This window comes from Brevundimonas sp. NPDC092305, assembly GCF_044755415.1.
GTDB lineage: Bacteria > Pseudomonadota > Alphaproteobacteria > Caulobacterales > Caulobacteraceae > Brevundimonas.
In genome coordinates this window covers 1,109,781-1,165,621 of the sequence record NZ_JBIVQY010000001.1, presented here as the reverse complement: position 1 = coordinate 1,165,621, position 55,841 = coordinate 1,109,781, and the positions used below count along the sequence as shown (strand labels likewise).

Annotated in this window: 54 protein-coding genes and 1 tRNA gene (2 of these 55 cut by a window edge); 32 read left to right on the top strand and 23 right to left on the bottom strand. The window is 67.0% G+C overall.

The genetic code is table 11. The features are described 5' to 3' along the window. The 5 genes from rpiA to ACIQC9_RS05785 all read left to right on the top strand — a co-directional run. Positions 1-585, top strand: partial view of a ribose-5-phosphate isomerase RpiA gene (gene rpiA / locus ACIQC9_RS05805; RefSeq protein ID WP_400613356.1) — the 3' portion only. Its footprint begins 99 nt before the window's first position; only the last 585 of its 684 coding nucleotides appear in the window; its start codon lies off the left edge, out of view; its stop codon occupies positions 583-585. A gap of 18 nt (positions 586-603) precedes the next feature. After that, entirely contained in the window at positions 604-1,986 is a 1,383-nt protein-coding gene (gor, locus tag ACIQC9_RS05800) for a glutathione-disulfide reductase (RefSeq protein WP_400613354.1), read from the top strand. 59 nt (positions 1,987-2,045) lie between these two features. Next, complete coding sequence (locus ACIQC9_RS05795; protein WP_400613352.1) at positions 2,046-3,419, top strand: class II 3-deoxy-7-phosphoheptulonate synthase; 1,374 nt, start codon at positions 2,046-2,048, stop codon at positions 3,417-3,419. Then, positions 3,419-3,994 (top strand): prephenate dehydratase domain-containing protein, encoded by a 576-nt coding sequence (locus tag ACIQC9_RS05790; RefSeq protein WP_400613350.1) that lies wholly within the window; start codon positions 3,419-3,421, stop codon positions 3,992-3,994. Before ACIQC9_RS05795 ends, ACIQC9_RS05790 begins: the two co-directional genes overlap by 1 nt. A 235-nt stretch (positions 3,995-4,229) precedes the next feature. Next, the gene (locus ACIQC9_RS05785) at positions 4,230-4,988 is read left to right on the top strand and encodes a chorismate mutase (protein ID WP_400613348.1); all 759 of its coding nucleotides are present in this window, start codon (positions 4,230-4,232) and stop codon (positions 4,986-4,988) included. Here ACIQC9_RS05785 and ACIQC9_RS05780 read toward each other — a convergent pair. Beyond that, positions 4,985-5,806, bottom strand: coding sequence for an aminoglycoside phosphotransferase family protein (locus ACIQC9_RS05780; protein ID WP_400613346.1), 822 nt, complete (start codon positions 5,804-5,806; stop codon positions 4,985-4,987). The genes ACIQC9_RS05785 and ACIQC9_RS05780 overlap by 4 nt on opposite strands. Next, a complete protein-coding gene (gene panC, locus ACIQC9_RS05775) occupies positions 5,807-6,664 on the bottom strand; it encodes a pantoate--beta-alanine ligase (protein ID WP_400613344.1) in 858 nt (285 codons plus the stop codon). A 62-nt stretch (positions 6,665-6,726) separates the two neighbouring features. Between panC and ACIQC9_RS05770 the strand changes: the two genes are divergently transcribed. The 3 genes from ACIQC9_RS05770 (at position 6,727) to ACIQC9_RS05760 (ending at position 8,724) form a co-directional block, all read left to right on the top strand. Further along, on the top strand, positions 6,727-7,347 hold the full coding sequence (locus tag ACIQC9_RS05770; RefSeq protein WP_400613342.1) for an SPOR domain-containing protein: 621 nt from the start codon (positions 6,727-6,729) through the stop codon (positions 7,345-7,347). Positions 7,348-7,461: 114 nt separating this feature from the next. Then, positions 7,462-8,298, top strand: a complete 837-nt coding sequence (locus ACIQC9_RS05765; RefSeq protein WP_400613340.1) for a division plane positioning ATPase MipZ — start codon at positions 7,462-7,464, stop codon at positions 8,296-8,298. Positions 8,299-8,304: 6 nt separating this feature from the next. Further along, positions 8,305-8,724: a molecular chaperone DnaJ gene (locus ACIQC9_RS05760; RefSeq protein WP_400613337.1), complete on the top strand. Its 420-nt coding sequence runs from the start codon at positions 8,305-8,307 to the stop codon at positions 8,722-8,724. Between the two features lie 130 nt (positions 8,725-8,854). Here ACIQC9_RS05760 and topA read toward each other — a convergent pair whose 3' ends face one another. Beyond that, complete coding sequence (gene topA / locus ACIQC9_RS05755; RefSeq protein ID WP_400613335.1) at positions 8,855-11,470, bottom strand: type I DNA topoisomerase; 2,616 nt, start codon at positions 11,468-11,470, stop codon at positions 8,855-8,857. Between the two features lie 155 nt (positions 11,471-11,625). Between topA and ACIQC9_RS05750 the strand changes: the two genes are divergently transcribed. Then, on the top strand, positions 11,626-11,820 hold the full coding sequence (locus tag ACIQC9_RS05750; protein WP_400613333.1) for a hypothetical protein: 195 nt from the start codon (positions 11,626-11,628) through the stop codon (positions 11,818-11,820). Here ACIQC9_RS05750 and dprA read toward each other — a convergent pair. From dprA to ruvX, 6 genes are all read right to left on the bottom strand, one after another. Then, positions 11,817-12,908, bottom strand: a complete 1,092-nt coding sequence (gene dprA / locus ACIQC9_RS05745; protein ID WP_400613331.1) for a DNA-processing protein DprA — start codon at positions 12,906-12,908, stop codon at positions 11,817-11,819. The genes ACIQC9_RS05750 and dprA overlap by 4 nt on opposite strands. Further along, complete coding sequence (gene plsY, locus ACIQC9_RS05740) at positions 12,905-13,543, bottom strand: glycerol-3-phosphate 1-O-acyltransferase PlsY (protein WP_400613328.1); 639 nt, start codon at positions 13,541-13,543, stop codon at positions 12,905-12,907. Before plsY ends, dprA begins: the two co-directional genes overlap by 4 nt. Before the next feature lie 64 nt (positions 13,544-13,607). Next, complete coding sequence (gene pyrC / locus ACIQC9_RS05735) at positions 13,608-14,894, bottom strand: dihydroorotase (RefSeq protein ID WP_400613326.1); 1,287 nt, start codon at positions 14,892-14,894, stop codon at positions 13,608-13,610. Beyond that, on the bottom strand, positions 14,891-15,874 hold the full coding sequence (locus tag ACIQC9_RS05730; protein ID WP_400613323.1) for an aspartate carbamoyltransferase catalytic subunit: 984 nt from the start codon (positions 15,872-15,874) through the stop codon (positions 14,891-14,893). The genes pyrC and ACIQC9_RS05730 overlap by 4 nt, the downstream gene beginning before the upstream one ends. Positions 15,875-15,897: 23 nt before the next feature. Further along, the gene (locus ACIQC9_RS05725; protein WP_400613322.1) at positions 15,898-16,821 is read right to left on the bottom strand and encodes an AEC family transporter; all 924 of its coding nucleotides are present in this window, start codon (positions 16,819-16,821) and stop codon (positions 15,898-15,900) included. Then, positions 16,822-17,286, bottom strand: coding sequence for a Holliday junction resolvase RuvX (ruvX, locus tag ACIQC9_RS05720; protein WP_400613320.1), 465 nt, complete (start codon positions 17,284-17,286; stop codon positions 16,822-16,824). Between the two features lie 69 nt (positions 17,287-17,355). On the opposite strand from ruvX, the gene ACIQC9_RS05715 reads away from it, so the two are divergent. The 6 genes from ACIQC9_RS05715 to gatB are packed head-to-tail and all read left to right on the top strand — an operon-like array spanning position 17,356 to position 22,800. Beyond that, entirely contained in the window at positions 17,356-17,901 is a 546-nt protein-coding gene (locus ACIQC9_RS05715; protein WP_400613318.1) for a hypothetical protein, read from the top strand. Further along, positions 17,898-18,512: a class I SAM-dependent methyltransferase gene (locus ACIQC9_RS05710; protein ID WP_400613316.1), complete on the top strand. Its 615-nt coding sequence runs from the start codon at positions 17,898-17,900 to the stop codon at positions 18,510-18,512. Before ACIQC9_RS05715 ends, ACIQC9_RS05710 begins: the two co-directional genes overlap by 4 nt. Positions 18,513-18,569: 57 nt before the next feature. Next, entirely contained in the window at positions 18,570-18,857 is a 288-nt protein-coding gene (gene gatC, locus ACIQC9_RS05705) for an Asp-tRNA(Asn)/Glu-tRNA(Gln) amidotransferase subunit GatC (protein ID WP_400613314.1), read from the top strand. A gap of 3 nt (positions 18,858-18,860) precedes the next feature. Next, positions 18,861-20,339: an Asp-tRNA(Asn)/Glu-tRNA(Gln) amidotransferase subunit GatA gene (gatA, locus tag ACIQC9_RS05700; RefSeq protein ID WP_400613312.1), complete on the top strand. Its 1,479-nt coding sequence runs from the start codon at positions 18,861-18,863 to the stop codon at positions 20,337-20,339. Continuing rightward, on the top strand, positions 20,336-21,307 hold the full coding sequence (locus tag ACIQC9_RS05695; protein ID WP_400613309.1) for a DUF2806 domain-containing protein: 972 nt from the start codon (positions 20,336-20,338) through the stop codon (positions 21,305-21,307). Before gatA ends, ACIQC9_RS05695 begins: the two co-directional genes overlap by 4 nt. Continuing rightward, a complete protein-coding gene (gatB, locus tag ACIQC9_RS05690; RefSeq protein ID WP_400613307.1) occupies positions 21,304-22,800 on the top strand; it encodes an Asp-tRNA(Asn)/Glu-tRNA(Gln) amidotransferase subunit GatB in 1,497 nt (498 codons plus the stop codon). The genes ACIQC9_RS05695 and gatB overlap by 4 nt, the downstream gene beginning before the upstream one ends. Positions 22,801-22,891: 91 nt before the next feature. Here gatB and ACIQC9_RS05685 read toward each other — a convergent pair whose 3' ends face one another. Together ACIQC9_RS05685 and ACIQC9_RS05680 are read right to left on the bottom strand one after the other, a co-directional pair. Then, positions 22,892-23,350 (bottom strand): RcnB family protein, encoded by a 459-nt coding sequence (locus ACIQC9_RS05685; RefSeq protein WP_400613305.1) that lies wholly within the window; start codon positions 23,348-23,350, stop codon positions 22,892-22,894. A 133-nt stretch (positions 23,351-23,483) separates the two neighbouring features. After that, a complete protein-coding gene (locus tag ACIQC9_RS05680; protein ID WP_400613303.1) occupies positions 23,484-24,158 on the bottom strand; it encodes a chromosomal replication initiator DnaA in 675 nt (224 codons plus the stop codon). 314 nt (positions 24,159-24,472) lie between these two features. Between ACIQC9_RS05680 and aspS the strand changes: the two genes are divergently transcribed. After that, complete coding sequence (gene aspS, locus ACIQC9_RS05675) at positions 24,473-26,302, top strand: aspartate--tRNA ligase (RefSeq protein WP_400613301.1); 1,830 nt, start codon at positions 24,473-24,475, stop codon at positions 26,300-26,302. A gap of 50 nt (positions 26,303-26,352) precedes the next feature. Here the strand turns inward: aspS and ACIQC9_RS05670 are convergent, their stop codons facing one another. The 3 genes from ACIQC9_RS05670 to ACIQC9_RS05660 form a co-directional block, all read right to left on the bottom strand. Next, complete coding sequence (locus ACIQC9_RS05670) at positions 26,353-27,258, bottom strand: pentapeptide repeat-containing protein (RefSeq protein ID WP_400613298.1); 906 nt, start codon at positions 27,256-27,258, stop codon at positions 26,353-26,355. Positions 27,259-27,332: 74 nt separating this feature from the next. Further along, positions 27,333-27,824, bottom strand: coding sequence for a pentapeptide repeat-containing protein (locus tag ACIQC9_RS05665; protein WP_400613296.1), 492 nt, complete (start codon positions 27,822-27,824; stop codon positions 27,333-27,335). A 71-nt stretch (positions 27,825-27,895) separates the two neighbouring features. Next, a complete protein-coding gene (locus ACIQC9_RS05660; RefSeq protein ID WP_400613294.1) occupies positions 27,896-30,301 on the bottom strand; it encodes a TSCPD domain-containing protein in 2,406 nt (801 codons plus the stop codon). Between the two features lie 179 nt (positions 30,302-30,480). Between ACIQC9_RS05660 and ACIQC9_RS05655 the strand changes: the two genes are divergently transcribed. Then, positions 30,481-30,873, top strand: a complete 393-nt coding sequence (locus tag ACIQC9_RS05655; protein WP_400613292.1) for an NADH:ubiquinone oxidoreductase subunit NDUFA12 — start codon at positions 30,481-30,483, stop codon at positions 30,871-30,873. Further along, a complete protein-coding gene (locus ACIQC9_RS05650; RefSeq protein ID WP_400613290.1) occupies positions 30,870-31,529 on the top strand; it encodes a DUF2155 domain-containing protein in 660 nt (219 codons plus the stop codon). Before ACIQC9_RS05655 ends, ACIQC9_RS05650 begins: the two co-directional genes overlap by 4 nt. Here ACIQC9_RS05650 and aat read toward each other — a convergent pair. From aat to ACIQC9_RS05630, 4 genes are read right to left on the bottom strand one after another with little or no spacing between them, the layout of a single operon-like run. Further along, entirely contained in the window at positions 31,496-32,191 is a 696-nt protein-coding gene (aat, locus tag ACIQC9_RS05645) for a leucyl/phenylalanyl-tRNA--protein transferase (protein WP_400615399.1), read from the bottom strand. The two genes, ACIQC9_RS05650 and aat, sit on opposite strands and share 34 nt — an antisense overlap. Further along, entirely contained in the window at positions 32,188-33,540 is a 1,353-nt protein-coding gene (gene accC / locus ACIQC9_RS05640; RefSeq protein WP_400613288.1) for an acetyl-CoA carboxylase biotin carboxylase subunit, read from the bottom strand. Before accC ends, aat begins: the two co-directional genes overlap by 4 nt. Positions 33,541-33,543: 3 nt before the next feature. Further along, positions 33,544-34,059 carry an acetyl-CoA carboxylase biotin carboxyl carrier protein gene (gene accB, locus ACIQC9_RS05635; protein WP_400613286.1) on the bottom strand — a complete coding sequence of 172 codons (516 nt, stop codon included), beginning with the start codon at positions 34,057-34,059 and terminating at the stop codon, positions 33,544-33,546. Positions 34,060-34,096: 37 nt separating this feature from the next. Further along, a complete protein-coding gene (locus tag ACIQC9_RS05630; RefSeq protein WP_400613284.1) occupies positions 34,097-34,549 on the bottom strand; it encodes a type II 3-dehydroquinate dehydratase in 453 nt (150 codons plus the stop codon). A gap of 98 nt (positions 34,550-34,647) precedes the next feature. Here ACIQC9_RS05630 and thiS point away from each other — a divergent pair, with 98 nt between their 5' ends. The 3 genes from thiS (at position 34,648) to ACIQC9_RS05615 (ending at position 38,207) form a co-directional block, all read left to right on the top strand. Further along, positions 34,648-34,845 (top strand): sulfur carrier protein ThiS, encoded by a 198-nt coding sequence (gene thiS / locus ACIQC9_RS05625; RefSeq protein ID WP_400613282.1) that lies wholly within the window; start codon positions 34,648-34,650, stop codon positions 34,843-34,845. A 107-nt stretch (positions 34,846-34,952) separates the two neighbouring features. Beyond that, positions 34,953-37,373, top strand: a complete 2,421-nt coding sequence (locus ACIQC9_RS05620; RefSeq protein ID WP_400613280.1) for a membrane-bound PQQ-dependent dehydrogenase, glucose/quinate/shikimate family — start codon at positions 34,953-34,955, stop codon at positions 37,371-37,373. A gap of 39 nt (positions 37,374-37,412) precedes the next feature. Continuing rightward, the gene (locus ACIQC9_RS05615; protein ID WP_400613278.1) at positions 37,413-38,207 is read left to right on the top strand and encodes a thiazole synthase; all 795 of its coding nucleotides are present in this window, start codon (positions 37,413-37,415) and stop codon (positions 38,205-38,207) included. Between the two features lie 3 nt (positions 38,208-38,210). On the opposite strand, the gene ACIQC9_RS05610 is transcribed toward ACIQC9_RS05615, so the two are convergent. Both ACIQC9_RS05610 and ACIQC9_RS05605 read right to left on the bottom strand, forming a co-directional pair. After that, positions 38,211-38,984: a DUF1365 domain-containing protein gene (locus ACIQC9_RS05610; protein ID WP_400613276.1), complete on the bottom strand. Its 774-nt coding sequence runs from the start codon at positions 38,982-38,984 to the stop codon at positions 38,211-38,213. Further along, positions 38,981-40,342, bottom strand: coding sequence for an NAD(P)/FAD-dependent oxidoreductase (locus ACIQC9_RS05605; RefSeq protein WP_400613274.1), 1,362 nt, complete (start codon positions 40,340-40,342; stop codon positions 38,981-38,983). Before ACIQC9_RS05605 ends, ACIQC9_RS05610 begins: the two co-directional genes overlap by 4 nt. A gap of 177 nt (positions 40,343-40,519) precedes the next feature. Between ACIQC9_RS05605 and ACIQC9_RS05600 the strand changes: the two genes are divergently transcribed. Continuing rightward, positions 40,520-41,545, top strand: a complete 1,026-nt coding sequence (locus tag ACIQC9_RS05600) for an SAM-dependent methyltransferase (protein ID WP_400613272.1) — start codon at positions 40,520-40,522, stop codon at positions 41,543-41,545. 11 nt (positions 41,546-41,556) lie between these two features. Next, positions 41,557-41,970, top strand: coding sequence for a DUF2177 family protein (locus ACIQC9_RS05595; RefSeq protein WP_400613269.1), 414 nt, complete (start codon positions 41,557-41,559; stop codon positions 41,968-41,970). A gap of 56 nt (positions 41,971-42,026) precedes the next feature. Here the strand turns inward: ACIQC9_RS05595 and ACIQC9_RS05590 are convergent, their stop codons facing one another. After that, positions 42,027-42,713, bottom strand: coding sequence for a hypothetical protein (locus tag ACIQC9_RS05590; RefSeq protein ID WP_400613267.1), 687 nt, complete (start codon positions 42,711-42,713; stop codon positions 42,027-42,029). A gap of 163 nt (positions 42,714-42,876) precedes the next feature. Here ACIQC9_RS05590 and ACIQC9_RS05585 point away from each other — a divergent pair, with 163 nt between their 5' ends. The 6 genes from ACIQC9_RS05585 (at position 42,877) to ACIQC9_RS05560 (ending at position 48,739) form a co-directional block, all read left to right on the top strand. After that, positions 42,877-43,230 (top strand): hypothetical protein, encoded by a 354-nt coding sequence (locus ACIQC9_RS05585; RefSeq protein WP_400613266.1) that lies wholly within the window; start codon positions 42,877-42,879, stop codon positions 43,228-43,230. 81 nt (positions 43,231-43,311) lie between these two features. Beyond that, complete coding sequence (locus ACIQC9_RS05580) at positions 43,312-44,724, top strand: circularly permuted type 2 ATP-grasp protein (protein ID WP_400613265.1); 1,413 nt, start codon at positions 43,312-43,314, stop codon at positions 44,722-44,724. Then, complete coding sequence (locus tag ACIQC9_RS05575) at positions 44,724-45,656, top strand: alpha-E domain-containing protein (RefSeq protein WP_400613264.1); 933 nt, start codon at positions 44,724-44,726, stop codon at positions 45,654-45,656. The genes ACIQC9_RS05580 and ACIQC9_RS05575 overlap by 1 nt, the downstream gene beginning before the upstream one ends. Before the next feature lie 3 nt (positions 45,657-45,659). Then, positions 45,660-46,484, top strand: coding sequence for a transglutaminase domain-containing protein (locus ACIQC9_RS05570; protein ID WP_400613261.1), 825 nt, complete (start codon positions 45,660-45,662; stop codon positions 46,482-46,484). A gap of 64 nt (positions 46,485-46,548) precedes the next feature. Continuing rightward, positions 46,549-47,313: a peptidase gene (locus ACIQC9_RS05565; protein WP_400613259.1), complete on the top strand. Its 765-nt coding sequence runs from the start codon at positions 46,549-46,551 to the stop codon at positions 47,311-47,313. 37 nt (positions 47,314-47,350) lie between these two features. Next, positions 47,351-48,739, top strand: a complete 1,389-nt coding sequence (locus ACIQC9_RS05560) for a glycoside hydrolase family 47 protein (RefSeq protein WP_400613256.1) — start codon at positions 47,351-47,353, stop codon at positions 48,737-48,739. Here the strand turns inward: ACIQC9_RS05560 and ACIQC9_RS05555 are convergent, their stop codons facing one another. Further along, positions 48,740-51,067 (bottom strand): GH92 family glycosyl hydrolase, encoded by a 2,328-nt coding sequence (locus tag ACIQC9_RS05555; protein WP_400613254.1) that lies wholly within the window; start codon positions 51,065-51,067, stop codon positions 48,740-48,742. 153 nt (positions 51,068-51,220) lie between these two features. On the opposite strand from ACIQC9_RS05555, the gene ACIQC9_RS05550 reads away from it, so the two are divergent. Both ACIQC9_RS05550 and ACIQC9_RS05545 read left to right on the top strand, forming a co-directional pair. Continuing rightward, positions 51,221-52,717 carry an ATPase domain-containing protein gene (locus ACIQC9_RS05550; protein ID WP_400613252.1) on the top strand — a complete coding sequence of 499 codons (1,497 nt, stop codon included), beginning with the start codon at positions 51,221-51,223 and terminating at the stop codon, positions 52,715-52,717. Then, complete coding sequence (locus tag ACIQC9_RS05545) at positions 52,714-54,399, top strand: response regulator (RefSeq protein ID WP_400613249.1); 1,686 nt, start codon at positions 52,714-52,716, stop codon at positions 54,397-54,399. Before ACIQC9_RS05550 ends, ACIQC9_RS05545 begins: the two co-directional genes overlap by 4 nt. A gap of 42 nt (positions 54,400-54,441) precedes the next feature. Here ACIQC9_RS05545 and ACIQC9_RS05540 read toward each other — a convergent pair. Further along, positions 54,442-54,517: transfer RNA gene (locus tag ACIQC9_RS05540), tRNA-Lys, on the bottom strand. Positions 54,518-54,716: 199 nt separating this feature from the next. Here ACIQC9_RS05540 and ACIQC9_RS05535 point away from each other — a divergent pair. Continuing rightward, positions 54,717-55,841: the 5' portion of an amino acid permease gene (locus tag ACIQC9_RS05535; protein ID WP_400613247.1), read on the top strand. The gene runs 291 nt beyond the window's last position; 1,125 of the gene's 1,416 nt are visible here — the first part of the coding sequence; it begins with the start codon at positions 54,717-54,719; the stop codon falls past the right edge of the window.

The window sequence follows — 55,841 nt, the reverse complement described above, 5'->3', positions numbered from 1 at the left end:
TTCGTCAAGGCGCTGGCCGCCCGCAATCTGCCCGACCTGCGCTGCGTCCCGACGTCCGAGAAGACCGCCGACCTCGCCCGCGAGCTGGGCCTGACCCTGTCCACGTTAGAAGACACGCCCCGCATCGACCTGACCGTCGACGGCGCCGACGAGATCGGCCCCGGCCTCGCCCTGATCAAGGGCGGCGGCGCGGCCCTGCTGCGCGAGAAGCTGGTGTGGGAGGCTTCAGCCCGCTGCATCTGCATCGCCGACGCCGCCAAGGTCGTGAAAGTGCTGGGCGCCTTCCCCCTGCCGATCGAGGTCGTCGCCTTCGGTCACAAGACCACGGCCAACCGCATCGCCGACGTCCTCACCGACCACGACATCGCCATGCCCGCCCGTCTGCGTCAGGCGGATCGCGGCGTGGTCCGCACCGACGGCGGCAACGTCATCTACGATGCGAAATGCCAGGCCATCCACGACCCGGCCCGCCTCGCCGACGATCTGAAGCTGATCACCGGCGTCGTCGAGCACGGCCTGTTCCTCGATCTGACGGACGAGGCGATAATTGGTGGCGACAACGGGGTCGACGTCCTACTTCCGTGACCCAATCCGGAAACGAGCATGTCTGACACCTACGACTACGACCTCTTCGTCATCGGCGCCGGCTCCGGCGGAGTTCGCGCGGCGCGGCTGACCGCTCTGGGCGGCAAGCGGGTCGCCATCGCCGAGGAGTTTCGCGTCGGCGGCACGTGCGTGGTCCGTGGCTGCGTGCCCAAGAAGTTCATGGTCATGGCCTCGGACTTCGCCCACCAGTTCCACACCGCCGAAGGCTACGGATGGACCGTCGACGCCACGTTCGACTGGCCGAAATTCCTGGAAGCCAAGGACGTCGAGATCGCTCGGCTGTCCGGCATCTACGCCGCCAACCTCGGCAAAGCCGGCGTCGATCTGATTCACGGCCGCGCGGTCCTGAAGGACGCCCATACGGTCGAGATCGTCGGCAAGGAACAGACCATCACCGCCGAACGCATCCTGATCGCCACCGGCGGCCGACCATGGATGCCTGAGAGCCTCCCCGGCATCGAACACGCCATCACCTCGGAAGAGGCCTTTCACCTGCCGGAACTGCCCAAACGCATCCTGATCGCGGGCGGCGGCTATATCGCGGTGGAGTTCGCGGGAATTTTCGCCGGACTGGGCGTCGAGACGACCCTGATCTATCGGGGGCCAAACATCCTGCGCGGTTTCGACGACGACGTCCGCGCCCATCTGGCCGGCGAGATCGAGAAGCGCGGCATCAAGGTCATTCTCGGCTGCCAGCACAAGTCGCTGGAGAAGACCGAAACCGGCATCGTCAATCACCTCGAAAACGGCATGAGCCTCGAGACCGACGTGGTGATGTTCGCGACCGGCCGCGTGCCCCACGTCAAGGATCTGGGGCTGGAGACCGCGGGGGTTAAGGTCAACGACAACGGCGCGATCTGCGTCGACGCCTTCTCGAAGACATCGGCCGACAACATCTGGGCCATTGGCGACGTCACCGATCGCATGAACCTGACGCCCGTCGCCATCCGCGAAGCCGTGGCCTTCCACGAGACCGTCTATCGCGACAACCCCCAACACTTCGACTACGAGGCCGTCGCCACCGCCGTCTTCAGCCAGCCGCCCGTGGGCGTCGTGGGCCTGTCCGAGAGCGAAGCCCGCCATTCCTGCCCCGGCGCGGTCGACATCTACCTCACCCGCTTTCGGCCTATGAAATACGCCTTCACCGGGTCGGACGAGCGCATGCTGATGAAGCTGGTGGTCGACGCGGAGAGCCAGAAGGTCGTTGGCGTCCACATCGTCGGCCCCGACTCTCCCGAGATCATCCAGATGGCCGCCATCGCTGTGAAGGCCGGCCTGACCAAGGCCCAGTGGGACGCCACCTGCGCGGTTCACCCCACGGTGGCGGAAGAGCTGGTGACGCTGAAAGAGAAGCAATCCCACAACACTTCGGCGGGCTAGAGCAGGCTGCGACGCGCGATTCGTTGTCGCGCCGCCCGCGAACGCCTATTCTGGAAAACATGAGTACCCGCTGGACCCCCGAGAGCTGGAGACAGAAGCCCGTCGTGCAGATGCCGACGGACTATCCGGACCTGGACGCCCTGACTCGCGTCGAGGACGAACTGCGCGCCATGCCGCCGCTCGTTTTCGCCGGAGAGGCCCGTCGTCTGACGTCCAAACTGGCCGAGGTCGAGGCGGGGAACGCCTTCCTGCTTCAGGGGGGCGACTGCGCCGAAAGCTTCCGCGAGTTCTCGACCGACAACATCCGCGACACCTTCCGCCTGATCCTGCAGATGGCGGTGGTCCTGACCTTCGCGGGCCGCAAGCCGGTGGTGAAGGTCGGCCGAATCGCCGGCCAATTCGCCAAGCCCCGTTCGTCCTCGATCGAGGAAATCGACGGCGTCTCGCTGCCCAGCTACCGTGGCGACATCATCAACGGCATGGCCTTCACGCCGGAAGAGCGCTTGCCGGACCCCCAGCGTCTGATCCGGGCCTACAACCAGTCAGCCTCGACCCTGAACCTGCTGCGCGCCTTCGCCGGCGGCGGCTATGCCGACCTGTACAACATCCACCGCTGGACCATGGGCTTCGCGGCCGACACCGCCTACGGCGCCAAATACCGCGAGCTGGCCGACAAGATCACCGAGGCGCTGGCCTTTATGGAGGCCGTGGGCGTCACCCCCGAGAGCCATCCGGACCTGTCGCGGGTCGAGGTCTTCACCTCGCATGAATCCCTGCTGCTGAACCTCGAAAGCGCCCTGACCCGTCTGGACGGCGCGACCGGCGAATGGTTCGACACCTCGGCCCACATGGTCTGGATCGGCGAGCGCACCCGCCAGCTGGACGGCGCCCATGTGGAGTTCGCGCGCGGCATCCGCAATCCGATCGGCCTGAAGTGCGGCCCGACGATGGAGCCTGACGACCTGCTGCCGCTGATCGATGTGCTGAACCCGGATAATACGCCCGGCCGCCTGACCCTGATCGGCCGTTTCGGATCGGATAAGGTGCATGATCGTCTGCCGCGCCTGATGCGGGCGGTGAAAGCCGCGGGCAAGCGCGTGGTCTGGTCGATCGATCCGATGCACGGCAACACGCTGAAGGCCGGCAACGGCTACAAGACCCGCCCGTTCGAGCGCATCCTGTCCGAGGTGCGTGGCTTCATCGACGTGGCCGAGGCCGAGGGCGTGCATCCCGGCGGCGTCCACCTCGAAATGACCGGCCAGAACGTTACGGAATGCCTTGGCGGCGCGCAGGCGCTGACTGAGGACGACCTGTCCAGCCGCTATCACACCCATTGCGATCCCCGCCTCAACGCCGATCAGGCGCTGGAACTGGCCTTCCTGGTCGCCGAGCGGCTGAAGTCAGGCCGCACCTCGCGCTCCGAGGCGGCGTAATGGTCGCCGCCGTCGGCCGTCCCGAGGGCGACGACGCGGCGGGCCGCTGCGCCTACCAGGGCGCGCCGGGCGCCTTCAGCCACGAGGCCTGCACCGACCTGCGTCCGTGGGACGAGGCGGTCGCCTTTGACAGCTTCGAGGCCGCCATCGACGCGCTGAAGACGGGGCAGGTGGGTTGCGCCCTGATCCCGGTCGAGAACACGACCATCGGTCGCGTCGAGCCCGCGGCCTCGCTGGTCGAACGGTCGGGCCTGACCATCGTGTCCGAAGTCTGGCGGCCCATCCGGCTGGCCCTTATGGCGCCGCAGGGTGCACGTCTGGCTGACATCCGCACCGCCGAGAGCCATCCCGCTGCGCTGGGCCAATGCGTCGGTACACTCGCCACGCTCGGCATCGCTCCCGTCGAGGCCTTCGATACCGCCGGCGCCGCCCGTGCTGTGGCCGAAGCCGGAGACATCAGCCGCGCCGCCATCGGGCCTGCCCGCGCCGCCGAGGTCTACGACCTGTCGATTCTGCGCAACGACCTTCAGGATTCCACCGACAACCGCACGCGTTTCGTCCTGCTTAGCGCCTGAGGCGGGTTGACGGCGCACGATCCTTGCGCCCATTGAGAGGCATGGTTCTCTCGCAAGCCCTCGCTGCGACCTGCACGGCCCGCGTTTTCGCGGCCGCGAACCTGTATTTCTACGGCTTTCGATACGCCGGCTGAGGCGTCGGGCATCGACCTGACGGCCTCGCCGGCGACCGTCCCGCTGGGGGCGGCGGCTCGCAAAATCCTCAAGTCGTATCGAAATCCGAAAGCTCTCTCCCGTGCCCCATTCCAACCTTCAACAGATCTGGCCTGAACCCGTGGACCTGTCGCCTGAACAAATGGCGCTGGCCGCCCTCCGCCACGAAATCGACGATCTGGACGACCAGCTGCTCGCCCTGTTCCAGAGGCGCCTCTCCATCGCCGCCCGCGTCGGCCTCGCCAAGGACGCGCCTCACGGACCGCACGTGAAGCTGCGCCCCGACCGCGAACAGACCGTCCTCGACCGCGTGCTGTCCCAGACGCGGCCCGAGAACCGCGAGGCGGTCGAAAGCCTGTGGCGGCAGATCGTCGGCTGGGGCCTCGCTCGACAGGGCCGCATGAAGGTTCAGGTCTGGTCGCCGATCGAACCGACCCGCGCCTTCGACGGCGCCCGCCAGCGTTTCGGCGCCGCCGCCGACATGCGCTCGGTCCGTGATCCGCAGGCCGCGCTGAAATGGGCCGCCGAGGGCCACGGCGTCGCCGTCCTCGCCGTTAACGCCGGCAGCGACTGGTGGCTGGGACTGCGTCGGGAATGGTCGTCGCTCAGCGTTTTCGACGGCTTCGGCGGCGAGACGCCGACCGCGCTGGCCGTCGGCAAGATCGATCCCGCCGCCCTGCCGAACGGTCGCCGCGTCATCGTCGACGTCGGCGGCGACGCGGGCGACGGCGCCGGCATCCGCCGCCGGGGCCTCGACACCAGCCACGGCTGGACCCTGTCCCTGACCGACGCCGTCCTGCCGGTCGGCGGCGCGGAAGGCTGTGTGGGCGCGATCGGCTAACCTCGCGCCTTGAGAGCCTTGTCGAGGATCGCAAGGTCGATTCCGGCGACAGGATCATCGTCGCCCAGATACCAGGCCGCCGACAGGGCGGTCCACGCGACGATCCAGTCCAGCAGGCGCTCTCGCTTCAGACCCGAGAGCGCCTGCACGATCTCCAGCCGACGCTCGAAGACGCCCGGCCGCGTAGCCACGGGTCTTGTCGGGTCTGAAAGGTCGGGATTGGTGAAGATGTTGGCGTAGTCGAACGCGCGGTCGCCGATCAGTCGCTTCGGATCGATGGCCAGCCATCCTTGCGAGCCAAAATCCAGAACGTTGTCGTGGTGCAGGTCGCCGTGCAGGGGGCGAACCTCTTGCTGATCGTTCAACAGTCTCCGCGCGGTCGTGGCCGCAGCCGCCAGTGAACCGCCAAAGGTTCTCGCCGCCGGCCAGAGCTGCGCAAAATTCTCCTCCAGTGGTACAAGGCCCGCGGGCGGTGGAGCGCCACGTGGCCGGTGTAGCGCGGTCAGCGCGGCGCACAGTATGGCAGTCACCTCGTTATCCCGGTCCGCTCGCGCCATATCGGCCAGCGCACGCGAGCCGGTCGCCCGCTGCATCAGGATCGCATCGCCTTCATGTGCGAGCAGTCTGACGGCGCCATCGCCGTCCCACCATTCCAGCAGCCGCCAGGCTTCACGTTCGTCGGCCTCGGCCGAGACCTTGAGCATCAGGGCCTCGTCGCCTCGTCGAACCGGAAGCAGATGTCCCGCGTGACTGCGAATTTCGGGGCCCTCGCGGGTCAGGCTCCATCTGTCCAGCCACGGCGCGAAGACATCAGCCATTCACACCGCCATATTGTCGATCAGCCGCGTCTTGCCCAGCCAGGCCGCGGCCAACACCCTCGCAGGACCGTCGACCACGCCCTCGAACGCGGTCAGATCGTCAGCCCGCCGCACGACGACATAGTCCACGGACTGGAAGCCGGCCGTCAGCAGCGCGCTGTTGGCGGCCGCTTCAACCCCTGCAACCGGCCGGCCCCGCGCCGCGTCCGCCGCCGCCTCGGCCAGCACCCCGTTCAGCCGTCGGGCGATCGTCAGTTCGGCCTCTGACAGGTAGGCGTTGCGGCTGGACAGGGCGAGACCGTAGCCGTCGCGCGCCGTCGGCAGGCCGACGATCTCCACCGGGATGTCGAGGTCGCGAACCATCCGCCGCACGACCATCAACTGCTGCCAGTCCTTCTCGCCGAAGACGGCAAGATCAGGCTGTACCTGATTAAAAAGTTTGCAAACCACCAGCGCAACACCGCCGAACATCTGCGGCCGTGCGGCGCCTTCCAGCCCCTCCGACGGCCCGGCCACGGTGATCGTCGTGCTGGCGTCAGCAGGATACATCCCCTCGACCGACGGAGCGAAAAGCAGGTGGCAGCCGGCGCCCTCCAGCAGTTCGGCGTCCTTCGCCTCCTGTCGCGGATAGCGGCCCAGATCCTCGTGCGGCGCGAACTGGGTCGGATTGACGAACACGCTGGCCACGACCCGGTCCGCCCGCTGCCCGGCTTCGCGTACGAGGCCGAGGTGGCCGTCATGCAACGCCCCCATCGTCGGAACGAAGCCGACGGTGAACCCTTGTCGCCGCCAGTCGCTTACGGTCTCGCGCAGGTCCGCGACGGTGCGGACCACGGGCAGGGGAGAGGCGTCTGACATGGTCAACAGATTAACCTTGCTCGTGAACCCTGCGGCAAACGGCATGGGTTAGGGTTGCGCTTATGACGCCGCGTCTGCTGCTCCGTCCAGTGCTTGCCAGCCTCGCCGCCGCGAGCCTGTCGGCCTGTAACTTCGTTCAGGACGACCCGCACAAGTTCGAATCGATGGCCGAGAGCATCGCGGCCATTCCCGTGGACGGCGCGCGGGCCAGCCGCGAGGCCGGCCTGCGCCCGGCCGTCGAGGTCGAGGTCATGACCCCGCATGCCCTCTGGGATGCCCGCGACGGCGATCTCGCCGGTTCGGTCAGGGCCGCCGCGCCCCGTCTGGTCGAGGCCGCCGCGCCCGCTGTCGCCGAGGCGGTGATCCAGCGCGCTAAGGCGGAGATGAGCACCGAGCCGGTCCTGCGTCCTGCGATCCACGAGCCCTCTCTCCCGCTGCGGCAGGACGTCGGTCTGGTCCAGCTCGGCGCCTACGCCAGCGAGGGCTCAGCCCGCGCCGCTTGGAACCGCCTCAAGTCCGGCCCCGCGGCATGGGCGCTGGAAGGACTGTCGCCGGTATATGAGCCTGCCGAGGTCAACGGCCGCCGTCTGGTCCGCCTCAAGACCCGTGCGCCGGGCGCCGGAGCCGCCGCCCTGTGCGCCGCGGCCGGGATCGACGATCCCTGGTGCCATCAGGCCAGATAGACCGTCCACAACCTTCACCGCAGGTCGTCGTTGACGGCGCTTGCCGGGAACGCGACTCTGGCGCTCCCGGGCCGCGCGTTTCGAGTCGGCGGCCGTTCGAAGGTTTTGGAACACATGGCTGACCCCACGGTCATCGTCATCGGCAATGAGAAGGGCGGGGCGGGCAAGTCCACGCTGGCCATCCACATCGCCACCGCCCTGCTGCACGCGGGCAAGCGCGTCGCCATCATCGATCTGGACCTGCGCCAGCGCTCGATGGCCCGCTTCTTCGCCAACCGCATCGTCTGGTGCGAGGCCAACGGCCAGACCCTGCCGAATCCGGTCGAGCCCGACATGGGCGACGGAAAGGCGCTGGCCAAGGCCACCGAGGCCGAGCAACTGGCCCGCTTCGAGGCGGCCTTCGCCGAGGCGAAGGATACGGCCGACGTCATCCTGATCGACACCCCCGGCGGCGACACCCTGCTGTCGCGCACCGCCCACGGCCTCGCCGACCAGATCGTCACCCCGATGAACGACAGCTTCGTCGACTTCGACCTGCTGGGCACCGTCGATCCTGTGACGCTGGAGCTGCAGAAGCCGTCGATCTACTCGGAGAGCGTCTGGGAGGCCCGCAAGCAGCGCGCGATCACGCAAGGCCGCCATGCCCAGATCGACTGGATCGTCGTCACCAACCGCCTCGCGGTCGCCGCGGCCCGCAACCGCCAGCGTCTGGACGAACGGCTTGAGAAGCTGGCCAAACGGGTCGGCTTCCGCATGGGGCCAGGCCTGCGCGACCGTGTCATCTATCGCGAACTCTTCCCCTTCGGCCTGACGGTCGCCGACCTGTCCAACGACATTCGCCCCGTGGCCGTCTCGCTGGCCCACGTCGCGGCCCGTCAGGAGCTGCGCAGCCTGATGCAGTCGCTCGGTCTGGACGCCGCCGTCGACGCCCCGCTCGACGCGGCGGCGTAGGCGGTCTTGTCCCCGCTCTGGCTCGTCCTCGGAGCCATAGCCGTCTGGGCGCTGGTCCGCTTGGGTCGGCAGGGCGACGGCGCCCGCCGGGGCCAGTGGCGCATCACCGCCACCCTTTTCAGCGCCGTGTTGATGGCGGGCGGCGCGCTGGCGGCGTTTCGAGGCTCGTGGATCCTCGGCGGCGCACTGGTCTCCGCCGGACTGTATCTGACCGTCGCCTCTCGCCAGCGCACGGTCGCGCCCCGGGCGGAAGGCATGACCGACAGCGAGGCGCGCTCGGTCCTGGGCGTTCCCGCCAACGCCACGACGCGAGAGATCAACGCCGCCTGGAAACGCCTGATGGCCCGCGCCCACCCCGATCAGGGCGGCACGCAGGGCCTCGCCTCCCGCCTCAACGCCGCGCGGGATCATTTGCTGAAGCGATAGTCTCTACGCCGCCGTCATCCTCGGGCTTGACCCGAGGATCGGGTTGTCCGCGCCTGAGCGCCTGGCCATGAATCGCTCAGCCCGACACAGCGTCTGATCCTCGGGTCAAGCCCGAGGATGCCGCGGTCTGTTATTCCGCCGCCTTCTTTTTGGCAGGCGCTTTCTTCGCCGGAGCCTTCTTCGCCGCCGGCTTTTTGGCCGCCGCCTTCTTCGCGGGAGCCTTCCTGGCCTTCGCTGCCGGAGCCTTCGCCGCGCGCTCCGCCAGCAGCGGCAGCGCCGCCTCCAGCGTCATGTCCTCGGGCGCCGTGCCCTTCGGGATGGTCGCATTGACCTTGCCCCACTTCACATAGGGCCCGAAGCGACCGGCCATGACATGAACCGGAGCCTTGTCGTCGGGATGCTCGCCCAGCTCCTTCAACGGTGCGACCGCCGACCCGCGTCCCGGACGACCGGCGCGCTTCTCGGCCAGCAGAGCGACGGCGCGGTTCAGCCCGACTTCAAAAACTTCATCAATGTCAGAGACATTGGCGTAGGTCCCCGCGTGCTGCACGAAGGGGCCGTAGCGGCCGAGACCCGCCGTGATCATCTTCCCATCTTCCGGGTGAACCCCGACCTCGCGCGGCAAGGCCAACAGGCGCAGGGCCTGCTCCAGCGACAGCGACGCCGGCGACCAGCCCTTGGGCAGGGACGACCGCTTGGGCTTCTCCTCGCCGGGCGGAGTGGTCTCTACATAGGGCCCGAACCGCCCGATCTTCAGCTGCACCGGCTGGCCGGTCGCCGGATCGACGCCCAGCTCCCGATCGCCGCCGTCCGCACCGCCCTCGGCCGCGTCCGGCGAGGCCACCGGCCGCGTGTACTTGCACTCCGGATAGCGCGAGCAGCCGATGAAGGCGCCGAACCGGCTGGTCTTCAGGCTCAACTGACCCTGATGGCACAGCGGGCATTCGCGCGGATCCGAGCCGTCTTCCTTCTGCGGGAAGATGTGCGGCCCCAGTGACTCGTTCAGCGCGTCGAGGATCGCCGTGGTGCGCAGCTCGCCCGCCGCCTGCGTCGCGACATGGAAGTCGGACCAGAATTCGCGCAGCAGCACCTTCCAGTTCAGATTGCCGGCCGACACCTCGTCCAGTCGGGTCTCCAGCGCCGCGGTGAAGTCATACTCCACCCATTTGGCGAAGAACTGCTCGAGGAAGGCCGTGACCAGCCGTCCCTTGTCCTCGGGATAGAAGCGGTTCTTGTCCGTCCGCACATATTCGCGGTCGCGCAGGGTCGTCAGGATCGAGGCGTAGGTCGACGGGCGGCCGATCCCCAGCTCTTCCAGCTTCTTGACCAGCGTCGCTTCCGAATAGCGCGGGGGCGGCTCGGTGAAGTGCTGATCGGTGCGGATCGCATCCACCTTGGCCACGGCGCCTTCCTTCAGCGCGGGCAGCCGGGTGGTGTCGTCGTCCTCGTCGCCTTCGCCGCGGGGCTTCTCGTCGCGGCCCTCTTCATAGACGGCGATGAAGCCGTCGAAGGCCACGACCTGACCGGTCGCGCGCAGGGCGGTCTGGCCGGTCGGCTCCTCGATCTCGACCGTGGTGCGGTCCAGACGCGCGGACTCCATCTGGCTGGCGATCGTCCGCTTCCAGATGAGTTCGTATAGCCGCTGCAGGTCCCCTTCGAGACGCAGGGTCTCGGGCGCCCGGGCCATGTTCGTCGGTCGGATCGCTTCGTGCGCTTCCTGAGCGTTCTTGGCTTTCGTCTTGTAATATCTGGGTTCCGACGGAACGTAGGCTGGCCCGAACCGCTCGCCGATGACCTCGCGGGCCTGCGCGATCCCTTCCGGACTGACGAACAGGCCGTCGGTCCGCATATAGGTGATCAGACCGCCCTGATCGTCGACACCCTCGTACAGTTTCTGCGCCGCTTGCATCGTCCGCTGGGCGGTGAAGCCCAGCTTGCGCGAGGCTTCCTGCTGCAGGGTCGAGGTCATGAAGGGCGGGCTGGGCGCGCGCTTGACCGGCTTCTTCTCGACCGAACTGATGGTGAAGGTCGCCGCATTGATCGCCTCGCGCGCCGCCGTCGCCATGGCTTCCGAGGTGATGTCGAGACGCTGCACCCGCTTGCCGGCGTGCTTGACCAGTCGGGCGGTGAAGGGCGGGCTGTCGGCGGCCATGTCGGCCTCAACGGACCAGTATTCCTGCGCCTTGAACTTCTCGATCTCCATCTCGCGATCGACGACGATGCGCAGGGCGACCGACTGCACCCGGCCGGCCGAACGCGCGCCCGGCAGCTTGCGCCACAGCACGGGCGACAAGGTGAAGCCCACCAGATAGTCCAGCGCGCGGCGGGCGAGGTAAGCCTCGACCAGTTCCATATCGATGTCGCGCGGCGCGGCCATGGCCTCCAGCACGGCCGATTTGGTGATGGCGTTGAAGGTGACCCGCTGGACGGTCGCGTCCTTGACCGCCTTCTTCTTGGTCAACACCTCCAGCACGTGCCAGCTGATCGCCTCACCCTCGCGATCCGGGTCGGTGGCCAGGATGATGCGGTCGGATTTCTTTGCGATCTCGGCGATCTCGCTCAGCCGCTTGGACGCCTTGGCGTCGACCTCCCACGACATGGCGAAGTCGTCGTCGGGCAGAACCGAGCCGTCCTTCGACGGCAGGTCGCGGACGTGACCATAGGACGCCAGGACGGTGAAGTCCGGGCCCAGATATTTGTTGATGGTCTTGGCCTTTGCGGGGCTCTCGACGACGACGAGGTTCATGCGGGGAGGGGGCCTTGGAAGGGCGCGAGAAGGGCCGGGAACGTGGTTGGCGCAAGCGCCGCTGTCAATCGCTGGTGATTTTGCGCAGCGTAAAGGTAGTGTTGGCTGTCTATATCCCTTATAAGTTGTTGTCCGTTACGCGTGAGGAGCGAGCCATGGCCCGTCGGAGTTCTGCGACCGCATCTTCCGTCGAGCCAGTGCCCGCTACCCCCGATCTGTCGACCTATCCTGTGCGGGAGTACGTCGCGGCCATGTCTGCCGAACTGGCCGGCATGGCGCGCGAGGAGGGCGATCCCCTGCTGGCCCAGGCCCTCGATCTCGCCTCCCAGATGGCCCGCCGCCCGGCCTAGCTCGACGCCAGCCCGCCGGGCAGCAGCGTCGCGCGACCGGCCAGATCAAGTTCCAGCAGCGCCGCCGCCACCATGCCGATCGGCACGCCCAGCGCGCGGGCCAGTTCGTCGCGCGGCGTCGGGGTCGGCGACAGCAGGGCCGCGACCTGTTCGATCAGGGGCTCGTCGATATCGTCCGGCGCGCCTGCGAACGGATTGTCCATCTCCGGCTCTCGCAGGGTTCTGAGGGTCGTGAAGGCGCGCTCCACATCCTCCAGCCCCTCGCAGAGAATCGCGCCCTGTCGGAGCAGTTCGTTCGGTCCCCTTGAGCGCGGGTCCAGCGGCGAGCCCGGTACGGCGAAGACATCGCGGCCCTGTTCGGCGGCCAGCCGGGCGGTGATCAACGAGCCTGACCGCAGCTCTGCTTCCACCACGATCACGCCGCGCGACAGGCCCGAGATGATGCGGTTGCGGCGCGGGAAGTCCTTCGCCTGCGCGCGATGGCCCACGGGGCTTTCCGACACCACGCAGCCCTGCTCGACGATCTGGCGGTACAGGTCGGCGTTGTCCGGCGGATAGACGTCGTCGACCCCGCCGCCCAGCACGGCGACGGTTCCCGTTGGCAGGGCTCCGGCATGGGCCGCCCCGTCGATGCCGCGCGCAAGTCCTGACACGACGACATGGCCGGCCTCGCCCAGTTGCTGCGCCAGACCGCGGGCGATTCGCTGTCCGCCCGCCGACGCGATGCGCGCGCCGACCACGCCGATGCAGGGCCGTGCCATCAGGGCAGCGTCGCCGAGAGTCCACAACAGGGGCGGTGGCGGATCCACGGCGGCGAGGTTGGCGGGATAGTCCGCATCGCCCAGAAGGATCAGACGCGCGCCCAGACGGCCGCCGGCCTCCAGCTCCGCCTCGATCCGCTCGACCGGCGGAAGGGAATGGCCCTGACCGCCGCGCCGGATCAGATCGGGCAGGGCGTCGATGGCCCGCGTGGCCGAACCGAACCGATCCAGCAGCTGTTTAAACGTGACAGGGCCGATCTTGTCGGTACGCGCCAGCCTGAGACGGGCGAACCGCTCCGCATCCGGCAGCGGCCCGGCGGGGCTCAAGCCTTCTTCGCCCCGATGCGCGGCTCGGCGCCCTTCAGCAGGCGGGCGATATTCTCATGGTGCCTGACCCAGATCAGCGCCGCCGTGAAGATGGCCAGCACCAGAACCGGCTGCGCGACCGGCAGGCCCAGCGCCGGGACGGGCAGCAGGGCGTAGACGATCGCCGCCGCCGAGGCGACCAGCGCCCCCAGTGACGAGATACGGAACAACGCCGCCGTCAGGATCCACGTCGCACCGGCCATCAGTCCCAGCGGCCACGCCGCCGCGATCAGCAGGCCAAAGAAGGTCGCCACGCCCTTGCCGCCCTTGAACCCCAGCCAGACGGGGAACAGGTGGCCCAGAAAGGCCGCTCCGCCCGCGATGGCGCCCGCGACCTCGCTGTTGAACAGATGCCGCGCGATCAGCAGGGCGACCGCACCCTTGCCGGCGTCGAGGATCAGCGTCGCAAAGGCCAGATCCTTGCGGCCGGTCCGCAGCACATTGGTCGCGCCGATATTGCCGGAACCGATGCTGCGCACGTCTCCGGCCCCGCCCAGGCGGGTCAGGATCACGCCGAAAGGAATCGAGCCCAGCAGGTATCCGCCGACCGCGACCAGCGCGAGCGTGCCTAAAGCGGGCGCGACCAGATCCTGCACTCAAATTCCCCGAAACAGCCGATGCGTGTCTAGCATGGCGCCGGTCGTCTCAACCAGCCGTCCGTTACCCGATTTCATGGACTGTTCGCCCGCCGACGAAGGTCCGGATGACCTTGCCCTGCAACCGTCGTCCGTCGAACGGCGAGTTCTTGGATTTCGAGTGTAGCCGCTCGGCATCGACCACCACCGGGGCGCCCGGATCGAACAGGATCAGGTCCGCCGGGGCGCCTGCGGCCAGCCGACCTGCGTCGAGGCCGAGCAGGGTCGCCGGTCCCTCCGTCAGGGGCCGCAGGATATCCAGAAGCTCAAGCCCGTCCTGATGATGCAGGGTCAGCGCTGCCGGCAGCAGGGTCTCCAGCCCGATCGCGCCCGGCGTCGCCTCGGCGAACGGCCGGCGCTTGTCCTCGGCCGGGGCGGGGGCATGGGCGCTGGTGATGGCGTCGATCAGGCCGTCGCGCACCGCCTCTATCAGCGCCTGCCGGTCGCTCTCGGCGCGCAGCGGCGGGTCCAGCCGGTAGAAGGTCCGGTAGTCGCCGATGTCGATTTCGTTGAAGCACAGGTGATTGATCGACACCGAGGCGGCGACCTCCAGCCCCTTCGCGCGGGCCCGGGCCAAGGTCTCGAGAGCGCCCTCCGTCGAAATCTGGTCGACGAGGAAGCGCGCGCCCGTCTGTTCGACCAGGGCGAGGTCCCGCTCCAGCTGGATACGCTCGGCGATGGCCGGCGCGGCCGACAGGCCCAGCCGTGCCGCCAGTTCGCCCGACGTCGCCACGGCGCCTTCGCTCAGCCACGGATCGGCGGGGCGGCAGGCGATCAGGGCGTTGAACGCGGCCGCATAGCTCATGACCCGCTGCAGGGTGCGGCTGTTGGCGATGACCTTGTCGCCGTCGGTGAAATAGAGCGCGCCCGCCTCGTCCATCAGGCCGATCTCGGCCATCCGCTGGCCATCTCGCCCCTTGGTCGCCGCGCCGGCCGCCCGGACGTTGACCAGCCCCAGCGCCGCGCCGCGCCGCTGGATGAACTCGATCATCGCCGGGTCGTCGATGGCGGGATCGGTGTCCGGCTGGATGACTATCGTCGTCACCCCGCCCGCCGCCGCCGACAGACTGGCCGACTTCAGCGTTTCCTTGGGCTCCGCGCCCGGTTCGCCGGTCTTGACCCGGATGTCGATCAGGCCGGGAGCGAGGCATAGTCCTTGCGCGTCGATGACCTCGACCCCGTCCGGCGCGGACCAGCCGGTTCCCCGATTCAGCTCGACGATCAGGCCGTTCTCGATCAGGCAGGCGCCGGTGAAATCCGCGTTCGTCGCCGGGTCCAGAATGCGCGCGTTGATGATGGCGAGAGCGCTCATGCCGCCTCTCCCTCGCGTCGCATCGACAGGGACGCCAGCACCGCCATCCGCGCCGCCACGCCCATCTCGACCTGGTCCTGGATCAGCGACACGGTCAGGTCGTCGGCCACATCGGAATCGATTTCCACGCCGCGGTTCATCGGCCCCGGGTGCATCACCTTCGCCCCCGGTTTGGCCCACGACAGCTTCTCGCGGTCCAGTCCCCAGAAGCGGAAATACTCCCGCGTGGACGGCACCAGCGCGCCCTCCATCCGCTCGAGCTGCAGCCGGAGCATCATCACCACGTCGCATCCCGCCAGCCCTTCCTTCATGTCATGGAAGACCTCGCAGCCCCAGCGATCGGCATCGCCCGGCACCAGCGTCGGCGGCCCGATCAGCCGCACCCGCGCGCCCATCATCGACAGCAGCGCCACGTTCGACCGCGCCACCCGGCTGTGGCCGATGTCGCCGCAGATCGCGACGGTCAGGCTGGTCACATTGCCGAACGCCCGCCTGAGGCTGAGCAGGTCCAGCAGCGCCTGCGTCGGGTGCTCGTGCCGCCCGTCGCCCGCATTGACGACCGCACAGCCGACCTTCTGTGACAGCAGCGCCGCCGCCCCCGACGCCGAGTGGCGCACGACCAGAACGTCCGGCTTCATGGCGTTCAGCGTCGCCGCCGTGTCGATCAGGGTCTCGCCCTTGGCCACCGACGAGGTGCGCGGGCTCAGCGCCGTCACATCGGCGCCCAGCCGCCGGGCCGCGATCTCGAATGAGGCGCTGGTCCGCGTTGAGTTCTCGAAGAACAGGTTCATCACCGTTCGCCCGCGCATCAGGTCGAGCGACTTGGCGGACTGGCGATTGAAGTCGACGAAGGCGTCGGCCAGATCCAGCAACGGCGGGACCGTGGCGGCGTTCAGATCGCCTGCGGAAAGGAAATGATCGCGCGGGAACGGCGCCAGCCGCTCTTCGATGATTTCGGTGAGTCTGTCGGGCTGGCTCATCGAAGCCCGGCTATAGTCGCTGCTCACGCCAAATGAAACACCGCCAGCAGAATGGGAATACTGATCGCGCTTCCGACCGTGGTCAGCGCCACGATCCCGGCCATCAAGGGCGCGTCCCCGCCCATCTGCCGCGCCAGCATATAGCTGGCCGCCGCGCCGGGCGCGGCCCCGCAAAGCAGGGCGATTCCCTGCGCGACCTCGCCGCCGCCGTACAGGATGCACAGACCCCACATCAGCGGCGGGGTGATCACCAGCTTCACGAAGCTGACCAGCGAGATTGTCGCCTTGCGCCGCGCCACCTCGGCGAAGCTCAGCCCTGCGCCGGCCACGATCAGGCCCAGCGGCAGCGCCGCCCCGCCCAGCAGCTCCAGCGTCTCCCAGATGCCGGGCAGGCGAGGGACCTTCAGCAGGTTCAGGGCCAGACCGATAAGGCAGGCCAACAGGATCGGGTTGGAAAGAATGGCCTTCGTCAGCGACCACGGAGACATCGCCCGCTGATCCGCGCCCCAGCGCACCAGCACGATCACGCAAAGGATGTTGGTCACCGGGATCATCGCCGCGATCACCACCGCCGCCAGCGCCAGTCCGTCCGGGCCGTAGACCGACTGGATCACCGGCAGGAAGACGAAGCTGTTCCACCGGATCGCGCCCTGGAACACGGATGTATAGGCGGGGCCGTCCAGCTTCATCAGCGGCTTCAGCGCCAGGGTCAGCGTCGCGATAATAACCACGCTGGTCACCGACGCCGCCCCTGCCGCGCCCGCCCCGCCGCCGGAAATGTCCGCCTGCCAGATCGCCGGGATCAGAAAGCCCGGATAGAGGATGTGGATCGACAGCTTCTCGATAGGCCGCCACGTCGCATCCGGCAGGAAGTCGGACTTCCGCAGTCCGTAGCCGATGGCGATCAGCACGAAGACCGGCAGGACGCCGGCAAGCAGGGCGACCACCTACGGCCTCAGCCGATCAAGCGCGCCCTGCAGGATCCAGGCGGCGGCCGTCCGGTCGACCACGTTCGCGCGGCGTTTGCGGGTCAGGTCCAGTTCGTCGATCAGGAACCGTTCCACCGCCGTCGTCGACAGCCTCTCGTCCTGAAACGCACAGGGCACGGCGCGCAGCCGCTGCAGGTTTCGTGCGAAGGCCCGGCACGACTGCGCCCGCGGCCCCTCGGTCCCGTCCATGTTCAGCGGCAGGCCGATCACCAGCCCCGACGCCTTGCGCCCGTCCATCAGCTTCAGCACCGCCTCGGCGTCCTGCGTGAACTTCGTCTTGCGGATCAGCTGCAGCGGACTGGCGATCATGCGCGTTGCGTCGGATGCCGCGACCCCGATGGTCTTTTCGCCCAGATCCAGCCCCAGCCACGGCGTGCCGGGCGGGGTCTGGGCGGACAGCTCTTCGAGGGTCAGTATGGTCACAGCCCGGCGGTAGGGCTGACCGTTCGCCCTGTCAAAGCCAGACTGGGCATCGATCCATAAGGAGCACCGATGAAACCGACGCCCCTGATCCTCTCGCTCCTCGCTCTCGCCGCGTGCGATCAGCCTGCGGGCAAGCCGGCCAAGCCTGTCGCTCCGGCCGCCCGCCCCACCGCAGCGACCGCGCCCCTCAAGGCTCAGGCCCAGTCCACGGCGTTGGTGGCGACCGGCCCGGCCGAGACGATCGCCGCCCAGCAGGACGATACCGTCCAGACCGCCGCGTGGGTGGTCCGAGTTGATCCCCTGACCCGGCAGGGTCAGCGCACGGTCAAGCTGTTCGGCCTTGCGGGTGGCAACCCCGCCATGAACGGCCTCAACAGCCACATCGCCTTCTTTCGAAGCTCTGCCGACGGCTGGACCGTCTTCCGGATCGGGGATTTTCTCGACTATCGAGTCTTGTCCGAAAGCCCGGGTCGCGTCGATCTCGAAGTCACTGAGAGCGTGCTCCAAAGCGAGACCGGCGAAATCGGCAGCCGCACGCGTCGCATGATCGTCCGCTGGGCGTCGTTCGGCGATGAAGACGGCCCCGCCTCGATCACGGTCACGCCGGCCAGATGACCGCTTCCGATCCGCTTGCGCTAAACCGCGCCACCATCGCGGGCTATGACGCCTCCGCCGCCAGCTACGCGGCGGAAACCGATCACGCGCCGACGGCGGACCACCGCGAAGCCCTCAATGCCCTGATCGCTTCGGTTGGACCCGCCGGCCGGGTGCTGGAGGTGGGGTCCGGGCCCGGCTGGGACGCCGATCGGCTCGAGGCGGCGGGCCTGAATGTCCGCAGAACCGACCTGTCCGAAGGCTTCATCGCCGTCCAGCAGGAGCGCGGTCACACCGTGCATCGGCTCGACCTCATCGCCGACGATCCCGGAGGCCCATGGGACGGCCTCGTGGCCCTCTACGTCATCCAGCACATCGGGCGGGCACTGGTCGATGGCGTGATCGGCCGGATCGCACAGGCCCTCCGCCCCGGCGGAACCCTGCTGATGTCCTATCAGGAAGGAGAGGGCGAACACGTCTCTGTCGATGCGGAGGGCAGCTATCAGGTCGTGCGCTGGCGTGAGGCGGAGATGGCCGACTGTCTGGCGCGGAACGGTCTCGTCATCGAGAAGAGTTGGCTCTTTCATGGTCGCGAGGCCGACTGGATCACCGTCATCGCGCGCCGTTCTTGAGATTCAGGGCCCGGCCCGCTATTCCCGCCCCTTCCGATTTCGTTGCTGGAGGGCCGCATGGCCATCGACGCCGCGACCGTGCGCCGGGTGGCGCACCTCGCCCGTATCAAGACCCCCGAGGACCGGCTGGAGCCGCTCGCTCAGGAACTGAACGGCATCCTCGCCTGGGTCGAGCAGCTGGACGAGGTCGACATCCAGGGCGTCGAGCCCATGACCTCCAACGTGTCGCAGCCCCTGCGCCTGCGCGACGACGTCGTCGCCGACGGCGCCAAGGTCGAGGCCGTACTGTCCAATGCGCCGAAATCCGCCGACGGCTTCTATGTCGTGCCCAAGGTGGTCGAGTAGATCATGTCCGACCTGACCAAACTGACCCTCAAGGACGCGCTGGACGGCCTCAAGGCCCGCGACTTCTCGTCAGAGGAAATCACAAGGGCCTTCGTCGCCAACATCGACGCCGCCAACCCGACCCTGAACGCCTATGTCGTCCAGACCACGGACAAGGCGCTGGACATGGCCCGCGCGTCCGACGCCCGCATCGCGAAAGGCGAGGGCGGGGCGCTGGAAGGCGCGCCGCTGGGCATCAAGGACCTGTTCTGCACCGACGGTGTCCAGACGACCGCCGGCTCCAACATGCTGCGCGGCTTCGTACCGCCCTATGAGTCCACCGTCACCGCCAACCTGTGGCGCGACGGCGCGGTCATGCTCGGCAAGCTGAATATGGACGAGTTCGCGATGGGCTCGTCGAACGAGACCAGCGCCTATGGTCCGGTGAAGAACCCATGGAAGTCAAAGACTTCCAACGCTGACCTGACGCCCGGCGGCAGCTCTGGCGGCTCCGCCTCGGCCGTCGCCGGCGACCTCTGCCTCGCCGCAACGGCCTCCGACACCGGCGGTTCGATCCGTCAGCCGGCCGCCTTCACCGGCACCGTCGGCATCAAGCCCACCTACGGCCGCGCCAGCCGCTTCGGCATGGTCGCCTTCGCCAGCTCGCTGGATCAGGCCGGCCCGATCACGAAGACGGTCGAGGACGCCGCCATCCTGCTGCGCTCGATGTGCTCGTTCGACCCGAAGGACTCCACCAGCCTCGACATCGACACGCCCGACTGGACCCGATCCCTGAACAAGGGTGTGAAGGGCCTGCGCATCGGCGTGCCGAAGGAATACGTCGTCGACGGCATGCCCGCCGAGATTCAGGCGCTGTGGGACCAGGGCGTCCAGTGGCTCAAGGCCGGCGGCGCGGAGATCGTCGAGATCAGCCTGCCGCACACAAAATACGCCCTGCCGACCTACTATATCGTCGCTCCGGCCGAGGCGTCCTCGAACCTCGCGCGTTACGACGGCATGCGCTTCGGTCACCGGGCGTCGGACACGAAGTCCCTCACCGACCTCTATGAGACCTCGCGCGCCGAGGGCTTCGGCAAGGAGGTCCAGCGCCGCCTGACCATCGGGGCCTACGTCCTCTCGGCCGGTTTCTATGACGCCTATTATGTGAAGGCCCTGAAGGTCCGCCGCCGTATCGCACAGGACTTTGACGCCGTCTGGGACAAGGTCGACGCCATCCTGACGCCGTCGACGCCATCGGCCGCTTTCGCGCTGGGCGACAAGCAGATCGATCCGCTGCAGATGTACCTGAACGACATCTTCACCGTGACCGCCAACCTCGCCGGCCTTCCGGGCATCTCGGTGCCGGCAGGCGTGGACTCCGGCGGCCTGCCGCTGGGCCTTCAGGTCATCGGCAAGGCGCTGGACGAAGCGACCGTGTTTCAGGTCGCCAGCGCGCTGGAAGACGCTGCCGGATTTGTCGCTAAGCCGGAGAAGTGGTGGTGACCGAGGAAAAGCGCGATCTGGTTCCGGACGCGTCCTCAAGTTGGGTCGAAAAAGTTCTAGCTGAAGCAAATCTACCCCAGCTACTTCTTGGTCCAGCAGGCAAGGCGATCTCGCAATTAGTGGCAGGTGCCGCCGATATTCCAGTTGCTTACTTTGAGCGGTTTACTCACCGAATTCGTTCTAGAACAGCGGCTGAAGATCACGTCTCGCAAAGTCTCGCGACCAGTGTCGGGCAGCGGATCGGTGACGAAGCCGAGCTTGCAGAGCGAGCGATGTCCGCTTGGCTCCCAAGAGCTGCGAGACTCCAACAGAACCGTGAGGCTGTCGCTCAGAACGCCGTCGCGTCCATTCCGGAGTATGTTCGCCAAGAGCAAGACTCGTCGCCTCATGGAGAGCTTGATCCAGATTGGCTGAATGTGTTCACACGTTATGCCGAAGATGCATCGTCCGAACGGATGCGTGAGCTTTGGGGTCAAGTATTAGCCAAAGAGATTGTTAGATTTGGCTCATTCTCGCTGCGCACAATCAGGTTTATGTCTGAGCTTGATAAAAAGACGGCTGATGCGTTTGAAAGAATGGCGCTGAGAGTGTTCGATCATGATGCGGTCGATGTGCCGGAAACGCTCACCGACAGCGAATACGCGGATGTATTTCTAAGTGAACAAGCTGGTCTGATTTCGCACGGCGGCCTGATGAAGTCGTTCATTATTGATGACGATGGCACGGCGTATGTCACCATCCGACAAGGTGAGCTGATCTTGTTTGGCACGCCGAATGCGAAAATGCATATCTCCTGTGCTCACCTCACTGAGGTGGGGCGGGAGGTTATGCAAATTCTCCCGGGATCACCCGATCGAGACACTGGCGTCAGTGTGAGTAAAAGAATCTCTCGTCTGAATTTGAGCCGCGTCGAGTGGGACCCATGTGACGGAGGAAGCCGAGATGTACTGTGGACGAAACCAGCATGACTGAAGCCAGCTCTTACATCATCGAGGGCCGCACCGGCCCTTGGGAACTCGTCATGGGGCTGGAGATCCACGCCCAGGTGGCGTCGAAGGCCAAGCTGTTCTCCGGCGCCGCCGTCGGCTTCGGCGCCGGGCCTAACGAGCAGGTGTCTCTTGTCGACGCCGGCTTCCCCGGCATGCTGCCGACCCTGAATGGCCACTGTGTCGAGCAGGCGGTGAAGACCGGTCTGGGCCTGAAGGCGCAGATCAACCGCCGCAGCCAGTTTGACCGAAAGAACTATTTCTACCCTGACCTGCCCACCGGCTATCAGATCAGCCAGCTCTACTTCCCGATCGTGGGCGAAGGCGTCGTCGAGGTGGAGGCCGAGGACGGCAGCTTCTTCAACGTCGGCATCGAGCGCCTGCATCTGGAACAGGACGCGGGCAAGCTGATCCACGATCTGTCGCCGACCGAAAGCTATGTCGACCTGAACCGCGCGGGCACGGCCCTGATGGAGATCGTGTCGCGTCCGGACATACGTTCGCCCGATCAGGCCGTGGCTTACGTCAAGAAGATCAGGACCATCCTGATGTATCTGGGCACCTGCGACGGCGACATGGAGAAGGGCAACCTGCGCGCCGACGTGAACGTCTCGGTCTGCCGCGTCGGCCAGTACGAGAAGTTCAAGGCGACCGGCGACTTCAGTCATCTGGGAACGCGCTGCGAGATCAAGAACGTCAACTCGTTCCGCTTTATCAGCCAGGCGATCCAGTACGAGGCGCGCCGCCAGATCGAGATCCTCGAGGACGGCGGCAAGATCGATCAGGAAACGCGCCTGTACGACCCGACGGCGGGCGAAACCCGCTCGATGCGGTCCAAGGAAGAGGCGATGGACTATCGCTACTTCCCTGACCCCGACCTGCTTCCGCTTGAGCTGGAACAGGCGTGGATCGACGACATCAAGGCCAACCTGCCCGAACTGCCGGACGAGAAGCGCCGCCGCCTGATGGCCCACTACGTCCTGTCGCAGTACGACGCGGTCGTCCTGATTTCGGAACAGGCCAAGGCGGACTTCTTCGAAGCCGCCGCGAAAGGCCGCGACGCCAAGCTGGTCTCCAACTGGGTGACCAACGAGGTTTCGGCCCGCCTGACCGCCGAGGGCAAGGACTTCAGCGAGAACACCCTTCCGGCCGCCCATGTGGCGCAGCTGGTCGAACTGATCGAGACCGACGTCATCTCGTCGAAGATCGCCAAGGAGGTCTTCGACCACGTGTGGAACGGCGAGGGTTCGCCCGCCGAGGTCGTCGAGAAGCACGGCCTGAAACAGGTCACGGACACGGGCGCGATTGAGAAGGCCGTCGATGACATCATCGCCGCCAACCCTGACAAGGCCGCCGCGGTCGCCGAGAAGCCCCAGGCCATCGGCTGGTTCGTCGGTCAGGTCATGAAGGCGACCGGCGGCAAGGCCAACCCCGCCGCGGTGAACGACATCCTGAAGGCCAGGCTGGGTCTCTGAAGCCCGCGAGTTCTGACGGACGAAAAGGCCCGCCCGGAGCGATCCGGGCGGGCCTCTGGCCTTCTATGGGCCTCACCCTCGAGAGAGAGGTTTAATCCAGCAGCGACAGGATCACGCCGGTGGCGAGGGCCGCCAGCACGATGTCGCCGGTGTCGGTGCGATAGTAGCCGTAGCCGCGCGGCGGGGCGCCCCAGCCATAGCGGCGGTAGTCATCCACATACCAGCTGCGGCGGTAATCCCGCGGAATCACGGCCCCGCGATACCAGCGACGGGGCTGCTGGTAATATCCATAGGCGTTTCCGCGCGGATAGTGGCGATACTCGCGACGGTCACGCCACTGGTCACGCTGGCCGCGGCGATAGTCGTTGTAGCGTTCGCGGTTGGTGTAGCGACCGCCGTCATGGCGGTTGTGGTCCGAACGACGTTCCCACCGCTCATATCGACCGTCACGGTCACGGTCGCCGCCATGCCGGGACTGGGCGGCGGCGATCGACGGAACGGCCGTCAGGGCCGCCATCGCCAGAGCGCCGATCATCATCATCTTCTTCATCACACGTCTCCTACGTCTGGAGTCGCGGGCCGCAGGCGCGGAGTCGCGACAGGCCCGCCTTGAAGATGAAGCTGATCCCCGCGCCATGAACCCATGCTGAACAGCCCGTTAAGGGAAGGACGCACGGTCCGGCTCAGTCGAGGTCGTCGATATCGTCTTCCAGCGCCTCACGGGCGAGGGTCCTGGTCACCGGGCGGTGCAGGGCGTCGAGCCGCGCCACCACGGCCTCGGCGGCAGCGGCCGAGCGATCGATCCGGCGCAGCAGATAGGGGATGACATCCCGCGACGGCCGGATGCCGCGCTCGGCGAAGCGGGCCTCCAGCATCGCCGCCAGAACGGCGTCGTCGGGGGCTTCGACCGGCACGCTGATCACCGCGTCCAGCCGCGAGCGCAGGTCCGGCAGCTCGACCTGCCATGCGCTGGGCGCCGGCCGCGACACCATCAGCAGGGCCCCGCCCGGCGCCTGCGCCAGATTGATCAGGTGGAACAGGGTCTCGTCGTCGACATCCATCGCCCGGTCCAGCAGCACGGGGCGGCCTTCCAGATCCAGCGGATCGACCAGGGTCGCCTCGACGCCGTCCAGAGCTATCGCGCCGACCCGTTCGGCCCATGCCCGCGCCAGACGGCTCTTGCCGCTGCCCGCGGGCCCGCACAGGGCCATGACGCCGCCGATAAGGTTCGGCCAGTCGGCCAGCGCCTCCACAGCCGCCCGATTGCTGTCGGACACCACAAACCCCACGGCGTCCTGCGGCAGGTCGCTCTGCAGCGGAAGGCGCATCTGCGCGGGCGGGGCGGGGCGGTCGGTCATCGCCGTTCACCATAGCAGATACAGGGCCTTGACCACGCATCCGACCCGTTCGTCCGTGGACGGAACGGCGACGCCTGTGGACCGCATACGTCCGATCCTGACGCACCGATCGTGTAGAGCCTGAGGATGGTAGGGATCGGACGTGACGAGGTCATCCGGACGATCCGGACGCATCGGACGCTTCGGACGGTGTTTTCGGCAGTCCGGATCATCCGGCCAGAGCGGCTCCAGCCTTGACTTTCGGAGGCGATGATGCGCCCTACGCGCTCCCGAATTCCGCCGTCCGCGGCCAGTTTTCTCAAGACGAACCGACCATGCACGCCTACCGCTCCCACACCTGCGGCGCCCTCCGTTTGACCGATGCCGGCGCGAACGTCCGTCTGTCCGGCTGGGTCCACCGCAAGCGCGACCACGGCGGCCTGCTGTTCATCGACCTGCGCGATCATTACGGCCTGACCCAGCTGGTCCTGCACCCCGAGACGCCGGGCTTCGAAGCCGTCGAGCGCCTGCGCGCCGAGAGCGTGATCCGGGTGGACGGCGAGGTGATCGCCCGCGACGCCTCGGTCGTGAACGCCAACCTGCCGACCGGCGAGATCGAGATCCGCGTCAATGGCGTCGAGGTGCTGTCCGAGGCCGCCGAACTGCCGCTGCCGGTCTTCGGCGAGCCCGAGTATCCCGAGGAGCTGCGCCTCAAGCACCGGTACCTCGACCTGCGTCGCGAGACCCTGCACAAGAACATCGTCCTGCGTTCGCGCGTCATCTCCTCGATCCGCCAGCGCATGGTCGGTCAGGGCTTCCTCGAGTACCAGACGCCGATCCTGACGGCCTCCAGCCCCGAGGGCGCGCGCGACTTCCTCGTTCCGTCGCGCCTGCACCCGGGCAAGTTCTACGCCCTGCCGCAGGCCCCGCAGCAGTTCAAACAGCTGCTCATGGTCTCGGGCTTCGACCGCTATTTCCAGATCGCGCCCTGTTTCCGCGACGAAGACCTGCGCGCCGACCGGTCGCTGGAATTCTACCAGCTCGACGTCGAGATGAGCTTCGTCACCCAGGAAGACGTCTTCGCCGCCATCGAACCCGTCATGCACGGCGTGTTCGAGGAGTTCGCCGAAGGCAAACCGGTCTCGCCGATCGATGGAACCCACACCTTCACCAACGATTTCGGCCAGACGCTGGAGCACGCCGGCTTCGAACGCCTGACCTACGAACAGTCGATGAAGTGGTACGGCACCGACAAGCCGGACACCCGCAACCCCATCAAGATGCAGGACGTCTCGGACTACTTCCGCGACGGCGGTTTCGGCCTGTTCAACAAGATCCTCGGCGCGGACGAGAAGAACGCTGTCTGGGCCATCCCGGCCCCGACCGGCGGCAGCCGCGCCTTCTGCGACCGGATGAACTCCTGGGCCCAGGGCGAAGGCCAGCCGGGCCTCGGCTACATCTTCTGGTCCGACGACAACAACGCCTGGGGCGGCCCGATCGCCAAGAACCTGGGCGAGGCCACCGACGCCCTGATGACGTCTCTGGGTCTCGGCAAAGGCGACGCCGCCTTCTTCGCCGCCGGCCTGCCGTCGGTCTTCGCCAAGTTCGCCGGGGCGGCCCGCACCCGCGTCGCCACCGAGCTGAAGCTGATCGACGAGAACCAGTTCAAATTCTGCTGGATCGTCGACTTCCCGATGTTCGAATGGTCGGAGGAGGAGAAGAAGGTCGACTTCAGCCACAACCCCTTCTCGATGCCGCAGGGCGGGCTTGAGGCGCTGGAGACGCAGGACCCGCTGACCATCCGCGCCTACCAGTACGACATCGTCTGCAACGGCTATGAGCTGTGCTCGGGCGCGATCCGGAATCACAAGGCCGAGATCATGCTCAAGGCCTTCGAGATCGCCGGCTACGACGCCTCGGTGGTCGAGGAGCAGTTCGGCGGCATGTTGAACGCCTTCCGCTACGGCGCGCCGCCGCACGGCGGTCTCGCTCCCGGCATCGACCGTATCGTGATGTTGCTGGCCAATCAGGTCGCCATCCGCGAGGTCATCGCCTTCCCGCTGAACCAGCAGGGCGAGGACCTTCTGATGAACGCCCCGACCGAGGCGGCCGAGCGCCAGTTGAAGGACGTGCACATCCGCACCGCCATGCCGATCAAGGTCTGATCGGCAGGCTCCGGAAGGAAAAAGGCCCCGTCGCTGACGGGGCCTTTTGCTTATCGGTTGCTCGCGATGGCGAAGTTCCGGACCCGGGGCGGGACCGGAGGGGCAGGGGGCGCCGGCGGCGCGACCCTTACGCTCACCATTCCCCGACAGACCCGCGCCGTCAGCCCGCGAGGAAGGCGGGTGCTGGCGTCGCCACAGGCGCGTCCGACCTGATCCTGCGTCAGATTGCGCGCGCCGGACAGGTCCGCGCCGCGGATATCGGCCCGGTTCAGCGAGGCGTCCTCGAAATCGGCGCCCGCGAACCGGCCGCCTGTCAGGCGCGATCCGTTCAGGCTGGCGCTGGTGAAGTCCGCGCTGCGGAAGTCTCCGTTTGAAAGGTTCGAAGCATCGATCTCGGCATCCGAGAAATCAGTTCCCCGGGCCGACACATTGGCCAGCGTCACGCCATTGACCTCGGCGCCGGAGAAGTCCGCCTCATTCAGGTTGGCGCCGTTCATGTTCGCGCCGGTCAACTCGGCGCCCGACAGGTCAGCTCGCTCCATCCGCGCCTGAATAAACCGCGCGCCGGGCGCCGAAACGCCGGACATGCTGGCCCGGGTGAAGTTGGCGCCGGTGAAGTTGGCCCCGACCATCTCGGCGCCGTCCATATCGGCCCGCTGGAAGTCGCTGCCGGAGAAGTTCGAGCCCATCAGCTCCGCGCCGCGCAGTTCGGCGCCGACCAGTGTCGCGTTAGTGAAGGTCGCGCCGTGGAAGGCGGCGCCGTTCAGGTCGCGGCCCGACAGTTCGCAGCGATTGCAGGAGCCGCCCAGCGACACTGTGCGGGCCACATCCCGGTCCTGAAGCTGCAGCCGCAGCTCGACCGCCGAGGCCGGCGAAGCGGCCGCCCACAGGGCCGCGCCGGCCACGAAGGCGGCGGGGGCGAGGCGACGGAGAAGCGTTTTGCTGACGTGGGTCACGCTGCTGTCATGCCTCCAATCAGCGAACAACCCTACTTAAATCGCGGTAAGGTCGAAGGCAGGCGTCCGGCAGCTTAGCAGTGGCGGATGCGCAGGCCGCGCGGCAGCTGTGTCGCCTCGTCGCCGCAGGCCCGATCCAGCCGGCCCTGTGTCAGTCCGGTCGCCCTCGCCAGCGACGCGCCCGAAAAGTTGGCTCCGGTCAGCGTCGCACCCGAGAAGTTCGCGCCCTCCAGATACGCCCCGACGAAGCTGGCGTTGGTCAGGTTAGCGCCGGCGAAGCTGGAGCTGGAGAAGACGCCGCCATAGGCCTCGACGTCCCGAAGGTCGGCGTTGGAGAAGCGCGTGCGGTTCATCACGCTGAGGCTGAGGTCGGCCTGACGCAGGCGAGCGCCGGACAGGTTCAGACCCGAGCGCTCCAGCCTGGAGAAATCGCCCTGGAACAGGTTGCAACCGGAGCAGCTCGCACCGCCGCGCACGCGCGCGATCTGGCCGGCGTTCTGCGCCGAGGCGGGCAGGGCGCCCGAAAGCATCGCCACAGCGGCGACGACGGTCAGGATGGGCTTCATGGCGAGACGGCTCCGATATTCCGCGCCGGGACGTGCAAGACGCAGGCCAGAAGCGTAGCCGGGAAAAGTTACTAACCCTGCATAGACGGGGCGGCGCCGCAGGTGTCGCAGATCCAGCCCGATCCTCGGTGCTGAAGGGTGAAGTCGCCGCAGGCGGGACAGGCGACCGCCTCGGTTTCCGTCGGCGGTCCTGACAGCGCCTCGCGCTTCTGGCCGAAGGGCAGGACCACCAGATTGTCCGGCGCTGCGCCCCGGGCGAATCCCTTGGAAATAAAGCGGGCCGCCGGCACCAGATCATCTGCCTTGCCCTGACCGAGGCCATCGGCGTCCAGCGGCTCGGCGTCGGCGTTGGCCAGTTCGTGGCGGTCCAGATAGGACACACCCAGCTCGCGGAAGATGTAGTCGAGGATCGAGGTCGCCGACCCGATCGAATCGTTGCCGGTCACACGGCCCGCGGGCTCGAAGCGCGTGAAGACGAAGGCGTCCACGAACTCGTCCAGCGGCACGCCGTATTGCAGGCCGATCGAGATCGCGATCGCGAAGTTGTTCATCAGGCTGCGGAAGGCGGCGCCTTCCTTGTGCATGTCGATGAAGATCTCGCCCAGCTCGCCGTCGTCGTATTCGCCGGTGTGGATATAGACCTTGTGGCCGCCCACGGCCGCCTTCTGGATGTAGCCCTTGCGACGGTCGGGCAGCTTTCGGCGCGTGCGGTCGCGCTCGACGACGACCTTCTCCACGATCCGCTCGGTCGCCTTCGCCTCTGGCTCCCGTCGACGCTCGACGGCCGGTTCGGCGTCACTCAGGTCAAAGCCGAAGTCGGCAGGCGGGTCAGCCCGCTTCAGCCGCACAGCGGCTCGCCCTTCTGCGGCCGCAGCTTGAAGGGCGGCCACGGCCGCGTCTGCGTCAGCCCGCCAGTCGAGCAGGACCGGTGCGGTCAGGTCAGGCGCACCGCTGAAGGGCTCCAGCTGACGCCGCAGCCGGATCTCATACCCTGCCGGATCGGCAAGGATGTCCCGAAGACTGTCCGGCGAATCCGGCGAGTTGGAGAGGTCCGGCTGCCCGAAGGCGTAGATCTCGGCGGCCCGCACGTCTTCGTCCGCGAAACCGAGATGGGCGAGGAGGTCGCCGGGATCCTCGACGCCGAGCACATCCCGCACGAAGCCCGCATCCAGTACGGGTGATCGAAGCGCATCCGCCAGCGTCAGCGCGTCGCCCAGCGCCCGCTCGACCGCCTCCAGTTCGAGATCGGTGAACCCCTTGGCCCGCAAGGCGCCGTGATCGACCCCGGGGGCGCCGACGAGGGTGCGGCGGCCGAACAGCCAGCGCTCGGCCGACTCTATGTCACCGCCGGCATGACCGATGGCGCGGGCAAGGAAGGGGTGCAGACGGACATCCGTGAGGCCGTCGGCCGTCTGGTACGTGGACCGTGCGCCCAACGTGCCCTGACCCAGTCTGAGCAAGGCTTCCCGATCGCCCGCGAACAGGCAGGGGCGCGCATCCCCCGCGGCCTCGATCACGGCTTGGCCCAATGCCGCGGCAAAGGCCTCGGGCTCTCCGTCGAGAATCGCGAGATCGGCGACGCCTGCCAGTTCGATGACGAAGTCGCCCCCGGCTTTGGGCAGCCACAGGCGAATCAACTCGCCCAGCGCGTCGTCGAACCGCTCTCCGGCGATCAGAAGAAGGGCGGGCAGGGAGATGACGATCGCCGGAGCTTCGGCGAGCGCAGGCAGGCGCTCGGCCGTTTGAGCGTCGAACGCAACGACCAGATCACCGTCGAGGGCCAGTTCCCCGGCGGTGCGCCAGATAGCTGCTTCGGACGGAACGGCGGGGTCGATGTGTGCAGCGAGCGGCGCGATCCAGGGGAGCGGATCGCTTGTGACGTCGAACGCCTCGCCGGCGGCGGCTCGGGCGATATCGAGATCGGATGCGCCCGATCGCCGCGCCGCCAGCGCCACGCGGGCGAGGTGTGGATTTCTGGCCGGGTCGCAGCAGTCTTCAGACGGACCTTCGCAGCGACTCACTGCGTCCGTTACGGCCGCAAGCGACGCCGATGCCGCCTGTACCGCCTGCGCGCCCAGTCGCATGCTGCGATTTCTGGCCGCCACCTGCCGGGCCGCCGCTGCCCCGGCTTGGTCGGAAAGGTCGACGACCCGATCGGGCACGCGGTCAAGTTGGGCAGGAGACACCAGACCCAGCATGACGGTCGCCGCAGCCTCGCGCGCCGCCGATCCGGTCAGCCCATGCCGCTCCGCGACCTCGCGGCCGATCACGGCGAGTACGTCGTCGCCTGCGGCCTGCGCCTGATTCTCTTCCGCCCAGTCCAGCCAGGCCTCCACCTGAACGTCGGGCCAGCCTTCCGGCGCGCGGACCTGAACCACGCTGTGGGCGCGCTCGATCTCGCGGCGGGGGCGCGGCGTGGCGGCTGCGAGGGTGGCGAACGGGAAGCGCATGGCGGTGCAGGCGAGGCCTTTCGACACGAGCGTAGCCACGCCACAACGGCCAATGCAATAAATCTGGCGGGTCGCCAGCGGGTTACCCCCAAGATGTTGATGTCAGCCTCATGCGGGCGACGCTGGACGGACGGCGTCGCGGTTCCTATGATCGCGCCTGATGTCGCCGGCTCCCTCCGCGCGGCCGGACCAGCGGGTTTTCTCACGTGCTAGGCAAGATTTTCGGTTGGTGGGACGGCGCCACCATCGGCACCCTGTTCACCATCGCCAAGCGCGGATCGCTGGTCGGCTCCGACGAGTTCGGCAACCGCTATTACCAGTCGCGTGACACGGTCAGCTATGACGGCCGCCGCCGTCGCTGGGTGATCTACAACGGCTATGCCGACGCCTCGAAGGTGCCGCCCGAGTGGCACGGCTGGCTGCACTACACCTATGACGAAGCGCCCACGGATTCACCACTGCCGCGCCGTTCGTGGGAGAAGGATCACCTGCCCAACCTGACCGGCACGCCGATGGCGTGGCGCCCGCAGGGGTCGCTGTCGGCCGAGGGCCAGCGCCCGGCTGCGACCGGCGACTATGAGTCGTGGCGGCCGGAATGAGGCGTGGCGCGATCATTGCTGGCGCCGTCGCCGCCTTCGCCGTTTCAGGCGTCGTGGCCGCGTCTGCGGTCAATGATCTGCCCCAGGACGCGCAGCCCGCGGCGCAGGACGTCACGGCCGACCTGAACCGGCAATCCGCCGAACAGGCAAGGGCCGCCGCCGAAGCCCTTCGTCCGCCGCCGGAGAGCGCGCCGGAGGCTTCACCGGCGCCGAATCGCCCGGTGGCGATCACGCCGCTCGACATCCAGACCGGCTCGCTGGACGGCGAAGCGTTGGAAGACGCGCCTGTCGAAGCTGCCCCGGTCGCACCGACCGCGCCGGTTTCGCTGACTCGTCGGCAGCGAGGCCGCGTCGCAATCGTCGAGGCTGTGGACAAGGTGACGGCGTACCGGATGCGGTTCGAAGTTCCTGTCGGCGGCCGTCCCGTCCGGTTCCAGCGGGCGCTCATCTTCAAGGCGCGGGCCTGCGAAATGTCAGCGCCGGATGAGGTGGTCTCGGACTCGATCGCCTATCTGGAGGTAAACGTTCAGCCGCGCGGCCTTCTGAACGCAGAAACCCGACAGGTCTTCAGGGGCTGGATGTTCGCCTCGACGCCCGCCGTCAGCGGGCTGCAACACCCAAGCTATGACGCCTGGGTCGTCGGCTGCAAGGCGTAGAAGACGGCTTCGGCGCCGGTCATCGGCTCAAACAACGATCGTGCGGCGGGCGCGGCCTTTAGCGCCTGGCTCAGGCGTCGAAGATAGGCTGCGCGCGGAATCTCGACCGCGCCGAACTGGCCGAGATGCTCGGTCAGGAACTGGGCGTCCAGCAGCCGCCAGCCGCCCCGTCTCAATCGCCCGACCAGATGCACCAGCGCCACCTTGGATGCATCGCGTTCGCGGCTGAACATGCTCTCGCCGAAGAAGGCGCCGCCCAGCGTAACGCCGTACAGGCCGCCGACGAGCCGTTCCTCTCGCCAGCATTCGATCGAATGGGCCCGGCCTCGACCGTTCAGCTCGATGTAGAGGCGACGGATCGGGGCGTTGATCCAGCTGTCCTCGCGGCCGGGCGCCGGGGCGGCGCAGGCGTCGAGGACGGCGTCGAAGGCGGTATCGACACGAATCTCGAAAGGGTCACTCCGCACCGTGCGACGCAGGCGGGACGGGATGTGGAAGGCATCCAGGGGAATGACGCCGCGTTGATCCGGCTCGACGAGGAAGACGCGCGGATCGTCTCGCGCCTCGCCCATCGGAAAGACGCCGGTGGCGTAGCAGTTCAGCAGTTCGTCGGGCCCGAAGGCGCCGAAGGGAGACGAGGCGCTGAAGTCCGGATCGGTCAGGCGTCGCCCTTCTGCCGCTTGGCCCACTGTTCGAGCCAGTGGATGTCGTAGTCGCCGCTGAGAATGTCGGGCTCGGCCAGCAGCTTCTGGAACAGGGGGATGGTGGTGTCGATACCGCCCACGACCATCTCGTTCAGGCTGCGGCGCAGGCGCGCAATGCACTCCTCGCGGTCACGGCCGTGGACGATCAGTTTGCCGATCAGGCTGTCGTAGTAGGGCGGGATCGAATAGCCGGCGTAGATGGCGCTATCCAGCCGGACGCCCAGACCGCCGGGGGCGTGGAAGTCGGTGATCGTGCCCGGCGAGGGGGTGAAGGTCTCGCTGTTCTCGGCGTTGATCCGGCACTCGATGGCGTGGCCTTCTAAGTGGACGTCTTCCTGCTTGAACGACAGCGGCAGGCCGGCGGCGATCCGGATCTGCTCGCGGACCAGATCGACGCCGGTGATCATTTCCGTAACCGGATGCTCGACTTGCAGCCGGGTGTTCATCTCGATGAAGAAGAACTCGCCGTCTTCCCAGAGGAATTCGATCGTGCCGACGCCGAGATAGCCGATGGCCGCGATGGCCTTGTTGACCGTTTCGCCGATGGCGGTGCGTTCCTTGGCCGACAGGGCGGGCGAGGGGGCCTCTTCCAGCACCTTCTGGTGACGGCGCTGCAGCGAGCAGTCGCGTTCGCCGAGGTGGACGACGTTGCCGTGGCTGTCGGCGATGACCTGAAGCTCGATGTGGCGCGGCTTCTGGAGATAGCGCTCCATATAGACGGCGCCGTTGCCGAAAGCGGCCAGGGCCTCGGACTGGGCGGTCTGGACGGCCTCGACCAGGTCGTCGGCGGTCAGGGCGACCTTCATGCCGCGCCCGCCGCCGCCGGCCGACGCCTTGACGATCAGCGGGAAGCCGATGGACTTCGACGCCTCGATGGCGGCCTCAACGGTCTCGACCTCGCCGTCAGAACCGGGGACGACCGGAATGCCGGCGTCCTTTACCGTCTGTTTGGCGGTGATCTTGTCGCCCATGATCCGGATATGCTCCGGCTTGGGTCCGATGAAGGTCATTCCGTGGGCTTCGATGATCTCGGCGAAGCGCGCGTTCTCCGACAGGAAGCCGTACCCGGGGTGGATCGCCTGTGCGCCGGTGATCTCTGCCGCCGCGATGATCGACGGTATGTTCAGATAGGACTTGGCGGCCGGAGCCGGGCCGATGCAGACGCTTTCGTCTGCCAGCCGCACCCACATGGCGCCGCGATCGGCTTCGGAGTGCACGGCGACGGTGGAGATGCCCATCTCCTTGCATGCGCGGTGAATCCGCAGGGCGATTTCGCCGCGGTTGGCGATGAGAACCTTGGTGAACATGGCTTACGCCTCGAGCAGGACGAGCGGCTCGCCGAACTCGACCGGCTGGGCGTCGCCGACCAGAATCTCGACCACGACGCCGTCGCGGGGGGCCTGGATCGGGTTCATCGTCTTCATGGCCTCAACGATCAGAAGGGTCTGGCCCTTCTTGACCTTGTCTCCCGGCTGGCAGAACGGCGGCGCTTCCGGCGAGGCCTGCAGATAGGCGGTGCCGACCATCGGCGACTTCACCTCTTCGCCGGACTTCGCGACGATCGTGGCGGGGTCCGACGGCATGGCTGCTGCGGCGGCCGGAGCGGCGGCGGCGGGCGCCGCGTGGGCGACCGGAGCCGGAGCAGCGGCATACTGGACCGGTGCGGCCACAGTGAATTCACGGGCGACGCGGATGCGCAGGTCGCCACGCTCGACCTCGATCTCGGTCAGATCGGTGTCGTTCAGGATGTCGGCAAGCGAGCGGACGAGGTGGGTGTCGACCTCGTCATTCTTGAGTTTGGGAGCGGGGGTCTTCGGCGCGGCCATGGGGACCTCTTGTTCTCTCTGTTCTTTCCGAACGGCCTTACGCGACGACGCGTTCCTGGGCCAGTTCGAGTGCGGCCTGTACGGCCAGTTCATAGCTTCGCGCGCCGTGGCCCGCGATGGTCTTTGTCGCCGCGAGGGCGACATAGGAGTGATGGCGGAACGCCTCGCGCCGGCTCGGGTCTGACAGGTGGCATTCCACGATGGGAATCGAAAGGGCCTTGAGCGCGTCCAGAAGGGCGATCGAGGTGTGGGTGTATGCCGCCGGATTGATGATCAGAGCCGAGGCCTCCGTGCGGGCCTCCTGTACCCAGTCGATCAGCACGCCTTCGTGATTGGTCTGACGGAAGACGACCGTGGCGTCGCCGGCCGCCCGTTCGCACCGGGCCTGAATGTCGGCCAGGGTGTCGTGTCCGTAGATGTCCGGCTCGCGCTCGCCCAGAAGGTTGAGGTTGGGGCCGTTCAGGACGTAGAGGACGGGTGTTTCGGGCATTCGCTCGAGCTGGCGGCGTTCCGACCGGATTCGGAGCGGCCTTTTAGCCGAGGCGTGGCGGTAATCAAACCGTCCGCCGGAGAGATTGACGTAGGGTCATGCGTATTCAGGTGAACGGCGAGGCGCGAGAGACGACGGCGGCGACGATCCTCGCGCTGGTGGAAGAGTTGGGCCTCGACATCCGTAAGGTCGCCGTCGAGCGGAATCTGGAGATTGTGCCGCGCTCCTTGCATGGGGAAACGGCGCTGGCAGAGAATGACCGGATCGAGGTCGTGCAGTTCGTCGGGGGCGGCTGAGCAACGGAAAGTGATCGCAGTTGTGCAGTCAGCATGAATTTGGCGGGAACCCCCGTCTCCGGCGCGGGGTTCGTGTTTGAAACCGCCGTGAAGCTGGAGACGATGTGATGAGTATCGAACGCAAACCGAAAGGCCTTGCGGGAGGGCTGATCGTCGCTCTCGGGCTGCTTCTCCTTCTGATCGGGATCGTCCTTACGGGCGGCGGGGGGTGGCTCATCAGCCTCGGCGGATCCTGGTACTACCTGTTGGCTGGCATCGGTCTGATTCTCAGCGGCGTCGGGCTGATCCGGCGGACAATGCTGGGGGCGTGGATCTACATCGCTGTGTTTCTGGCGACGCTGGTCTGGGCGTTATGGGAAGTCGGGATCGACGGCTGGGGGCTGCTGCCGCGGGTCGTGGGGCCAGCGGTGCTGCTGTTCCTTGTGCTGCTGACCGTGCCGGCGTTGACGCCGGGGCGCGGGGGCAAGGTGGTCGCGGGCGGCGGAATCGCAGCTTTGGTCGCGCTGCTGGCGGTCGGAGGCTTCGCGTCGGCCAATGCAGCGAAGATCGGCGTCACTCAGGATCTGCCGGCGCTGCAGGCGATCGCGTCCAGCGATCCGGACGCTATTCCGGTCGGCGCGGACTGGCCTGCCTATGGCGGCAGCTATCACGCCCAGCGTTATTCGCCACTGACCCAGATCACGCCGGCCAACGTCGGCAAGCTGGAGCGGGTCTGGGCGATCCACACGGGCGACCTGCCCGGGAATCGACCGGGCGCACAGAACAAATACGCCTCCGAGAATACGCCCCTGAAGGTAGGCGACACGCTTTACGCCTGTACCGGCAAGGGGATGGTGCTGGCGCTGGACCCTGCGACGGGGCGGCAGAAGTGGAAGCATGATCCGCAGGTCTCGGACGACGCGATCCCGTATACGGCGGCCTGCCGGGGCGTGAGCTACTACGTCGTGCCGAACGTGGCGGCGACGGAGCCGTGCGCCACTCGGATCATCTGGGGCACGCTGGATGCGCGGCTGATCGCCGTCGACGCCCGGACCGGCCAGCGCTGCGCCGGCTTCGGACAGGGCGGTCAGGTGAATACGGCCGAGGGCATGGGACCGACCGTGCCGGGCATGATCTCGATCACCTCGGCGCCGACGATCGTGCGCGGCGTGGTGGTGACGGGGCACCAGATTCTGGACGGCCAGCGGCGCAATGCGCCGTCGGGCGTCATCAAGGGCTTCGACGCCGTGACCGGCCAACTGAGCTGGGCCTGGGACATGATGCGGCCGGACATCAACACGACGCCGCCGGAAGGCCAGATCTACACGCTGGGCACTCCGAACATGTGGACGACGGCGTCGGGCGACGAGCGAATGGGGCTGGTCTATCTGCCGCTGGGATCGACGGCGGCGGATTATGTCAGCGCGGACCGCACGGGGCCGCAGCTGGACTATGCGACGTCGCTGGTTGCGCTGGATGTGACGACGGGCAAGCCGCGTTGGCACTTCCAGACCGTGCGCCACGATGTCTGGGACTATGATCTGGGCTCGCAGGCGACGCTGGTCGACTTCCCCACAGGCGGCGGCTCGGTGCCGGCCGTAGTGCTGCCTTCCAAGCAGGGCGACATCTATGTGCTGGACCGGGCGACCGGCCGTCCGCTGACGCCGGTGCGTGATATCGCCGTGCCGCAAGGCGGGGTCGAGCCGCGGATGCGGACGCCGACCCAGCCGACGAGCCTGTATCACACGCTGCGGCGCGACAACGATCTCGACGAGAAGCAGATGTGGGGCATGTCCCCGATCGACCAGATGATCTGCCGCATCCAGTACCGTCAGTCGTCTTACAAGGGCTTCTACACCCCGCCCGAGACCAGCCGCCGATACATCCAGTATCCGGGCTATAACGGCGGCTCCGACTGGGGCGGGATCGCCGTCGATCCGGCCCGCGGCGTGATCGTGGCCAACTACAACGACATGCCGAACTACAACCGGCTCATTCCCCGCGCCGAGGCGGACCGGATGGGCTGGGCGCCCCGCGGCGAGCCGAATGCCCGCAAGGGCGGAGCCGAAGGCGCCGGCGATCCGCAGGCGGGCGCCCCCTATGCGATCAGCGTCAACGCCGGCTGGCGGATGCCCTTCACCGGCCTGCTGTGCAAGGAGCCTCCGTACGGCGGCATCCGGGCGATCAATATGCGCACGGGCAAGACCATCTGGGACCGGCCGCTGGGTCAGGCGCTGAAGAACGGACCGTTTGGCATTCCGTCGAACCTGCCCATCGAGATCGGTACGCCGAACAACGGCGGGGCCGTCGTGACGGCCGGCGGGCTGATTTTCATCGCCGCGGCAACCGACGACCTGATCCGGGCCATCGACCTGAAGACTGGTCAGACGGTGTGGACCGCCAAACTGCCGGGCGGCGGGCAGACGACGCCGATGATCTATGAGGCCGGCGGCCGCCAGTTCGTGGTCATCGCGCCCGGCGGGCACCACTTTATGGAGACGCCGGTGTCGGATGAAGTGATCGCCTGGGCGCTGCCGCAAGGCGCGTAAGGCTTCAAAGCCGAAGCCGGACGGCGTAGGGACGGGGACATGAACGCTCATGTCCCCGTTTCCGCATCTGACAGCTGGACCGTCGCCGGCCGGACCTTCAACAGCCGCCTGATCGTCGGCACCGGCAAATACAAGGACTACGCCGAGAACGCTGCGGCGGCCGAGGCGGCGGGCGCCGAGATCGTGACCGTGGCCGTGCGGCGGGTGAACCTGACGGACCCCAATCAGCCCATGCTGGTCGACTATGTGAAGCCCGACCGGTTCACCTTCCTGCCCAACACCGCCGGCTGCTTCACGGCCGACGACGCGATCCGCACCCTTCGGCTGGCGCGCGAGGCGGGCGGCTGGGATCTGGTCAAGCTGGAGGTGCTGTCTGATACGGCGCACCTCTATCCGGACATGCTCGAGACGCTGCGGGCGCTGGACTTGCTGATCAAGGACGGATTCCAGGTCATGGTGTACTGCACCGATGACGTGGTGATGTGTCAGCGGCTGGAAGAGGCCGGAGCCGCGGCCATCATGCCGGCCGCTGCGCCGATCGGCTCGGGGCTGGGCATCCAGAACCGCATCAACATCCGGCTGATCGTCGAACAGTCGAAGGTGCCGGTGCTGGTGGATGCGGGGGTCGGCACGCCGTCCGATGCGACGTTGGCGATGGAGCTGGGCTGCGACGCGGTGCTGATGAACACTGCGATCGCGGCCGCCAATGACCCCATCCTGATGGCCAGCGCCATGAAGCATGCGGTGATCGCGGGGCGGGAAGGCTATCTGGCCGGACGGATGCCAAAGCGGATGTACGCCAGCGCCAGCTCGCCGCTCAGCGGTCTGATCTAGGCCTTAGGCCGTCTGGCCATGGCTGAACGGCGCCTGTGGCGGCGCGCCGCGGTGCCGATATTTTGCGCCTTTGAGCATCATCTTCAGCGCCTCCCAATGGATGCCTAGCGTCACCTTCCACGTCAGCAGGGGATGGGTGACGAAGGCGCGCAGGAGCTGACCGTCGGTCAGGTCGCGACGGCGACCTGCGAAGGAGGCGGTCAGGATCGGAGTCTGACCGCGGCGGACGGCGACGACGATGCCGACGGCCTCGCCCGGCGGACGGACCGTGAAGTCGTAGGTCAGGTCCATGTCCATGAACGGCGAGACGAAGAAGCGCTTGGGCGTAGTCTGACGGATGGGGCCCGCGCCGGCGTCCGGGGTGGCGACGACGTAGCTGTGGCGCTCATTGAAGGTGTTGGTCACCTCGTAGACGAGAGCGGCGACAGAGCCGTCCGGGTGGAAACAGAAGAAGACGCTGATCGGATTGAAGCCGTAGCCGAGGATGCGCGGCATGGTCATGAGGCGGATAGGGCCGCCCTGAAGATCGACGCCGACCCCGTCCAGCGCGGCTTCGATGGCGGGGCGCAGCGGCGCTCCGGAGCGGTCGCCGTGATCGGAGGGACGAAAGCTGATCAGGCTGAAGCGGCGGCGAGGCAAGAGGCGCAGCCGGGCCTGCAGGGCGTCGAGTTCGTCCAGATCGAGCAGGAGCATCCACATGCGGTAACGGAGCCGGTGCGCGAAGGTGCGCGTGCGCTGGTGCACCGTTTCGCCGACATAGAGGGCGCTGGCGGTCACGCGGCCTCGGACAGGGGCGCAGGCCTGCGCAAGTGAATCCGACCGCTCTCGTTCGGCACGGACCACGGACGGCGAACGCCGCCCAGTTGCTCGGCGACGGCCAAGCCGGCCTGCAGGCCGTCTTCATGAAAGCCCGAGCCGAACCATGCGCCGGCGAACCAGACTCCGCCCACGCCCTGAAGCGACCAGAGCTCCTTCTGCGCGGCCACGGCCGCGGCGTCGAACACCGGATGCTCATAATCCCACTCGCCCAGCACCAGCGACGGATCGGGCTCGCGCGACGGGTTCAGGCTGACGAACAGGGGCGGACCGGGCAGGGACTGGAGTTCGTTCATCCAGTAGGTCACGCCGCCTTCGCCCGCGCGATCCGAGCGACCCATGTGGGTCCATGCAGCCCAGGCCTTGCGGCGCCGGGGCATGAGGCTGAGGTCGCGATGCAGGACGGCGCGGTTCGGCTTGTAGGCGATGGCGCCGAGCAGGCGACGTTCGTCGGGCGTGGGCGTCTCCAGCAGGCGCAGGGCCTGATCGGAATGGACAGCCAGAACGACGTCGTCGAAGCGCTCGATCGAGCCGTCGGCCATGCGCAGGGTCGCACCGGTCTGGTCACGGCCCACCGCGGCGATGCGGGCCCGGGTGACGACCCGTCCGGCCAGTGCGCGGGCGAGCGGGAAAACGTACTGGCGGCTGCCGCCGTCGATCGTGCGCCACGTTGGCCGCAGATCATAGGTGAGCAGGTTGTGGTTCATGTAGAACCGCACGAAGGCGGCGGCGGGGTAGTCGCTCATCTGCTCAAGTGTGCAGGACCAGATGGCGGCGGCCTGCGGCAGCAGGTAGGCGTCGCGGAACAACGGGCCGTAACCGCAGCGACCGAGCCAGGCATTCAACGTCTCGCCGCTGGCCTCGAGGGCGGACAGCTGGAGAGGCGCCTCCTTCTGGAACCGCAGGATGTCGCCGATCATCCGCCAGAAGCGGGGGCTGGCCCAGTTGCGCTTCTGGGCGAACAGGGCGGCGAGACCCTGGGTGCAGTATTCCAGCGCACCCTCGTCGATGGAGACGGCGAAGGACATCAGGGCCGGCTTGGTCGGGACCTTCAGATGGGCCAGCAGGGCGGTCAGATTGGGATAGTTGGCCTCGTTGAAGACGATGAACCCGGTGTCGACGGCGACCGGACCGCCGGGGGATGGCGCGTCGACGGTGTTGGAATGGCCGCCGAGCCGATCGTCGGCCTCGTACAGGGTCACGTCGTGATCCTTCGCCAGCAGCCAGGCGCAGGACAGGCCGGAGACGCCGGAGCCGACCACGGCCACCTTGCGGCGCGGGGACGAGAGGGCGGCGTCGGCGACAAGATGGACGGACATGCAGGCTCCGGAAGAGGCGTTCGAGTAGCAGTTACGTCCGCCAACCGTGACTGGATGACATCCGAAGCGCTACGAGCCCCGTAGCTTGGCTGCAAACCCGGCGACGGAGCCGATGCCCCGCCCGCCACGTTAGCCGTCTTCAAAAGTCGGAAAGCCGACGCCCGTTCCGGAGAACCCATGTCGTTTGTGAACGCCGCCATCCGTCAGCTTCAGGACGCCCCCTTTCCGGACTTCATCACCCGCCCCGCGATCGACAGTCTGGTCAGCGAGGCGCGGCGGCGGCTGGACAGGGAAAAGCCCCACGACGAGGCGGCCTTCGCGCGAGGCATGGCGGAGCGGCCGATCGCCGAGCATGCGGACGCAGCGAACGCGCAGCACTACGAACTGCCGCCGGAGTTCTTCCGTATCTGTCTGGGCAAGCGGCTGAAATACTCGTGCTGCTTCTATCCCGGCGACCGGACCACGCTGGACGAGGCGGAGGAGGCGGCGCTGGCGGCGACATGCGCCCGGGCCGGGCTGGCGGACGGAATGCGGATACTGGAGCTGGGCTGCGGCTGGGGCTCCTCTAGCCTGTGGATGGCCGAGCATCTGCCGAAGGCGCGGATCACAGCGGTGTCGAACAGCCATGGCCAGCGCGCGCACATCGAGGCGCAGGCGGCTGAGCGGGGGCTGACCAATCTGACGGTCGTGACCTGCGACATGAACGACTTCCAGAGCGAGGGCGGGTTCGACCGGATCGTCTCGGTGGAGATGTTCGAGCATATGGCCAACTGGCGGGCGCTGCTGACCAGGGCGAAAGGCTGGTTGAAGCCCGACGGGCGGATGTTCGTGCACATCTTCACGCATCGGGACGCGCCCTACCGGTTCGACCACACCGACAGCGGCGACTTCATCGCTCAGCACTTCTTCACCGGCGGGGTGATGCCGTCACAGGGGCTGATGCTTCAGTTCCCGGACCTGTTCGCGGTCGAGAGCGAGTGGACCTGGAACGGCAAACACTATCAGCGAACGGCCGAGGACTGGCTGGCCAACATGGACGCGAACGCGGACCGGGTGACGGAGCTGATGAAGGAGACCTACGGCAAGGACGCGAAGCTTTGGACGCGGCGCTGGCGGCGGTTCTACCTGGCGACGGCGGGCCTGTTCGGAAACGACGATGGAAACACCTGGGCTGTCAGCCATTACCTGCTCAAGCCCGCCTGAGGAGACGAGTCATGATAAAATACCTGTTCGCCTATGTGGGCGCGGGCCTGACCTTCGCGGTCGTGGATTTCGTCTGGCTGAGCACCATGGTGAACCGGCTGTACAAGCCGGTGATCGGCGAGATCATGGCCCCCAAGGTCAACATGACGGCGGCGGTCGCCTTCTATCTGATCTCGATCGCCGGGACGGTGTTTCTGGCCATCGAGCCGGCGTTGCGTGAAGGCGCATGGACGCGCGCGGCGATCAATGGGGCCGTACTGGGCTTTGTGGCCTACGCCACCTACGACCTGACCAATCAGGCGACGCTGAGCGTCTGGGCGACGAAGTTGACCGTGCTGGACATCATCTGGGGCACGGTGCTGACGGCGGCCTCGGCCACAGGCGGGTTCTTCGCCGCGCGATGGGCGGAGGGCCGGTTCGGCTGACACGAAAAAGGGCCCGGCAGGAGGCCGGGCCCTTCGTCAGCGCGACACGGCGGGCGTCAGCTCTTCTTCGCCTCACGCGCGTCACCAGTGCCTCCGTCGGCCACGTCGCCGACGATGGGGTTCTCGGCCTTCACGCGGGGGCGGCTGTCGCGCCAGCTGGTGAAGTCGGTCGAGAACTTCTCACGGCGTTCGCTGCGCCAGTCGTGATAGTCGCGGTCGAAGTTGGACATCTGCTGCTCGCGCCAGTGCAGGTAGTCGGGCTCGAAGTCGTGGTGGCTATGGGCCGACCGGCCACGATCCGGATCATTGTCTCGCCAGATGCTGGCGCCCGGCGTGTAGCCCTGATCGTTGAAGCGAGCGTGACGCTCATAGTCGGGGTCGCGGTTCGAGGCGTAGCCTGACGAGCGATCCTGACCGGTCGGGGCGTTGCGGCCGTATTCCGGGCGGGAGCCGTATCGGTTCTGATCGTAGCCGCCACGATCCGCAGCGTAAGACGATCTGGCCTCGTCACGGTAGGCGCCTTGGCGGTCCTGACCGTAGCCATAGCCGCGGGAGCCGGAATATCGACTCTGGTCGCCGGCCTCGCGGCTCTGATCGCCGTAGGCCTGGTAGGTCCGGCCGCCGTCGCCTTCGCTCCAGCTCCGGCCTTCCTCATAACGCTGATCGCGGGATTCCCAACGGGTGTCGTCTGCGTCGCGGCGGGCGAAATCGTCGGAGGGGCGGTGTCGGAAAGGGTTCTGCATGGTCCTGAGCTCCTTGATTTTCAGGTGTCAGGAAAACCGGGGGCGGCGGACGCCGTTCCGACGATCACGAGGACCTTACAGGCTTCGCCGTTGTCAGGTTTCGGCAGGTCGAGTGTGCGCAGAACGATGTTAGGCGAGCTGTCGGCACTGGAGGGAAAACCCGATGAAAATATTCACTATGGCGGCCTTGGCCGTATCCACGATCGCCCTGACCGGCTGCGCTTCGCTGATCACCGGAGGAGAGCTGATCAGACCAGGCGAGCCGACCGGGACGATCCGGGTGTCCAACGTCAGCAGGGGTGCGATCAACGTTGTCCTGATCTCGGACTGCAACGCCTCGACCTATGGACTGAATCGCTTGGCTTCGGGCGTCGCGATCCCACAAGGGCGTAGCCACGACTTCACCGTTTCCGCGGGATGCGGGGACGTTGCGGCGGGCATCATCGGCTATGGCGACACCCGGCGCCGGATGCAGATCGAGGCCGGCGGCGGCGTCGACTGGGCGGTTGGCGGTTAAACCCTCGCCGCACTGCAACATTCCTGTTGCCAGAGGGTCATGTGGCGGTCCACGCTGCAGGATTATTGCGGCAGGAGCTACATGGCCTTCGACGAGATGTCAGGCGACGGCAAGGCCGTCCGGCCCAGCTATCGCGGTTTGCAGCGCTGGCTGGCGGACGCGCCGGAGGGTCTGCTGCAGGCCCGGTCGAGGCAGGCCGAGCTGTTCTTCCGCCGCATGGGCATCACCTTCGCGGTCTATGGCGAGGCGGAGTCCAGCGAGCGGCTGATTCCGTTTGACGTCGTGCCCCGGATCATCGGGGCCGCAGAATGGGCGGGGCTTGAGGCCGGATTGGTCCAGCGGGTCAATGCGATCAACGCTTTCCTTTCGGATGTTTACGGCAAGCAGGAGTGTATCAAGGCGGGCGTTCTGCCGGCCGAGCTGGTGCTGACCAACCCGCAATATGCGCCCGAGATGCAGGGGCGGAAGCCGCCCCACGATGTCTGGGTCCAGATCGCCGGCATCGATATGGTGCGCACAGGCGAAGACGGCTTCTACGTGCTGGAGGACAACGCCCGCACGCCGTCCGGCGTCAGCTATATGCTGGAAAACCGCGAGATGATGATGCGGTTGTTCCCGGACCTGTTCGCCGACTATCCGGTGCGGCCGGTCGAGACCTACACCGACATGCTGCTGGCCAGCCTTCGCGCCTGTGCTCCGGAGGCTGCGGGGGCGGATCCGACGATCGTGGTGCTGACGCCCGGGCCGTTCAACTCGGCCTACTATGAGCACAGCTTCCTTGCCGACAAGCTGGGGGTCGAGCTGGTCGAGGGGCGCGACCTCTTCGTCGACGACGGAAAGGTCTATATGCGGACCACCGAAGGCCGGAAGCAGGTGGATGTGATCTACCGCCGGATCGACGACGCCTTCCTCGACCCGTTGATGTTCAATCCGCAGTCGACGCTGGGCGTGCCGGGCCTGATGACGGCCTATCTGGAAGGGACCGTCACGTTGGCCAATGCCGTCGGGACGGGCGTGGCTGACGACAAGGCTGTCTATACCTACATGCCGGAGATCATCCGCTTCTTCACCGGCGAGGAGCCGATCCTGAAGAACGTGCCGACGTGGCGATGTCGCGAGCCCCAGGCTCTGAAAGAGGTGCTGGGCAAGCTGGATCAACTGGTGGTCAAGGAAGTCGGCGGGTCCGGCGGTTATGGCATGCTGGTCGGCCCCGCGGCGTCGAAAGCCGAGATCGAGGCGTTCAGGAAGAAGCTGATCAACGATCCCGACGACTTCATCGCCCAGCCGACGCTGAACCTGTCGACGGCCCCGACGCTGGACAAGGGCGAGCTGTGCGGACGGCACGTGGATCTGAGGCCGTTCGTGCTGTCGAGTCCGCAGGGCGTGCAGGTGGCGCCCGGCGGGCTGACGCGGGTGGCGCTGAAGCCGGGCTCGCTGGTGGTGAACTCCAGCCAGGGCGGCGGGACCAAGGATACCTGGGTGCTGGACGTCTGATGCTCTCGAGAACCGCAGACAGCCTGTACTGGACCGGCCGCTATATCGAGCGGGCGGACTTTCTCGCGCGCATTCTGGAAGCGACGCTGCGTCTGGCGGCGATCCCCACGCGGGGGGACGGAGACGCGGAAACCGTGTGGGCCAGCGCGCTGGCCTCGGCCGGGGCGCCCAAGGCGCTGGGCCGGTCGCCGACCGAGAAATCGGTGCGGGAATATCTGGCCTTCGCGCCCGATAACAGTTCGTCCATCACCGCCTGCATCACCCGCGCGCGCACCAATGCCCGGTCGGTGCGGACGGCCCTGACGGTCGAGCTGTGGGAAGCGATCAACGGCGCCTGGAACGGACTGGCCGAGCAGGGACAGCCGACGCGGCGCGACGACTTCGTGCACTTCCTCGAATGGGTGAAGACCGTGACCTTGTCGGTCGAGGGTGCGACCAGCCGGACGATGCTGAGGAATGACGGCTACTATTTCCTGCGCTTGGGCGCTGCGATCGAACGGGCAGACAATACGGCGCGGCTTCTGGACGTGAAGTACCATCTGCTGCTGCCTGAAGGCGAGCGGGTAGGGGGGCAGCTGGATTACTTCCAGTGGACGACGCTGCTGCGTGAGGTGTCGGCGCTGACGGCCTATCGGTGGGTCTATCGAGACTCGGTAAAACCGTGGCTTGTGGCCGATCTGCTGGTGCTGAACCGCCAGATGCCGCGGTCGCTGGCCAGTTGTCAGGCATCGATCGTGCGCTATCTGGAGCGGCTGGCCAATGACTACGGTCGACGGGGCCCCGCGCAGCGGCTGGCCGCAGACCGGATGCGGGGCTTCGACACCGCGAGGATCGAGACCATCTTCCAGTCCGGCCTGCACGAATACATCCAGGCCTTCCTCGCCGAAAATGGTCGGCTGGGGCAGGCCATCACCGACCAGTATCTGAGCTGATCCATGCGTATCCGGATCGACCACGCCACCACCTATGCGTACGACCGGGCGGCGCGCTTCATCGTGCAGTCGCTGCGGATGACGCCACGCTCCAGCGAAGGACAGCAGGTCCGTCACTGGCGGATCGAGACCGACGTGGACGCCCGTCTGCGAAAGTCCGAGGACGCCTTCGGCAACACCGTCCACACCCTCTACACCGAGCAGCCGACGAACAGCCTGACAGTGCGGGTGTCCGGGGAGGTGGTGACCAACGACACCGCAGGCGTCGTCCCCGCCGATCTGGAGACGCTGTCGCCGCTCGTGTTTCTGCGCGACACCCCCCTGACACAGCGGGACAAGCTGATCTCGGTCTTCGCCTCCGAGTTCTCGGCCCATCCGCCGCTGGACCGGATGCACCGGCTAATGGCGGCCATCCATGGCTCGGTGGCGTTCGAGGTCGGGGTGACTACGCCCACCCATACGGCGGCCGAAGTGCTGGCTCTGGGTCGGGGCGTCTGTCAGGACCACGCGCACGTCTTCATCGCCTGTTCGCGTCATATGGGGGTGCCGGCGCGCTATGTCTCGGGCCACCTGCTGAGACGCGACCGCGAGGATCAGGAAGCCGGGCATGCCTGGGCCGAGGCCTGGATCGAGGGGCTGGGCTGGGTCGGGTTCGATCCGGCCAACGGCGTCTGTCCCACGGACCGCTATGTGCGGGTGGCGACCGGGCTGGACTATCTGGGCGCCGCGCCGGTGCGGGGAACCAGCTACGGCGGATCGGGCGAGCGGATGGCGGTGTCGCTGAACGTGCGTGATGCCGACATGCAACAGAGCCAGCAACAGGCGTAGGCATGGGCGCCCTTGTCGCCAGAATCGGGTACGCTGACCCATCGGATTCGGGGCGCGGGGCCTGATGACCTATTGCGTTGGCATGCTGGTGGACGACGGGTTGGCGATGATCGCCGACACGCGCACCAATGCCGGCGTGGACAACATCTCGTCCTACAAGAAGCTGCACATCATCGATCGCCCCGGCGAGCGGGTTCTGGCGGTCGCGACGGCGGGCAATCTGTCGGTCACCCAGACGGCGCTGGCCATGGTGCGCGAGGGCGTCCACCTGAACGTCGGCGAGGAGCCGGAGACGCTGGAGACGGCGGGCAGTCTGTTTCGTTGCGCCCAGCTGCTGGGTCACGCACTGCGCAATGTACGTCAGTCGATCGCACCGGCGCTGGAGGCGGACAGTCTCAATGTCTCGGCGTCGATGCTGCTGGGCGGTCAGATCGCCGGCGGGCCGATGCAGCTGTTCCTGATCTACAGCCAGGGCAATTTCATCGAGTGCGGCACCGACACCCCGTTCCTGCAGATCGGCGAGTCCAAATACGGCAAGCCCATTCTGGTCAGCGGGATGCGCAGCGCGACGCCTCTGCCCGAAGCGGTGAAGCTGGGGCTGATCTCCTTCTCCACCACCATGCGATGCAATGTCGGCGTCGGCACGCCGCTGGATCTGATCACCCTGCGCCGGGACATGATCAGCGGCGATGTGCGCCGGATCGAGGAAGACGACCCGTACTTCACCGACCTTCACGATCGCTGGACGCGGGCGCAGGCCCAGGCGCGGTCGGCGATGCCGGAGCCGCCGTGGATGAATGGCCCCAGGCTGGCGGTCAGCCGGAACTGACCGTTGTGTCCGGGAACGGGCGCGCTAGGCTCCTCTCATGATCCGATCCCTGCACCGCCGCCACGCCCTGTCCCTGATGGGCGGAACCGCCGCCGCCCTCGCCATTCCGCTGGCCGCACAGGGCCGATCAGAGGACTGGGCTGCGCTGGCCGCCGACGTGAAGGCGGAGTTCAAGTGGTCGTGGGACCATTACGTCGCCCGCGCGTGGGGCAAGGACGAGATCAATCCGGTCTCGGGCGGGCAACAGCACTTCTTCATCGAGGGCCATGATCTGGGCCTGTCGCTTGTAGAGGCGCTCGACACCCTGTGGCTGATGGAGTTGGACGACGAGTTCCAGGCGGGCGTCGACTGGGTGAAGGCCAACCTCGACTTCGATGTCGACGGCGACATTCAGGTGTTCGAGGCCAACATCCGGCTGGTCGGCGGCCTGCTGTCGGCGCACCTGTGTTCGGGCGATCCGGTCCTGCTGGCCAAGGCGAAGGAGCTGGCGGACCGGCTGATGAAGGCGTTCGATGCTTCGCCCCACGGCCTGCCGTACCGCTATGTGAACCTGCGCACCGGCGCGGTCCGTGACCCCGAAACCAATCTGGCCGAGATCGGCACCTATATCGCCGAATTCGGGGTGCTGAGCCGCCTGACCGGCGACGCGCGCTATCACGACGCCGCGCGACGGGCGATGTTGCATACGCTGAACATGCGGTCCGACCTCGGGCTGATGGCGGCCAACATCCACGCCGAGACCGGCCAGTTCATCAGCCGCAACGCCTCGATCGACGTCTATGCGGACAGCTTCTACGAATATCTGTGGGACGCGTGGGAGCTCTTTGGCGACGAGCAGCTGAAGCGCGCGGCGCAGGAGTGCTGCGCCGCCATGGTCGCGCATCAGGGCAAACGCTACGACGGCCGCCTGTGGTTCCCGATGGTGGACTACGAGACCGGCGCGGTGACCGGGACGTCGCAGACGGTGCTGGGCGGCTATCTGGCCGGGCTGCTGGGACAGGTCGGGATGAAGGCCGAGGGCGACGATTTCCTCGCCACCTATACGGCGATGCAGGAGCGGTACGTCATCATCCCGGAGTCGATCGACGTAACGACGGCGGGGCCACGGACCAAGCGCACCGGCCTGCGCCCCGAATACGCCGATGCCTGCCTGAACCTGTGGCTGGGCGATCGCGATGACCGCTACCGCGCGCTGGCGGCGATCCACTGGCGCAACATGAAGGCGACCTCGAAGGCAGCGTACGGCTACACCTCCCTGACCGACATCACGACGCGGCCGATGACGCAGGGCGACAACTGCCCCGGCTACTGGTGGTCGGAGCAGATGAAATACTACTGGCTGCTGTTCGCGGAACCGAAGCGGGTGGATCTGGGCCAGCTGGTGCTGAGCACGGAGGCGAATGTGCTGCGGGGACTCCGGACCTGACTAGCGCGAGGTGCTCATCGAGTACGGCCGCGTTTCCACACCTGCGCCCCACGTCGTGTTCGGCTCCGCGCCCATCACGAAATGAAGTTCCCCGCCAGCCATGATCTCCTCGTGGCTGATCCACGTCCGGTTCAATGGCTGGCCATTCAGGGTGACGGACTGGACGTAGGGCGCTTCGGGCGACAGGCCCTCGGTCAAGATGACGAAGCGCTTGCCGTTGTGCAGGTTCAGCGTCGTGCGGTCCGTGAAGGGCCGGCCGATGACGTACTGGTTCGAGCCCGGCGTCACCGGATAGAAGCCCATCGCCGTAAACATCAGCCACGCGGACATCTGGCCCACGTCGTCGTTGCCGGCAAGACCGGCGGGACCCGAGTGGTACTGGGTGTCCATGATCTGCTTCAGCCGGGCCTGCGTCCGCCACGGCGCGCCGGCGTAGACATAGGCGTAGGCGGAGTGGTGGCTGGGCTCGTTGCCGTGGATGTACTGGCCGATCAGACCGGCGATGTCCTCGGCGTGGGAGTAGTCCAGTCCGGTGTTGTCGAAGTCGAACATGGCGTCGAGCTTGGTGACCGTCGCCTCGTCTCCGCCCATCGCCGTGACCAGCGCCGCCATGTCCTGCGGCACGAACCACGAATATTGCCAGGCGTTGCCCTCGGTGTAGTCGGAGCCGTAGTTGATGGCGGTCGGGTCGAAGGGCTCGCGGAAAGATCCATCGGCCTTGCGCGCGCGGACGAAGGTGGTCGCGGCGTCAAAGGTGTTGCGCCAGTTGTTCGCCCGGCGATCGAACTGGGCCGCGACTTCCGCCTTGCCGAGGCGTCCGGCCATGCGGGCGATGGTCCAGTCGTCGTAGGCGTATTCGACGGTCTTGGACGCCGCCTCGGGCTCGCGGTCGATGGGAACGTAGCCGAGGTCCATATAGTCACCGAGGCCGCCGTAGGGTCGGTAGGTGGCGCTGGCCACCATGGCCGCGAGCGCCTGCTCGCCGTCGATGCCGGGAATGCTCTTCAGATACGCATCGGCGATGACCGGAACGGCATGGTAGCCGATCATGGTCCAGGTCTCCTGACCCGCGAACGACCAGACGGGCAGGATGCCGTACGGGCTGACCTGCTGTGCCGCGATCAGGGAGTTGATCATCTGCGCATTGCGCTCGGGTGGCGCGACGAGGGTCAGCAATGGGTGCTCGGCGCGGAAGGTGTCCCACAGGCTGAAGGTCGAATGGACGTCGAAGTTCGCGTGATGAACCGCATTGTCAGGCCCGCGCCAGCGACCGTCGGCGTCGGAGTGAACCGAGGGCGCGATGAGGGCGTGATAGAGGGCGGTGTAGAGGCTGGCCCGCATCTCTTCTTCCGCGTCGATGTCGACCACGGACAGAGCCTGCTCCCACGACTGGCGGGTTTCGGCGCGTTGGGCGTCGAAGTCGAAGCCGGGCTCGGAGTCGAGATTGCGGATGGCCCCGTCCTCGTCGACCGAGGAGATGGCGACCCGGACCATCAGCGGGCCCGCGATCTCTCCGAAGTCGAAAGCGGCCTGCAGCGCTCGGCCCTGAACCTGCGCCCGGTCGGTCATGTCGCGGCCGGGCTGGCGGAAGCCGTTGTAGGGGACGTCGGTCTCGCGGTTCTGTAACTGCACGCCGACCACGGGCCGCGAGAAGCGCATGGCGAAATAGAGCTGACGGCCGGGCGCCCAGCCGCGCGTCTCGCGGAAGCCGGTGACGGTGCCGTCGGGCCTCACCCGGATGCGCGACCACAGCACCTTGCCTGGGTAGTCGTAGATGGAGTGGCGCAGGTCCAGCAGCACCCGGGCCGGAGCGCCGCGTGGGAAGCTGTAGCGATGCAGGCCGGTGCGGACGCCCGCGGTCAGCTCGGCCTGAATGCGGCTGTCGGTCAGGGCGACCGAATAGTAACCCGGCTCAGCGAGCTCGGAGGCCTTGTTGTAATGCGAGCGATAGCCCGAGCCCGGCTGGGCCGGATCGCCCACGTCCCACTTCACTTCGCCCGAGATCGGGGTGACCAGCACGTCGCCGAGATCGGAATGGCCGGTGCCGGAGAAGTGGGTGTGCGAGAACCCCATGATGGTCGGGTCGTCGTAGCGATAGCCTGCGGCCCAGTCGTAGGACTGACGGAAATATTTGTAGTCGGTGTCGGGGCTGAGCTGGACCATGCCGAATGGTGCGACGGGGCCGGGGAAGGCGTGGCCCTTGCCGGCGGTGCCGATGAACGGGTCGACGGCGTCATAGGCCGACACCGGCCCGGTTGGCGTTTCCTGGGCCGTCGCGCATCCCGCCAGGCTGAGCCCGAACACCGCCATTAGTCCGATCCGCCGCATGCAAAGCCCCTCTTCTGGTCGAAGCGGAAGCTAGTCACGTTGGCCGGAGGAGGGAAGGACGATGGCGCGGACAACGATCTTGAAACGCCGTCGAACTTGTAACCAAGTCGGCGCCGGGGCGTTACGGCCGAGCTAACCGATCAAGGGATACTTATGACTGACGTTGACGCCGGCGGTTCGCAGGCCGCCTTCGGCATCCAGGGTCTGGACGACATTCTCGCCGGCGGTCTCGAGCGGGATCGCGTGTACCTGCTGGAAGGCGCGCCCGGCACCGGCAAGACCACCGCGGCGATGGCGTTCCTGCGCGAGGGAGCAAGGCTGGGGGAGGGCGCTCTCTATGTCACCCTGTCCGAAACCGAGGAAGAGTTGCGGGCCACCGCGCGATCGCACGACTGGTCCATGGACGGCGTGGACATCTTCGAACTGGTGCCGCCCGAAAGCCTCCTTGACGAGCAGCAACAGCAAAGCCTGCTGTATTCATCCGATCTCGAGCTCGGTGAAACCACGCGAATGATCTTTGAATCCGTCGAGGCCACAAAGCCTCGGAGGGTCGTGATCGACAGCCTGTCCGAGATCCGGCTGCTGGCGCAGAGCTCGCTTCGCTACCGGCGCCAGGTGCTGGCTCTGAAGCACTATTTCGCCAAGCACGGCGCGACCGTCCTGCTGCTCGATGACCTGACGACCGACATCAATGACAAGACCGTGCATAGCGTGGCCCACGGCGTCGTCCAGCTGCAGGAACTCGCGCCCGAATACGGCGCCGAGCGACGCCGGGTGCGCATCATCAAATACCGCGGTCGCCGGTTCCGGGGCGGCTACCACGACTTCACGATCAAGACCGGGGGGCTGGAAATCTACCCCCGCATTGTCGCGTCGGAACATCGCACCCGGTTTGACCGGACCGCCGTTTCCAGCGGCGTCGCGGAATTGGACCAGTTGCTCGGCGGCGGGATCGAGCGTGGGTCAAGCGCGCTGGTCCTTGGGCCGGCGGGAACGGGCAAGTCGCTTTTCGCGATCAACTTCGCCATCGCCGCGATCGGCCGGGGCGAACGCGCCGCATTGTTCATCTTCGACGAGGAACTCGGGCTTCTCTACGATCGAATGAAGAAGCTCGGGATCGACCTCGAGGCGCTTCAGGACAAGGGCAACCTGGTTGTCGAGCAGATCGACGCCGCAGAGCTGTCGCCGGGCGAGTTCGCGGCGCGGGTTCGCCGGTCGGTGACAGAGCAGAAGATCCAGACGGTCGTGATCGACAGCCTGAACGGCTACCAGGCCGCGATGCCACAGGAGCAGTTCCTGATCCTGCACATCCACGAATTGCTACAGTACCTGAACCGTCAAGGCGCCTCGACCTTTCTGACCGTCGCCCAGCATGGGCTCGTGGGTGAGATGAAGGCGCCGGTGGACGTCACCTATCTGGCCGATACGGTCATTCTGCTCCGATACTTCGAAGCTGCCGGCAACGTCCGCCGTGCGGTCTCGGTCATCAAGAAGCGGTCAGGGCGACACGAGAAAACGATCCGTGAGTTCAATATCGGCGACAACGGCCTGACAATGGGCGAGCCGTTGACCGGCTTTCAGGGAGTCCTGCGCGGCGTCCCGAACTTCGTGGGTCAGGGCGCCGGACTGCTCGGCGAACCGTCCGCATGAGCGCCGGCGGCGCCCTTTCACAACGCGCGCTTGTGCTGGCGCCTTCGGGCCGGGATGGGGCGATCGCCGCCCAGATCCTGCAGGAAGCCGGCGTCCCGGTGCTGGTCTGTCAGGACCTTGCCGAGCTCCAGGATGCGATCGAGCATGGAGCGGGGCTGGCTGTCATCGTTGACGAGGCGCTGCGTAGCAGTGATCTGGCGCCCCTGTCGGGCTGGATCGACGCCCAGCCGTCGTGGTCCGACTTCCCGTTTCTCATCCTGACCCAGAGGGGCGGCAGCGTCGAACGCAACCCGGTCGCCCAGCGCCTGTCCTCGACGCTGGGCAATGTGAGTTTTCTGGAGCGGCCGTTCCACCCGACGACCCTTGTCAGCGCGGTGAAGACCGCGCTTCGCGGTCGCAGCCGCCAGTATGAGGCGAGGGAGCGGATCGAAGACATCCGGCGAGGTGAGGCCCTGCTGGAGAAGCGGGTTCAGGAGCGGACGGCGGAGCTTGAGGCCGCGAACCGTCAACTCGCCGCCCAGATCGTGGAGCGGGAGAAGGCCGAGACCGCCCTGCGACAGGCGCAAAGGCTCGAGGCGGTGGGGCAACTGACCTCAGGCGTAGCGCACGACTTCAACAACCTGCTGACGGTCGTGATCGGCAACGTCGAGCAGATGCAGAAGCGGGTCACCGATCCGGGCCTCGTTCGACGTCTGTCGATGATGGCCGAGGCCTCTCGACGCGGCGCGAAGCTGACGGCGCAGATGCTGGCGTTTTCCCGTCGGCAGAAGCTGGAGCCACAGGCGGTCAATCTGAACGAAACCGTTCAGGGCATGCGCGACCTGCTGCAGAGCACGATCGGGGGCAGCGTACAGATTCTCGAGCCTGAACTGGCGGACGATCTCTGGCCCGCCATGATCGATCCGACGCAGATCGAGCTGGTGATCCTCAATCTCGCGATCAACGCCCGTGACGCCATGGATGTCGGGGGCACGCTGCTCATCCGCACACAAAACCTCGAAACCTCCGCGCCCGTCTCAGCGGAGGATCCGCCCGCCGGCAAGTTCGTCGTGGTTTCGGTGTCTGACAACGGCTCGGGGATGACGGAAGATGTACTCGCGCGAGCGTTTGAACCGTTCTTCACCACGAAGGAGGTCGGCAAGGGCTCAGGCCTCGGTCTCAGTCAGGTGTTCGGTTTGGCCAAACAGTCCGGGGGCGGCGTTCAGATAGAGACGGAGCCGGGGCGCGGCACGACGATCAAGGTCTTTCTACCAAAGGCGGAGTTTGCCCCGCATCGCACGGCTCCGGTGGAGCTGGCCTCCGCGCCCGCCCACGCACCCCACGTGGTCGTGCTGGTCGTCGATGATGACGAGGCCGTCCGCGAAGTCACCTCGGGCTACCTGACCGATCTGGGCTATACCGTTGTCGAGGCCGGCAGCGGCGGCGCCGCGCTGGAGGTCTTCGACCGCCGCCCGGACATCGAGGCGGTCATCCTCGACTTTGCCATGCCGGGTATGAACGGCGCCGACGTCGCCCGCGAGTTGCTGGGTCGGCGACCGACGGTGCCGATCCTGTTTGCCACTGGATATGCCGATGCCGAAGCGCTGGCGTCCACTTCCGACGAACGGGTGATCCTGAAGCCATTCAACCAGGCCGAGCTCGCCGGGAAGCTTTCGAACGCCTTCGCGCGGGCCAGTGTGTGAGCGGCCGCTGATCGGGGCTTCAGTGCGTTTGAGAGGAGACGATGGTGGGTGATGTAGGGTTCGAACCTACGACCCGCTGATTAAGAGTCAGCTGCTCTACCAACTGAGCTAATCACCCGGACCATTCGTCTGGTCGGCGCCTCGCAAGGCCCGTGCCGCGTCCGCCTGTCCCGAACCGGGATCGGCGAAGGGGGCGGACATAGAGGCCTTTATCCTCGTGCGCAAGGGGATTTCGGGCCGCGTTCCGCTTTGTCGCACAAGGGGGTAGGGTCGGTTTCTGAATCAGCCGCCGGCGAGCGGCGACGGGGGAGACGACCATGGCCTTCTGGAACCGCAGGCGTTCGATAGACGCCATGATCGCCCCGCACGACGGGCATGCGTTGAAGAAGACGCTGAGCTGGCCGCACCTGCTGGCGCTGGGCGTAGGTGCGATCGTGGGGACCGGGATCCTGACGCTGATCGGCGTGGGCGCCGGACTGGCGGGGCCGGCGGTTATGATCAGCTTCGCGCTGGCCGGACTGGTCTGCGCCTGTGCGGCGCTGGCCTACGCCGAGCTGTCGACCATGATGCCGGCGGCGGGCAGCGCCTATACCTACTCCTATGCGGTGCTGGGCGAGCTGATCGCCTGGGTCGTGGGGTGGAGCCTGATCCTTGAGTACTCGCTGGTCGTGTCGGCGGTTGCGGTGGGCTGGTCCGGGTATGCGGTCGGGTTCCTGAACGGTATGGGGGTCGATCTGCCGCTGGCGCTGACCGTCGGACCGCACGTGGCGGGTGGAGTGCTGAACCTGCCGGCGGTGGCGATCATCGCGGTGGTGACCGGGCTGCTGTTGCTGGGCACGCGGGAGAGCGCGACGGTCAACGCGATTCTGGTGGTGATCAAGATCGTCGCCCTGATCGCCTTTGTGGCCATCGCCCTGCCGGCGTTCAACGAGGCTAACTTCACGCCGTTCATGCCCAACGGCTTCGGCGCGCCGTTCGTGCAGACGGGGGTGATGGCGGCGGCGGCGATCATCTTCTTCGCCTTCTACGGCTTCGACGCCATTTCGACGGCGGCAGAAGAGACCAAGCGGCCGGAGCGTGACCTCGCCATCGGCATCGTCGGGTCGATGCTGATCTGTACGGCGTTGTATCTGGTCGTGGCGGCCGCGGCGATCGGGGCCCGGCCGGTGGCCTCGTTCGCTGACAGCCCCGAGCCGCTGGCGCTGATCCTGCGCGAGATGGGGCAGGGGACGGCGGCGCAGTGGATCGCGGCGAGCGCCGTGGTCGCCCTGCCGACCGTCCTGCTGGCCTTCCTCTTCGGGCAGAGCCGGATCTTCCTCGGCATGGCCCGGGACGGGCTGCTGCCGCGCCGGCTGGCGAAGGTCTCGGCGCGAGGCGTTCCGGCCGTGGTGACCATCTTCACCGCAGTGGTCGTGGCGATCCTCGCAGGCGTGATGCGGCTG

Bases quoted from the DNA above. Each gene is read 5' to 3' on its own strand.
- ACIQC9_RS05780 (WP_400613346.1), bottom strand. From the start codon at position 5,806: ATGGCTGATGTCTTCGCGCCGTGGCTGGACAGATGGAGCCTGACCCGC.
- ACIQC9_RS05565 (WP_400613259.1), top strand. From the start codon at position 46,549: ATGACCTATTGCGTTGGCATGCTGGTGGACGACGGGTTGGCGATGATC.
- ACIQC9_RS05580 (WP_400613265.1), top strand. From the start codon at position 43,312: ATGGCCTTCGACGAGATGTCAGGCGACGGCAAGGCCGTCCGGCCCAGC.
- ACIQC9_RS05750 (WP_400613333.1), top strand. From the start codon at position 11,626: ATGGCCCGTCGGAGTTCTGCGACCGCATCTTCCGTCGAGCCAGTGCCC.
- gatA (WP_400613312.1), top strand. From the start codon at position 18,861: ATGTCCGACCTGACCAAACTGACCCTCAAGGACGCGCTGGACGGCCTC.
- ACIQC9_RS05630 (WP_400613284.1), bottom strand. From the start codon at position 34,549: ATGCCCGAAACACCCGTCCTCTACGTCCTGAACGGCCCCAACCTCAAC.
- ACIQC9_RS05710 (WP_400613316.1), top strand. From the start codon at position 17,898: ATGACCGCTTCCGATCCGCTTGCGCTAAACCGCGCCACCATCGCGGGC.
- ACIQC9_RS05730 (WP_400613323.1), bottom strand. From the start codon at position 15,874: ATGAGCCAGCCCGACAGACTCACCGAAATCATCGAAGAGCGGCTGGCG.
- ACIQC9_RS05545 (WP_400613249.1), top strand. From the start codon at position 52,714: ATGAGCGCCGGCGGCGCCCTTTCACAACGCGCGCTTGTGCTGGCGCCT.
- ACIQC9_RS05680 (WP_400613303.1), bottom strand. From the start codon at position 24,158: ATGACCGACCGCCCCGCCCCGCCCGCGCAGATGCGCCTTCCGCTGCAG.
- ACIQC9_RS05570 (WP_400613261.1), top strand. From the start codon at position 45,660: ATGCGTATCCGGATCGACCACGCCACCACCTATGCGTACGACCGGGCG.
- aspS (WP_400613301.1), top strand. From the start codon at position 24,473: ATGCACGCCTACCGCTCCCACACCTGCGGCGCCCTCCGTTTGACCGAT.
- ACIQC9_RS05665 (WP_400613296.1), bottom strand. From the start codon at position 27,824: ATGAAGCCCATCCTGACCGTCGTCGCCGCTGTGGCGATGCTTTCGGGC.
- ACIQC9_RS05790 (WP_400613350.1), top strand. From the start codon at position 3,419: ATGGTCGCCGCCGTCGGCCGTCCCGAGGGCGACGACGCGGCGGGCCGC.
- ACIQC9_RS05650 (WP_400613290.1), top strand. From the start codon at position 30,870: ATGAGGCGTGGCGCGATCATTGCTGGCGCCGTCGCCGCCTTCGCCGTT.
- ACIQC9_RS05615 (WP_400613278.1), top strand. From the start codon at position 37,413: ATGAACGCTCATGTCCCCGTTTCCGCATCTGACAGCTGGACCGTCGCC.
- gatB (WP_400613307.1), top strand. From the start codon at position 21,304: ATGACTGAAGCCAGCTCTTACATCATCGAGGGCCGCACCGGCCCTTGG.
- ACIQC9_RS05715 (WP_400613318.1), top strand. From the start codon at position 17,356: ATGAAACCGACGCCCCTGATCCTCTCGCTCCTCGCTCTCGCCGCGTGC.
- gatC (WP_400613314.1), top strand. From the start codon at position 18,570: ATGGCCATCGACGCCGCGACCGTGCGCCGGGTGGCGCACCTCGCCCGT.
- ACIQC9_RS05595 (WP_400613269.1), top strand. From the start codon at position 41,557: ATGATAAAATACCTGTTCGCCTATGTGGGCGCGGGCCTGACCTTCGCG.
- topA (WP_400613335.1), bottom strand. From the start codon at position 11,470: ATGAACCTCGTCGTCGTCGAGAGCCCCGCAAAGGCCAAGACCATCAAC.
- gor (WP_400613354.1), top strand. From the start codon at position 604: ATGTCTGACACCTACGACTACGACCTCTTCGTCATCGGCGCCGGCTCC.
- ACIQC9_RS05685 (WP_400613305.1), bottom strand. From the start codon at position 23,350: ATGAAGAAGATGATGATGATCGGCGCTCTGGCGATGGCGGCCCTGACG.
- ACIQC9_RS05550 (WP_400613252.1), top strand. From the start codon at position 51,221: ATGACTGACGTTGACGCCGGCGGTTCGCAGGCCGCCTTCGGCATCCAG.
- panC (WP_400613344.1), bottom strand. From the start codon at position 6,664: ATGTCAGACGCCTCTCCCCTGCCCGTGGTCCGCACCGTCGCGGACCTG.
- ACIQC9_RS05600 (WP_400613272.1), top strand. From the start codon at position 40,520: ATGTCGTTTGTGAACGCCGCCATCCGTCAGCTTCAGGACGCCCCCTTT.
- ACIQC9_RS05575 (WP_400613264.1), top strand. From the start codon at position 44,724: ATGCTCTCGAGAACCGCAGACAGCCTGTACTGGACCGGCCGCTATATC.
- ACIQC9_RS05560 (WP_400613256.1), top strand. From the start codon at position 47,351: ATGATCCGATCCCTGCACCGCCGCCACGCCCTGTCCCTGATGGGCGGA.
- ACIQC9_RS05770 (WP_400613342.1), top strand. From the start codon at position 6,727: ATGACGCCGCGTCTGCTGCTCCGTCCAGTGCTTGCCAGCCTCGCCGCC.
- ACIQC9_RS05605 (WP_400613274.1), bottom strand. From the start codon at position 40,342: ATGTCCGTCCATCTTGTCGCCGACGCCGCCCTCTCGTCCCCGCGCCGC.
- pyrC (WP_400613326.1), bottom strand. From the start codon at position 14,894: ATGAGCGCTCTCGCCATCATCAACGCGCGCATTCTGGACCCGGCGACG.
- thiS (WP_400613282.1), top strand. From the start codon at position 34,648: ATGCGTATTCAGGTGAACGGCGAGGCGCGAGAGACGACGGCGGCGACG.
- ACIQC9_RS05555 (WP_400613254.1), bottom strand. From the start codon at position 51,067: ATGCGGCGGATCGGACTAATGGCGGTGTTCGGGCTCAGCCTGGCGGGA.
- accB (WP_400613286.1), bottom strand. From the start codon at position 34,059: ATGGCCGCGCCGAAGACCCCCGCTCCCAAACTCAAGAATGACGAGGTC.
- ACIQC9_RS05590 (WP_400613267.1), bottom strand. From the start codon at position 42,713: ATGCAGAACCCTTTCCGACACCGCCCCTCCGACGATTTCGCCCGCCGC.
- accC (WP_400613288.1), bottom strand. From the start codon at position 33,540: ATGTTCACCAAGGTTCTCATCGCCAACCGCGGCGAAATCGCCCTGCGG.
- ACIQC9_RS05795 (WP_400613352.1), top strand. From the start codon at position 2,046: ATGAGTACCCGCTGGACCCCCGAGAGCTGGAGACAGAAGCCCGTCGTG.
- ACIQC9_RS05765 (WP_400613340.1), top strand. From the start codon at position 7,462: ATGGCTGACCCCACGGTCATCGTCATCGGCAATGAGAAGGGCGGGGCG.
- ACIQC9_RS05620 (WP_400613280.1), top strand. From the start codon at position 34,953: ATGAGTATCGAACGCAAACCGAAAGGCCTTGCGGGAGGGCTGATCGTC.
- ACIQC9_RS05585 (WP_400613266.1), top strand. From the start codon at position 42,877: ATGAAAATATTCACTATGGCGGCCTTGGCCGTATCCACGATCGCCCTG.